The organism is Lactobacillus sp. N54.MGS-719, assembly GCF_000980505.1.
GTDB lineage: Bacteria > Bacillota > Bacilli > Lactobacillales > Lactobacillaceae > Lactobacillus > Lactobacillus amylovorus.
Map to the genome: position 1 here is coordinate 1 of NZ_LARO01000010.1, position 44,177 is coordinate 44,177.

The window sequence follows — 44,177 nt, forward strand, 5'->3', positions numbered from 1 at the left end:
GTTTAATGATTTTCTTTTGCTTAGAACTAGGATAAAAGCGAAGCTTAACGCCAAAATGATAGGCTAAACTGCTCATTCTTTTCATGTATTTCACCTCCTTGTATTATTGTAATTTGATTATAGCCTATGTATATCTTATAATCAACAGTAAATAGATACATAGTAGACGAAAGGATATTAGACTATGAATAATAAGAGAGACAAAATAAAAGACGCAGGCTATGAAAAACACTACGTCTATAATGCACACTATCATCTAATTTGGTGTACTAAATACCGCAATCAAATCTTTACTAACCAAGACCTGGCTCAAGAAATGCGAGACCTGCTCAAGCAAATAGCTGAAGATAATCAAATCAAAATTGAAAAAATGGAGGTAATGCCTGAACATATTCATTTGCTTATCAGCTTTAGACCATCAAAATCAGGTTCAAGCGTAGTCAAAGCACTCAAAGGAAGAAGTGCTTTTTTATTCTTCAAGAATCATCCCGAAATTAAGCAAAACAAGATGTGGGGCGGACATTTATGGTCACCCAGCTATTACTTTGGCACGGTAGGGAATATGTCTAAAGAAGTAGTAGAAAAGTACATTAATGACCAGATCTACAATGCCGTTAGAGACGATCCATCCCCGCATTAAAATACGGGGATTTCTGGGCGTTTTTCATTAAAACGATATGCTTAATAATTTCTTCTAATTTATCAAAACCAATATTACGAATATTCTTACCTACATACTTACTATACTTTTTCGGATAAAATTCTGGTTCTAAATATACTTCTGCATAATTATATTCCATCATTGCAAAAGTTATCCTAGTAACACTCTCGGCAAAAGCAGGTAAATAAGACTTGTCACACCAATCTTGATAGCCATCATAGTAAGAATCCTCACGACCAATAGTTTTCGGTACAGTATCTAAATAATAATAAACTGTATTATCAGTCAGAAATTCAATAATGAGGTTCATTTCTTCAATTTCTTTTATTACTTGTTTGCGTTTCTTTTTCTTGCTTTTGCTCATAACTTTTCCTTTTCAATAATTTTTGAAAATTATAGCAAAAGATTATTTGAAGCACAAAAAAGACAGCTACCGGAGAGTAGCTGTCTTTGGTGGTCAAACATGCGTGACCACGGTGCGTAGAACATTGTTTTTAGTTGGATTTACTTCTTAAGATTTTCGTTAACGAAGGCTTCGATCTTATCGTCTGAGTCTTTCAAAAATGGAAGCATATCTTCTTCCGTCTTCATGGTATCTCTACCATTCTTTTCCATAAAGTAGTCCCAAAGGGCATCTCTAACTGGCATATTTGAATCACTCCAGTCAAATACTTCCTTCATGTGACGGTCTAACAATGCAGTCTTAATAATTTCGTCTGCCATCTTAAATTACCTCCTAAAATATTCTACGTTTATTATTATACCGCACTTTCTTTTTATAGCATACTAAAAAAGCGCTTTGCGCATTTTTTGTAGAGCCCTTGATCTTGCTCTAATCAGTTGAATTGCCTCAATTTTTAAATGATCAATCACGTATTCCGCACTCATTTCACCAATAATCGTCATTAATGCGATTAATTCCAAACGCGATAAACTTTTGACGAATTCATTGTAGGTATCGTTGATTGGAATCGCTAATTCGCTCCGCCTTGGCTCCTGAATTCCCTGAATTTTGACACTTTCCCAGGAAATAGATTGATCATAAACCTGTCTTTTAAAAGCATTATTGTACCTAATCAAAGTTCGCGCATGATTCGACAATTTTGTTTTATACAAACTACCAAAATTACCTTTTTCACTGGAATAAACTAAGGCAGCTTCATAACAAATAATCATGGCCTCCTGTTCCCAATCATTGCGATCATAATGACCCAGGTAATACTTTTTTACAACTGAATTCACTAACGGTTTATATAATACAAATAATTTTTCTAAAGCCTCATCATCCCCGGCTTTAACTTTTTTAATTAACTTTCTCTCTTTTACTCTCATCTCTGTATCCTCTTTCAAAGTTCATTTTGAGGATACAGGTTGAGCTCTGAGCATGATAAGAGAACAAAAGTTTATACCGACAGATTGGTCATTTTGTACAAAAAAAGCCGACAAAATTCAACTTTTGTCGGTTTTTTCTTATTTTAATGGATGTCTACTGTTAAATGCTTGATAGAGCAAAACACCTGTTGCCACACTTGCATTCAATGACTGAACGTGACCAATCATTGGCAAAGTAATGGTTTGATCCATTTGTTTCTTAAGTAATGGAGCGATTCCTTTACCTTCGTTACCAATAACCAAAACTGTTTTACCATTGGCATTCCATTCACGATAATCAACACCAGCCATGTCTGTACCAAAGATCCAGTAGCCGCGCTTCTTCAATTCCTTAGTTGTCTGGACCAAATTGTTTACACGAGCAACAGGAACATAATCGATCGCACCGGTTGAAGTCTTAGCTACAACCGAGGTCAAACCAGTGGCATGACGCTTAGGAATAATAATTCCGTCTACGCCTGTCGCATCTGCAGAACGTAAAATGGAACCTAGATTATGCGGATCTTCAATTGAATCAAGCATCAATAAAAATGGTTCTTTTCCTTCTTGGTCAAATTGATCAAGCAGTTGATCCAAATTGGCATACTCAAAACTAGAGATTGCCAAAACAAGCCCTTGGTGGTTGCCACCTTCAACTAAACGATCCAACTTATTCTTAGGAACGGTCTGAACCACCAATCTCTTTTTCTTAGTAATCGCATATACTTGATTAGCAAAGTCTTCTTGCACGCCATGTTGCAAAAACACCTTATTGATTTGATCAGAGTTATGCGTCTTCAAATAATCCAGTCCGGCATGGCGACCAAAAACAAAATCTTTATTCGAAGTCATAATCTTTTAGTCCGTCCTTTTCTACTGTATCAATGCACCATTTACTTAATTCTTGCACACGATCATCTTGATTTAACAAATTCAAGTAACCGATCATCGCCTCAAAACCAGTTGACAATTGATAAGTCTTAAGGCTAGTATGCTTAGCTTTAGTATGACTCTTGGCATTGCGACCGCGGCGAAATGCAGTTAATTCATCGTCTGTGAGCATTTCTTCATCCTGCATTTTAGTTACTAGTGCAGCTTGTGCTTTAGCAGAAACATAATGCGTTGCTTCACGTTGCAAAACTTGTGGTTTTACTATTCCGCCGCAAACTAAGTGGCGACGAATGATCACTTCATAGACCGCATCCCCCAAATAAGCCAAAGTTTGACCATTCAAAGTATCCGGATTTATATCTTCTTCAGTTAATTTTTTTATTTTAGTCACGAGTCCACCTTGTCCCTTGTGGGGTATCTTGAATTGTAATGCCCATTTCCTTTAATTGATCGCGCAATTTATCACTAGTTGCCCAATCCTTGTTAGCACGAGCTTCATCACGCTTTTTCACCAATTCTTCAATCTCATCATCATTTGAACCGGCATTTTGAGCACACAACTTTTCTGTATCAACGCCGAAGACTAACAACCAAGCTGCTAATTTCTTTTCAAAAAGTGTCAAAGTCTCTTTATCAGCCTTTTCACTGTTGGCATTGGCATTTACTGCTGGAAGCAAATCATAAATAGCAGTTAAGGCATTTTGCACATTAAAGTCATCGTCCATTGCAGTAACGAACTTTTGCTCAGTTTCTTCAATTGCCTTAGCCAAATCTGGTACTGCTTCACTAGCAGTATCATCTTCAAGACGGTAATTGATATTGGTTAAAGTATTCTTGAATCTATCTAAAATAGTAGCAGCTTGCTTTAAATTTTCTTCGGAGTAGTTAATTTGACGACGGTATTGCACGCTAGCCATGAAGAAACGCAATACTTGTGGATCAACTTCCTTTAAAATGTCATGCACAGTGACAAAGTTATGTAGTGACTTAGACATCTTTTCTTGATCCTTGCCCACGGTAACAAAACCGTTGTGAAGCCAGTAATTAACAAACTTCTTGCCAGTCTTTGCTTCACTTTGAGCAATTTCATTTTCATGGTGTGGAAATTCAAGGTCTTGACCACCACCGTGAATATCAATTGTGTCGCCCAAATATTTGGTACTCATCACTGAACATTCAATGTGCCAGCCTGGACGGCCCTTGCCCCAAGGTGAATCCCAAGCAATTTCATCAGGCTCTTTTTGAGCTTTCCAAAGAGCAAAATCAATTGGATCTTCCTTACGATTTTGTTCTTCATCGTTGATATGCTCTGAAGCACCTTCTTCAAGTTGTTCGATATTTTGATCACTAAGTTCGCCGTAGTGCTTAAACTTGCGTGCACGGTAGTAAACATCGCCATCTACTTCATAAGCATAGCCTTTATCAATTAAAGTTTTAACGAAATTGATAATATCTTTAATTTCATGAGTTGCACGAGGATGCAGTGTAGCAGGTTCAATATTTAAGGCAGTTGTGTCTTCCAAAAAAGCATTGATAAACTTTTCTGCAAGTTTAGGCACAGTCGTCCCTTCAGCGCGAGCTTCATTGATCATCTTGTCATCAACATCAGTAAAATTAGAAACGTATTTTACCTTATAGCCTTTATATTCAAAATATCGTCTGATCGTATCAAAAGCGATTGAACTACGAGCATTGCCGATATGAATATAGTTATACACGGTTGGTCCACAGACATACATGCTAATTTGTCCTGAAACCAGTGGTTTAAATTCTTCTTTTTTGCGCGTCAGTGTATTGTAGACTTTCAAAGCTAACACTCATCCCTTCTGTGAAAATAGCTAATTTTTATTTTAGCAGAAACAAAAAGAAGTTGCAGTCTTCTGCAGCTTCTTCTTTGCTTTATTCTCTTTTAATTAAAGATTGTTAGCACTCATTTGCTTCAAGGTTAAGTCAATGTGTTCTACAACACGTTCCTTACCCAAAAGTTCCATGGCTTCACCGATACCAGGGCCAACCATTGAACGAGTAGTAGCAATTCTGATTGGCATAAAGAGCTTTCTACCCTTAACGCCAGTTGCCTTACGAGTAGCTTGGATAGCATTCATGATTTGAACTGAAGTAAATCTTGGAATGAGGTCTAATTGCTTCTTGAATTCTTCAATTACGCCGCGACCATCATCGTTCTTAATTTCTTCAATTTCTTCGTCTGAAAGATCCTTAGCATCTTTAAAGAAGATCTTAGCCATGTCAACGATTTGCTTAGTGTATGACATTTGTACTGAGTAAATGTTAACCAATTGACGTACCCATTCCATCTTTTCTGGGGTTGGGTGTTCATCAATTAAGCCTGCTTCTTGCAAGTTGTTCAAAGCAAGGTCAAGCAAGGTATCACGGTCAGCCTTCTTGATGTATTGGTTGTTAATCCATTCAAGCTTCTTTTGGTCAAAGGCAGCAGGTGATTTAGACAAACGAGCTGGATCAAATTGCTTGATGAATTCACGCTTAGTGAAAATTTCGTTTTCACCCTTTGGTGACCAACCAAGAAGTGTAATGAAGTTGAACATAGCTTCTGGTAAATAACCAAGGTCACGATATTGTTCAATAAATTGAAGAACTGATTCGTCACGTTTAGAAAGCTTCTTACCAGTTTCTGAGTTAATGATCAAAGTCATGTGACCAAACTTAGGTGGCTTCCAGCCAAGTGCTTCATAAACTACTAATTGCTTAGGAGTGTTTGAAACGTGGTCATCACCACGAAGTACGTGGGTAATCTTCATCAAGTGGTCGTCAATTACAACGGCAAAGTTGTAAGTTGGCATACCGTCACGCTTTTGAATAACGAAGTCACCACCGATAGTGTCTGATTCGAATTCAAGGTGACCCTTAACGATATCATCCCATGAGTAGGTTTCCATTTCTGGAATGTGAATACGTACAACTGGCTTAAGACCCTTTTCCTTAGCTTCGTCTTGAGCTTGCTTAATTTCGTCAGCAGTCATACCTTCGTATTCGTAAGTGTAGTGAGGAGCAACACCCATAGCACGTTGTTCTTCACGTTGAGCTTCAAGTTCTTCCTCAGTCTTGTATGAGTAGTATGCCTTGCCTTCGTCGATCAATTGATCAATATACTTTTGGTAAATTTCTTTTCTTTCTGATTGACGGTATGGACCGTAGTCTCCACCCTTGTCAGGACCTTCATCCCAGTCAATGCCTAGCCAGTGAAGGTTTTCCATTTGAGACTTAGAACCGCCCTTAACGTTACGTTTTTGGTCGGTATCTTCAATTCTCAATACCATAGTACCCTTGTTGTGACGGGCGAATAAATAGTTAAAAAGTGCAGTACGTGCGTTACCAATGTGCAAGTGACCAGTTGGACTTGGTGCATATCTTACACGGATTTTTTCTTTAGCCAAAATTCATGCCTCTTTCAAAAATAGTAGATTCAAACAATCTTAGTTTACTCGTTATATAGGAAGAATTCAATTAGTGCTAATCAAAAACTAATTTTAATGCTTGTGGAATACTGGAAACTGGAATTACTTCGATGCCATAATCCTGAAGACCAGCATACATGTTGTGCCGCGGTACAAAGATTCGTTTAAAGCCAACTTTAGCGGCTTCTTTTACCCTAGCATCGATCTTGTCTACGCGGCGAACTTCACCGGTTAAACCAACTTCACCTACAAAGCAGTCCGTTGGTGAAATTTCTTTATCTGTGTAACTAGATGACACAGCCATAACAATAGCTAAATCAATTGCCGGTTCATTCAGTTTAATCCCGCCAGTTGCAGTTAAATAAACATCTTGATTTTGCAACATTAAATTGCCACGCTTTTCAAGAACGGCAAGTAAAAGAGCTGCTCGATTGTAATCAAGGCCTGAAGTTGTTCGCTTCGCATAGCCAAATGCCGTTGGGGTTACCAAAGCTTGGATTTCAGCTAAAAGTGGACGGGTTCCTTCAAGCGAAACAACGACAGCTGAACCAGTCGAGTTAGGCAATCTTTGATCAAGAAAAATAGATGATGGATTAGTAACTTCTTTTAGCCCTTCATTGACCATCTCAAACATGCCAATTTCGTTAGCAGCACCAAAACGGTTTTTAACAGAGTGCAGAATACGGTAAGAGTGGTGTTCATCCCCCTCAAAATAAAGTACCGTATCCACCATGTGTTCCATAATCTTAGGACCAGCAATGGCCCCTTCTTTAGTCACGTGACCGATAACAAAAATCGTGATCGCATTCATTTTAGCGATCTTCATGAGCTCACTGGTTACTTCCCTAACCTGTGAAGCTGAACCGGTCATCGAGTCCAAACTAGGTTCATTCATCGTTTGAATGGAATCGATCACCACAAAGTCAGGTTTAACATCATTAATCTGTTCACGAATATCATGCATGTCAGTTTCGGGATATAACAGCATGTTGCTTTGCCCTACGCCAAGTCGATCGGCTCTTAACTTGATCTGATTAGCTGATTCTTCCCCTGAAACATATAGTACTTTATATTTTTCAGATAAATCGCTCATGATCTGCAGCATCAATGTAGATTTACCAATTCCGGGATCCCCGCCAATTAAGACAAGCGATCCTGGCACGATACCGCCACCTAAAACACGATTTAATTCTTCAGATTTGGTAGGAATTCTTTCTTCTTTTTCTGCCTTAATTTTGTCTAACTTAACCGGTTCATTGACACCGGTCTTTTGAATTAAACGACTAGCTGTAGCCTTAGTAGAACGCTTTTGTACTTCTTCAGTCTCTTTTTCAAACTGATTCCAAGCACCACAATTAGGGCATCTACCCAAGTAACTCGCAGAAATATAGCCACAGGAGCGACATTTATATTGTGTTTTTACTCTTGCCATTAATCATCCTTCTTTTCATTAGTAGAACCAAAACCACTAATTCTTTGTCTACTGATTGGATCATCGTCGTCAGTTTTAAGATATTTGATAAAAATTCCTTGTGCAATGCGGTCACCCTTGTGAATATGTAAAGGACGCACGCCATAATTAAGCATTTGCACAAAAATCTCGCCTTCATTATTAGGATTATTGTAATAATCCGCGTCGATTACGCCTACGCCATTAGGCAATGAAAGATTACGCTTAAAAGTATTGGATGAGCGGTTGGCCAAAATCAGTACTTCATCTTCAGGCATATAAGCTTTAAGGCCTGTAGGAACCAAAATTGGCTTTAATAATTGTTCTGCCATTTCATAATCACGTTCATAAAGTTGGTGACCATTTCTAATCAATCTAAAAATTCTGACAAAGTTAAGACGCCAGATGCTAGGAATAGTGATGTCTTCAGCCGCTTCAAGATCGTAGCCGGCACTAGCCAAGGTTTGTCTTCTAGGCAAATTAATTCCTTTATCTTGATACTTTTTTACTACTTCAAATCCACGTGTCTTCATTGTTAACTCCATTTACTACTTTTATTTTGACAGTTATCTATTTTACAATGTTTTGAGTAAACAAAAAATAATTAACTCTCTATTATTTATTACGCAAAAAAGAACGATTTTTTCTTAGAAAAGGTAAAAAATGTCTGAAAATACTGAAACTAAAAAATATTTTACGCTCTCTAACAGTAATGATGGGCAAATAACATCAAGAACTGACTTAGATTTAATTAAGCGTAAGGATGCTACTGTTTGGGTGATGAATCACATTTTTCTTAATCCTGATGAACATGATCCACACGAAATAAGTTTGTTGATGAAGCAAGTGCTTGCATATGTGCAAGAATCAGGCAAAAAAGTTTGGCCACTCGATCCAATTGCCATTAAATACTTTGAAAAGCATCCCGAATTAAATGATATTTGGTATCACCGTCCATTTACAAAATAGACGCCTTTCTTTTTATAGGCTAAAATATAATTAGATTTCCATAAAAAGGGAGGAAAAATTAATGGCAAAAGAAATTTCTAATGATACAATCGAAAAATTTAAGAACGATTTAACCAATCATCCTGCATACAAAGTAGCTAGCCGTGCAGCTCAAGAAAACGGCATTTTTAAGGCAAGTCAAGACTTACAAACTAAAATCGACCTTGACCCAACCTTCTCAATTGAAATCGACACTGGTAAGCCAGCTGACCAAAAGCAATCAGGTCGTTGCTGGATGTTCTCAGCTTTGAACACCATGCGTCACCCACTTCAAAAGAAGTTTAAGTTAAAGGACTTCGAATTATCTCAAAACTACACTAACTTCTGGGACAAATTTGAAAAGTCAAACTGGTTCTTTGAAAATGTAATTGCAACTGCAGACAAGCCACTTGGCGATCGTAAAGTTTCATTCTTGTTTGCTACTCCACAACAAGATGGTGGTCAGTGGGACATGCTTTGCGGTATCATCGAAAAATACGGTATCGTACCAAAGAGCGTTTACCCAGAAACTGCTAACTCAAACAACTCTAGCGCATTAAACGATACTTTGAACACCTTGCTTCGTAAAGATGGTCTTGAATTGCGCAAGTTAGTTAACGATGGCAAGTCAGAAGATGAAGTTCAAGCTCGCAAGGAAGAAATGTTAAACGATGTCTTCCGCGTACTTTCAATCTCACTTGGTGTTCCACCTACAAAGTTCAACTTTGAATACAGAGATGACGACAAGAATTACCGCATTGACAAGGATATTACTCCAAAGGAATTCTTCGACAAGTACGTTGGCATGGACCTTGAAAACCACATTTCAACTATTAACGCTCCAACTAGCGATAAGCCTTTCCACAAGGTATTCTCAGTTGAATACTTAGGTAACGTTGAAGGCGGCCGTCAAGTTCGTCACTTGAACCTTAAAGTTGATGAAATGAAGGACTTAATCATCGAGCAATTAAAGAGCGGTGAAGTTGTTTGGTTCGGTTCAAACGTTGTTAAGGATTCAGAAAGAAGAGCAGGTCTTCTTGACACTGATCTTTACCGTCGTGACGAATTATTCGACACTGACTTCTCAATGTCTAAGGCTGAAAAGCTTGATTCTGGTGAAAGCATGATGGATCACGCCATGGTTATTACTGGTGTTGACATTGTTGATGGCAAGCCAACTAAGTGGAAGATCGAAAACTCATGGGGTGAAAAGCCAGGCTTTAAGGGTTACTTCGTCATGAGCGACAAGTGGTTCGATTCATTCGTTTACCAAGCCGTTATCAACAAGAAGTTCTTGCCAGATGACCTCAAGAAAGCCTACGATGAAGGCAAGAAGAACCCTATTCAATTGTTGCCATGGGACCCAATGGGGGCTTTAGCATTTAAATATTAATTCAATAATTTTATATAAAGAAAAGAGCTACGTTTTTAAAGCGTAACTCTTTTTTTCGTGTTCTTTTACCAAATATGAAGCAAACGAGTTGCATCAAGTTTGCTTAAATTGAATTGATGCACATGTTGCTTAGGATTTTCTGGAAATTCCTTAATAAAATCAGCAACATTATACAATCCAGTTGAATATGTCCATACACCCTTCACTTTTCTAATTGGGTCAAGCATTTCATTTCTAATTGGATATGCCGAGATCAAGAAATGCTTGTGGTGAAACTTAAAGACAAAATATGGCAACTTAAATTGCTTTACCGCTTCATCCTCAGTCTTAGCAATTGAAACCACATTGCGGTAAGTTCCATACTTCTCAGTAAACTTTTCATTAAATGAGAAGTAGAAGTTCGAGATATGCACATGTGGAAAATCTTCTTCACTTACCTTATCTGGAACGGCAATTACGTGTGAATAACGATCAAGATTGCTTTCCTTTTGTGATAGTGCATGATCCATTTGTGTTGGGATAATCTTATGTGCCCAACTTGGAACTTCTGGATGTGCTTCATATGAACGATACATTTGCTTAACAACTTCTGGCTTTACCCAATCGTAATGCATTCTGGTTTGATTACGCTTAAGTAAGTTTTCCAACGTGTTGTGCTGCATTAAATCAACTACGAAACATTCATAGTGATACTTGTCTACCCATGGCTTGAAATGCTCAATTGCGCTAGGAACAATATGCGTTCCATCAACAATTACAGTTTCCCCATGTTCCATCTTGTGTTCTACAAGGTGATCCACCATTTGCTCAGTACGCACGGTTACGTGCCGCGGAATCACTTGGTGTAATACATCCGCATCCTCTTGATAATAAACTGTTAAATCCGCCAATAATAACCGAATTTGATCACGACTGATCGCATAAGGCGTTAAGTGATGACGGGCAATAAAAGAAGACTTACCGGAGCCAGGTGCACCTCGCAATAAAAATAATTTACGCATGCAAAATACTCCAAACTAATATACTAGAAATCATATTAAATTCTACCATAATTGTAGGTAAATCCCTCTTTAGAGCATTAAAAAAATGCAGGTTCTCTGCATTTTTAACGTAAAATCTTTTTATCAACAATATTTAACTGATCATCCATCGTATAAACAATTGGTTCTGCATTAGGTACTTCAAGGTTAACAATGTCATGATCATTAATGTTTTCAAGCTTTTTGATCAAAGCACGAAGACTTGAACCATGAGCTACGATTAATTGGTCTTCACCATTTAACAATCTCGAAGCAATATGATCATAGTAATATGGCATCAAACGTTTTTGGGTTTGATGTAAACTTTCTGCTCGTGGCATCAAATGTTGATCGCATAATTTATAGCGACGATCAATCATTGGCGAACCTTGAGCAGGTGGAACGGAATCAAAACCTCTACGCCAGAGTAAAACTTGTTCTACACCGAATACTTTACGCGAGATATCCTTGTTAAGGCCACGTAGAGCCCCATAGTGACGTTCATTTAGTCGCCACGTCTTAGTGATCGGGAGCCATAACAAATTACATGTATCGGCGACAATATTGGCTGTCGTAATAGCACGCGACAAGACTGAAGTATGGATATGCGTTGGAGCAAAGTCTGAGATAGTATTAATTAATTCGCCTGCCTGCTTAGCCTGCTCCTCACCCTTGTGAGTCAATGGAACATCGTTCCATCCAGTATAAACATTTGCGGCATTGGCAACACTTTCGCCATGTCGAACTAATACTAATTTAGCCATTCTATTATCCTTTATTAATCAAACATCTAATAATCATTACGATTCCACCGATGGTGAAAATCACGCCCAAAATCATAAAAGCCCTAATGCCGCCTTTATTATTAGGCTGCTTGCGTCGATTAAAGGCATATGACATATCGTATATGCCCATAACTAAAACGATTATCGCTGTAAAAATATTAACTGAAAACATTTATCCACCTAATTTTCGTTATTACCGCGGCCTGAAACGATCATCTTATCATTACGGCCACGTTCACATTCTGCTTGTAAAGTAATGTGATTGATGCACAATTCTTCTTTTAGCTTTTTACCAATCTTTTGATAAAGCTGTTCCAGTTCGCCAGCTTGCAGATTACGATCGACGTTAATGTGAGCGTCCATCATAATAAAATTATCACTATAGCGCCAAACATGGACATGGTGAACATTCTTTACTTCAGGGAATGACAACATAATCTCGTTAACTTTAGTCAAATCGATATTAGGATTTGATTCCATTAACACATTGGCTGCCTTCATTGTGATTTCATATGCTTCATGCAAAACAAAGAGTGAAACCAAAATAGTCAAAACTGGGTCAAGCCAAGTCACATTCCAGAAGTAAATAAAAATCGCACCAATTACGACCGCTACACTTGATAATGCATCGCTAAGCATATGAATAAAGGTTGAGCGCACATTCAAATTACCCTTAGAATCTCTGTGCATAGCAAACATTGAGATCAAGTTAGTCACAAGACCAATGATTGAGACAACCAGCATAATTCCGCCATGAATATGTTCTGGCTCCCAGAAGCGTTGAATTGCTTCTACGAATAAAACTACACTGATTACGATCAGAATAACGCCATTCGTAAAGGCGGCTAACGTCTCCGCCCGCTCATAACCGAAAGTCTTGTGTTGATTACGACTACGTCTACTAATCAGGTGAGCAACAAAAGATAAAATAATCGCACCTACATCACTTAAATTGTGGACAGCATCTGAAAGCAAAGCTAGCGATCCTGAAAAAATACCACCTAAGAATTCGGCAATAGTAATAACAACATTTAACAGCGTAACAAATACATAGCGCTTAGTTGTATGATCTTTATTCATTTAAATTTTCCTCTCGCTATCAGTGTACCAAAAAAGGCCCTACTTATGCAGTAGGACTTTCTTATAATTTTTCTGCATCAACATTGTAGTCAACAATTTCAAATTGACCATCGTCATGCAAAATTCCTCTAGTAACGCTGCCGTTATTTGGAAAAATGATGTCATGCTTACCATCACTTCTATTCCAATACTTAATCGACAAGGTCTTAATAAAATCGCCGTGTGTAACTAGCAGAACTCTCTTTTCATTTTTGGTAAGATCACCTAATACTTGGATCCCACGGACCATTCTCTTATCGAGCTCTTCCGTATTCTCTGCTAAGTGACGTGGATCGGCCTTCTTAATAGCCTCACGGAAATCATGCAGGCCCACTTGATTGATAATCTTAGTGACATCGTCTTCATGACCGATTCCGGCTGCCATCGCCACTTGATCCCAGGTTTGGTTAATATCATCACCTTCGAAAGTTCCAAAGAAAACTTCACGAAATTCCGGCAACTTTTTAATTTTACCAATATCCGAGACCAAATTAGCGTCTTTCATTAAGTGAACGGTGTCAATTGCTCTTTTCAAATCTGATGAGTACATGTTGTCAAAGTGAACTTGGCTTAATGCATCTGCAGTTCTCTTTAAATCGTTAATTCCCTTCACAGTTAGTGGAGAATCACACCAGCCTTGAACTTTGTTCAGCTGGTTAAACATAGTCTCACCGTGGCGAACTAAATAAACTTCTGTTGCCATCTATTAACCCCTCCCTTTGTATTAATAAATATTGTATCAAACTTAGCGTAGATATGCTGTATAAAAGAAGTAGGCTGATTGAACGAATGCCAAAGTTGCAATAAAAATTCTAACCAGCTTTTCAGGAACACGTCTTAAAATAGCTGGCCCAATATAACCACCAATGAACATTCCGATTGCTAGCGGAATTGCTTGAAGCCAATAAATGTGAGAAGTAAACATAAAGATTATTAAAGCAACTAAGTTAGCAAAGCCACTAATCACATTTTTAATTGCATTAATTACGATAAACTTCTCATTGGTAATGTAGGTTAAAATTACCAATACGATAACACCACCGGCGGCACCGAAATAACCAGTGTAAGCACCCATGATTAAAAGCGTGCCTAAGTAAACAATTCTTAACCAAGTAGGCTGCTTTTCCGTATTTAATGTATTATGCTTTCCCGAAACAAGAATCATAATTCCAGAAAATGCGATGAAGAACGGTAAAAATCGTGAAAAACCATGTTTCCTTCCAATGTCCCTTTAATTCCTTGGTTGAAGAAATGGTTGAGCCAATAATAAGAAAATAGCTGTCCAGATTGTCATTCTTAAATCCTTTCTAAAAATTATCGAGTTCATTATAATTCTTATAGAGATTAACGCAAAAAGAAGGTACTATATGTCAACATTTGAAACATTAATTTTCATCCCTGAGGGTAGTCTTTTAAATCAAAAACTAGCCGAAAAGACTGCTTTGCGCCAAGCCTTAAAGCATTTTGGCCTCGATTGGGGACCAGCCGAACGCTTAAGGTACACTAGTCTGCAAAAACAATTTAAAACTTTATCTGATGACGAGCAAATCGATTTATCTTTAACCACTTTTTTGGATAAGGATATTAAGGAAACACGCCCTGTTTTTGATAGCTTGATGAAAGAACAAACTAGATTAGTTAAAGGGACGCCCGATTTTCTAGATCAACTTAGTTCTTTTCGCTTAATTTTACTTGCTAAAGAAACTAAAGCAGAAATTGAACCGCGCCTGGCACCATCCGAATTACTCAGTTCGTTTGATTATACTTATTTTGCAGACGATTTTGACGAAAAATTACCTAGCAAAAATATTTTCTTCAAAATTCTCAAAGATCATCCCGAAATTGATCCCGACACAGTTTTAGTAATTGGCACCAATATAGATGAAGAAATTCAGGGTGCAGAAAATGCCAATTTGAAGTCATTGTGGCTTGCACCAAAGAAGGACAAAATTCCTATTTCACCACACCCTACTTTGCATTTAAGTAAATTAAGAGACCTCTCATTTTATTTAGACATTAATTAACTAGTATAATTAATGTAATGAAGAAAGGAAGGTTATATAATGACAAAAGTTGCTGTAATCTTTGCAGATGGCTGTGAAGAAGTCGAAGGTTTAAGCGTAGTTGATGTACTTCGTCGTTTGAACGTGCAATGTGACATGGTTGGTTTAACTAGCAAAAAAGTTGATGGCGACCACCACATTGAAATTACTTGTGACAAAGTTGTTGACGATAGTTTACTTGATTACGATTTAGTCGCATTCCCAGGTGGAATGACTGGTTCCGCAAACTTACGTGATAATGAGACGTTGCGTGATTTAATGGTTAAGCGTCACGAAGAAGGCAAATGGGATGCCGCAATGTGTGCTGCTCCTCGTGCCCTCGCACGTTATGGCGTGTTAGATGACGTTGACTTTACCTGCTACCCAGGTATTGAACAAGAATGCTTGAAAGATCAACCAAATGCTCATTTTTCAGAAAAAATCACTGTTACTGACGATAAACACAAGATCGTAACTAGCCGTGGTCCTGCTACTGCTTGGTCATTCGCTTACGCAATCGCTGAAGCTCTTGGCGTTGATACCAAGGACTTGAAGAAAGGCATGCTTTACGACTACTTAGCTGATAATATTCAAGACAGTTTATAATTCTAATCAAAAAGACCAAGTTCACATGAATTTGGTCTTTTTTTATTTCTCAAGCAATTGCATCCGAGCATTGAAGTAGTTTCTATAAGCTAAATAACCGGCAATCACTGCTCCAAGTCCCGTAGCGGATAGCAACATGAACGTAACCATAATCTGATATTTGATCGCATACACAGGATCGACTCCGGCAAAAATCAATCCTGACATCATTCCTGGTAAGTTAACCAAACCAACGGTTTTAGCTGAATCAATTGTTGGCTGCATCGCAGTCTTGATGCTTCTGCGTAAAATTGGCATGCTGGAATCCTTAATGTCGGCCCCTAAAGCCAATTTCTCTAAAACTTGTTGTCGTTGATCATGGAAGCTTTCATTCAAAGTCTTATAGCACAATCCAATCGCGACCATTTCATTTCCGGCAATCATCCCCGTAATTGGAATAATTTGCATTGGCACTAATTTGATCGTCTTCGAAAGCATTAAGACGCCTAGTGTAATATAAGTTCCAACCAACAATGCCACAAACGATTGCCATAACTTTCTATCTGGATTAGGATCTCGTTTATTGGCATTCCATGAAGCATTAAAAATTATCAACAGGGTAATCACAATCGTGAGCCAAGTATTGTTAATCTTAAAGATATATTTCAGGATATATCCCACGATTGTTAATTGAATAATCGCACGAGCAACACTATAAAAGACATCTTTGGTTAAGCCCAGATGCTCTTTCATAGAAATTCCCACAGAGACCATAACTAACGCAAACGACAGAAACAACGATAAATTGCTAACAGCTAAATCTTTCATTTTACTAATTTCCCTTCTGCCACTCTAATGATTTGACCGGCCTGATGAATTTCATCGTTATCGTGGGTAACTTGAATAATCGTCGTATTATCCTGATGTACATTTTGGATTAAATGATGCACGATTTCTTTGCTATTATTGTCCAAACCAGTGGTAATTTCATCTAATAAAAGCACTTCCGGCTTAAATAATAGATTACGAATTAAGGCTACTCTTTGCTTCTCACCACCTGATAATTCAGTAATATTTTTATTCAAAAAATCTGGTTTTAAATCAACAGACTTTAATGCTTGTTCCATTTTATCTTGGTCAGGTTGCTGTTTTCTGATTTTAAATGGAAACTCTAAATTTTCTTTAACAGTTTCTCCAAAGAGACTTGGCTGTTGAAAACAATATGATACCTGACGCCGATAAATTGTTGGTGAATACGTATTAATATTTTCATCTTTAAAATCAATTTCTCCAGAAGTTGGCGAAATCAAATTAGCTAAAAGTTTTAATAAAGTACTTTTTCCTCCACCGGAAGGACCAATAATCGTTAAAAATGTCCCTTTATCAATATCTAGTGAAAAATCCGAGATAATATTCTTATCTTTTACGCGGTAACTAACTTTTTTTAGTGACAGAATCATTTTGCACCTACTTTGAATAATCAGAACTGTTAGTTTAATTTTACATCTTTCTAACTTGGTGATTTTTCTCTTTAATAAAACTTAGAAATAATTTTGGGCACAAAAAAAGCATTCCAATAAGGGATGCTTTTTTGATATATAAACGTAAAATCCACAGATTAACGCTTTGAGAATTGAGAAGCTTTACGGGCTTTCTTCAAACCTGGCTTCTTTCTTTCCTTCATTCTTGGGTCACGGGTTAAGAAACCTGCCTTCTTAAGTGGACCACGGAAGTCTGGGTCAACTTCAAGAAGAGCACGTGCAACACCGAGACGGATAGCTCCAGCTTGGCCTGAGAAACCACCACCGTTAACATTAACGTGGACGTCGTATTGACCGTCAGTTTCAGTTAATGTTAAAGGTTGCTTCAAATCTTTAACCAAGTTAGGAAATGGAATGTATTGATCAACATCTTTACCGTTAACAGTGATCTTACCGTTACCTGGTACTAAACGAACACGCGCAACTGAATCCTTGCGGCGACCAGTACCTATGTATGCAGCTTGTTGTGCCATTATTTAACCTCCTAGATTAACTTGTTAATATCTAACTTTTCAGGCTTTTGTGCTTCATGCTTGTGATCTTCACCAGCATAAACGTGCATCTTCATGAATTCTTGGTGACCAAGAGTATTCTTTGGAAGCATGCCCTTAACTGAGATTTCAACCATCTTTACTGGGTTATTAGCAAGCAACTCGCCGTATGAAGTAGCTTTTAAGCCACCGCGCCATTCTGAGTGGTGGTAGTAAATCTTGTCAGAAGCCTTTTTACCAGTCAACTTAATCTTTGATGCGTTGATAATAATAACATTATCACCGGTATCAACATTAGGTGTGTATTGAGGCTTGTTCTTACCTCTCAAAATAGTGGCTACAGCTGCAGAAAGACGACCAAGAGATACGTCAGTTGCATCAATAATGTACCACTTACGTTCGATTTCACTAGATTTTGCTAATGGTGTAGTACGCAATTTAAATTCCTCCGTTTATTTGCAGTTTGAAAACAATAAGTTTCCGGGGCCTATCGTGGACAAACATACTATATTAGAGTACGTCCTTTTTTGAAAAAAGTCAATTATAAATGCCAGTCTTAAAGAATTTATTCTTGCATTTTTAGAGAAATAAAAAATCATATTTCAGTAAAAATACCAAAATATGATAATTCTTTATTTTGCCAGTCTAGCAAGCTTTTTCGTCTTATATGCATAAGCAGCAGTATAAGGACCAGCGCCAGTAGCAATACGTAATGCTTTTACCTTCTTGCCCTTAACTTTACGCGTAACAGGAATATAGTAGACTCCGTCTCCTGCTAAACTAACCCAATTATTGACATTGAAGCCTTTTTTATAATTGTAGCCAGCATAAATATTCTTAGTTTTCTCAATAAATTGATTACGTTTCTTCTCAGAAGCATTATAGACATGTTTCTCAAAATACTTTTGTGAAGGAACATATAGTTTATCTTTATCAACAGCATGGGCCGTAATTTTAACAGTATAAATCTTTTGGGTTCCCTTGCTATCACGATCAAGATAATACCAATTACCGCGCGTTGCTACAGGCGTGCTATAGGGATGCAAAATTCCGTAGGCAGCTTCTACCTTTTGTGGTTTTAAACCTAATTGAAGAAGTCCTAAGAACACAAAGAATACAACCGAAAATAAGTAAACAAGTCTCTTTTTCATTTTACTTACCTCCTGAAAAAGCACTTACATTTATTCTAATCATATCATTAATCCTTGGTCTTGACGATATTTTTGTGGAATTTCGTCATAAAATACATGATACAAATATAAGCCGCTTGCTTGTGCCGTCTGACGAACTTCTTGTCTATCTTTGGCTAAAATCACTCGTTTTAAATCATGAACTGGTCGACGATCATTGCCTATCTCTAGCAATGCAGCAACCATAATTCGGACCATATTATACAGAAAGCCTGAGCCAATGAAATCGAATATTATTTCATTTTCTTCTTCGTTTTTCCTGATATTGACATAATAAATAGTTCGAACCTTATCTTCTATTTGACCACCACTGGCTGCAAAACTAGTAAAGTCATGTGTCCCAAGTAAATCTTTAGCTGCCTCTTGCATCTTTTTAATATCAAGGTGGTATTGAAAATGACCTGTATAAAATCGTTTAAATGGGTTCACAAAGTGGTCTAAACTAACGCGATATCGATACCATTTTCCCTTAATTGAATATCTGGCGTGGAAATTTTCGTCCACTATTTGACAATCTGTAAAAACAATATCAGTTGGCATCATTGAATTTAAAGCTAAAATCATTCTGTTGGCTGGAATCGTCTTTCCAGGATAGTCGAAGTGAATCACTTGCCCCACAGCATGTACTCCAGCATCTGTTCTACCAGATCCTTGAACAATAACTCGCTTACCCTTAGTCATCTTCTTAAGAGCATCTTCGATTGTTCCTTGGACCGTTCGCTGATCTGGCTGAAGTTGAAAGCCATGAAACAAATGACCATCATACGACATTGTCATTTTATATCTAGTTAACATAATTAGTGATTCCTAAAAATTAATAGTAACAATACTAATGCGATGAAATAGAATAATGAAATCAAATCATATTTTGACCAATTCAAAACTCTATATTTGGTTCGACCACTACTGCCACGATAGCCACGTGATTCCATAGCAGTCGATAAATCAATTGCGGTTTCTAGAGAGTGAATAAACAATGGCACCAATATTGGCGTAATTGCTTTTGCTCTTTTTACTAGACCACCATCATTGAAATCAGCCCCACGTGATCTTTGAGCATTCATTATCTTCAAAGTTTCATCAAACAATGTTGGGACAAAACGAAGAGCAATTGAAATTACTAGCGCAATTTTATCCACTGGCACTTTAAATATTTTTAATGGTTTTAGTAACCACTCCATCGCATCGGCGATTTCAAGTGGCATCGTAGTAACCGTCATGACCGTTGAGATCAAAATGATCAAAGTGAATCTAATAAAAATATAGGCCGCATTAACTAACCCGTAACTAGAGATAGTAAAAATCCACCATTGCCAGTATGTTTTCCCACCGGTCATAAAGAATAATTGCAATAAAGACGTGAAAAAGATTAACCCAATTAACGGTTTAACCCCATCCCAGAACACTCTTACTTTTAACCTTGTTGCGAAAATCGCTGCTAAACAAAATACTGTGATAATAGCGTAAGTTATGGGATTATTTGCCAAAAAAATCACGAAAATAAATAGTATTGTAATCAATAATTTACCACGTGGATCCATTTTATAGACAAGAGAATTTCCCGGGATATATCGCCCAACAATTATTTTACTCATCAAACTCTCCCTTCAAATTCTCCTTGATTCCATCTACAAGTTGATCAAGCGTTAACGGATTCTGTGCAAAATTATAATTTGCTAATTCTGAAGCAAAACGACTAGGGGTTGGTTCCATTAGATAATGCTTTTCCAGCCAATTTTTATCTTTGAAAATATTCTCCGGTTTATCGTGTTTAATTAGCTGTCCATGTTCCATCACTAATACATCATCTGCAAATTCAGCAACATCATCCATATTATGCGTAACTAAAATTACAGTATGGCCAGCCTTTTGATAGTTCAAAAACAACTTCATCATTTCTTTACGAGACCGTGGATCAAGACCGGCAGCAGGCTCATCCAAGCACAGTACTTGAGGTTCATTTACCATTACCCCAGCAATAGCTACTCGTCTCATTTGCCCGCCTGAAAGCTCAAACGGAGATTTAGTTGCTATCTCTTCAGGCAGTCCTACTTTGCTCAGCCATTCAAAGGCTTTGGTTTTTGCTTCTTTTTCTGTCGCACCAAAATTCTTAGGTCCAAATTCAATATCTTCTAACACAGTATTCTCAAATAATTGTGCTTCAGGAAATTGAAAAACTAGACTAACTCGTTTACGCAATTCTTTTAAATTTTTATTACTTGTTTGAGGAGTGATATGATATCCGGCAATATCTATTGAACCTTTGCTTGGCTTCAGCAACGCATTAAAATGCTGCATAAGCGTAGATTTACCACTACCAGTATGTCCAATCAAAGCAATAAATTTATTGTCAGCTAATTCGAAAGAAACGTTATCTAGCCCCCTTTTTTCCATTGTTGTTCCTGGAGAATAAATATAATCTACTTTTTCGAATTTAATTGACATAAGTACTGTTTCAACTCATCTTTCGTTTGTACATCTTTTGGTATTGTAATGCCTAATTGATTTAATTTATATATCAATTTATCTACAAAAGGAATATCTAATCCTATTTGCCGCGGCATCTCTGTTTGACTGAAAATTTCTGTTGGCGATGCTTGTGCCAATATTTTTCCGTCATTTAGCACAATGACATTATCTGCCATATCAGCTTCATCGATATCATGCGTAATAGAGAGAATGGTTAAATTTTTTTCTGACATTAAGCGTTTAATTATCTTTAATATTTGATCTCTACCGCTTGGGTCTAGCATTGACGTCGATTCATCCAAGATAATAATCTCTGGTTCAACAGCAAGAATACCTGCAATAGCTACTCTTTGCTTTTGACCACCAGATAAATTGGCAGGTTCAGCATCAATATAATCCAGCATTCCCACATCAGATAATACCTTTTTAACGGTCTGTACCATCTGGTCCCTAGGAACACCACGATTTTCTAATCCAAATGCTACATCGTCACCAACTGTAGCTCCAACAAATTGATTATCTGGATTTTGAAAAACTATACCAACTTTTTCTCTAATATCCCAAACATTTTCTGAATTTAGATTCATTCCGGAAACAGTAATTACACTGCCAGAATCCTTATCAGGTAAAAGTAAACCATTAATCAACTTGGAAATTGTGGATTTACCACTCCCATTATGGCCTATTAAAGCTGTCCATGAACCTTTTTTTACTTTAAAATTAATTTTCTTAAGGACAGGTGCTTTAGATTCTGGATATGTAAATGTCACATCTTTAAAATCAATAGCATTGCTAATTGTCATATTTCACTCTCCCTTCCAACTCACTTAATAGTAATTGTAACAGAAAAAAGGGTAAAAAAAATCACCCATGAAGAGGGATGATTTTCATCATCTAAGCTAGACTAAGCTTGCGCCATCATCTTTACGCTTATTCTCGCTTTCATGGATAATTCTTAATACGTATTAAGTTTTTGACTATTCTAGACTAATTCAAGAATAACCATTGGAGCAGCGTCACCTTTACGAGGAACTGCTAACTTCAAAATTCTAGTGTAACCACCATTACGGTCTTTGTAACGAGGTGCTACATCGCTGAAAAGCTTTTGCAATGCTGACTTAACAACTACAGTATCCTTTTCTTCGTGGATATCTGCAACTTCGTCACGTACAAATGCTGCAGCCTTTCTTCTTGAAGCTAAATCGCCGCGCTTACCTAAAGTGATCATCTTTTCGGCAGTCTTGCGAACTTCTTTAGCACGAGTTTCAGTAGTAACAATGCGTTCGTTCATGATTAATTGAGTAGTCATTTCTCTTAGCATTGCTTTTCTGTGAGCACTATCGCGACCTAATTTACGGTATGCCATGGGTTTGCCTCCTTTATTGCCTACTTTTAGTCTTCTTGACGAAGTGAAAGACCTAAGTCGGCTAATTTATTCTTAACTTCTTCCAATGATTTACGTCCTAAGTTACGTACACGCATCATATCTGATTCTGTCTTATCAGTTAACTCTTGAAGAGTGTTAATGCCGGCACGTTTCAGGCAGTTGTATGAACGAACAGAAAGGTCAAGCTCTTCAATTGTCATTTCAAGCTTCTTTTCCTTCTTATCGTCTTCCTTTTCCACCATTACTTCGCTGAATTGAGTATTTGCATCAGCTGATTCAAATACCTTGAAGTGTTCAACTAAGATCTTAGCAGCAAAACTAAGGGCGTCATTAGGCTTGATTGAACCGTCAGTCCAAATCTCAAAAGTGAGCTTGTCGAAATCGTCTCTCTTACCAACACGAGTTGATTCAACTTGGTAGTTAACCTTTTTAATTGGTGAGAATAATGAATCAACAGGAATTACTCCGATTGGCATGTCATCACTCTTATTGTCACTTGCAGTTACATATCCTCTACCATTCTTTACGGCGAGTTCCATATGTAAATGCCCACCTTCAGCAATGGTACAAATATATTGATCTGGATTCAAGACTTGAACGTCTGCATCAACTTTAAGATCATCAGCAGTTACTGTGGCAGGACCTTCAACGTCTAATTCAATAACCTTTTGTTCATCTGAAAGAGACTTTAATTCAAGTTTCTTCAAGTTCAGAATAATTTTGGTTACATCTTCTCTGACGCCAGGAACTGTTGAGAACTCGTGTAAAACGCCATCAATTTGCACATAAACAAGTCCAGTACCCGGAATAGAAGTAAGTAAAACTCTTCTTAAAGAATTACCTAAAGTAGTACCAAAGCCTCGCTCAAGTGGTTCAACAACAAACTTACCGTAAGAATCTTCTTGTTCAACAACGGTAATATTTGGTTTTTCAAATTCAATCATTACTGGGCCCCTTTCAAAACGTAACGTCCTATATCATCAAGGACAAAATTAAACACGACGACGTTTTGGTGGTCTGGAACCATTGTGGGGAACTGGCGTAACGTCACGAATTGCAGTAATTTCAAGACCAGTTGCTTGAAGTGATCTAATAGCAGATTCACGACCAGCACCAGGACCTTTAACTGAAACTTCTACATGTTTCATACCTTGGTCCATTGCACTCTTAGCTGCTGCTTCAGCTGCCATTTGAGCTGCAAATGGAGTAGACTTACGACTACCCTTAAAGCCCAATGCACCAGCTGAAGACCAAGCAACTGCATTACCTTGAACGTCAGTAATCATGACTAAAGTATTATTAAACGTTGAGTGAATGTGTGCAACACCGCTTTCAACATGCTTCTTCACACGACGCTTACGTGCTGTTTTCTTTGCAGGCATCAATAAACCTCCTTATAAATAAAATTAACGGTTTCTCTTAGTACCCTTACGAGTACGAGCATTGTTCTTGGTATTTTGGCCACGAACTGGAAGTCCACGGCGGTGACGAATACCACGATAAGAACCAATATCAACTAAGCGCTTAATGTTCATGCTTACTTCACGACGCAAGTCACCTTCAACACGGTACTTGTCAACTTCAGCACGAAGCTTTTCTTGATCTTCTGGAGTTAAATCCTTTGAACGAACGTCTTCAGATACACCAGCATCAGCACAAATCTTCTTAGCAGTTGTGTCACCAATACCGTAAATGTAAGTTAAGGCAACAACAATTCGCTTATCTCTTGGTAAGTCAACACCAGCAATACGAGCCATAAACTACACCTCCTCTTTTTTCTATTAACCTTGACGTTGCTTGTGCTTTGGATTTGCTGGGCAAATTACCATAACACGGCCATGTCTTTTAATAACTTTACAATGTTCACACATTGGTTTAACAGATGGTCTAACCTTCATGTTTCCCTCCGTTATATTATTTTATAAATCGATACGTAATTCTACCTTTAGTTAAATCATATGGAGACAATTCAACAGTCACACGGTCTCCTGGCAAAATACGAATGTAGTGCATTCTAATTTTACCGGAAACGTGTGCTAAAATAGTAGCTCCATTTTCCAATTCAACTTTAAACATAGCATTAGGTAAGGTATCAACTACCTTACCTTCTACTTCAATGACATCATCTTTTGCCAAAGTTGTTCCTCCGCAATTAATACAGTCATACTTTGAAATTATAACACGGATAAAAAATTATACAAATTTTTCTTTTATTGATTATTACTCAATACCGCATCAATGTCTTCAAAGACTTTTTCTGGAGTTTGTTCACCATTAATTACAGTAAGCAAACCTTTCTTTTGATAAAAGTCTTTCAAAGGAGCATTCATCTTTTCGTTAACTTCAAGACGATTCTTAACTACTTCTGGCTTATCGTCTTCACGTTGGTAGAATTCGTGTCCACCACAACGATCACAAGTACCTTCAACTTTAGGTTGCTTAGAAATCTTGTTGTAAGTAGCGCCACAATTCTTACACATGTATCTTGCTGATAAACGCTTGATCAAAGTATCTTCGTCAACTTCAAGCGCGATGACATTTGTTAAAGGCTTGTTCAAACGTTTAGTAATGCCTTCAAGAAGTTCTGCTTGTACAGTAGTTCTTGGAAAACCGTCTAAGATGAAACCTTCTTTAATATCAGGTTGACCTAAACGTTCTTCAACTAATCTAGCAGTAACTTCATCTGGTACCAAATTACCTTTGTCGATGTAGCTTTTAGCTTCAAGACCAACCTTGGTCTTGTTAGCCATTGCTTCCCTAAACATATCTCCAGTTGAGATATGAGTTAAGTGATATTTGTCAACGATTCTCTCTGATGCTGTACCCTTACCAGCACCTGGTAAGCCTAAAAGAATTAAGTTAATCATTTTTTCCGTTCCTATCTGATGAATCCAACATATTCTCTCTTCATTAACAAACCGTTAATTTGACGAGATAACTCAAGAACAACCCCAATTACAATTAAAAGACTTGTTCCTCCTAAACCAATGGAACTTGGGAGATTCCAGAAGTTTGTGGCCAATTGAGGCAATAGAGCAACTAAACCTAAAAATACTGAACCTACAGTTGATAATTTAATCAACATCTTTGAAATATAATTCTGGGTATCTTTTCCTGGCCAAACACTAGGAATGTAAGCACCTTGCTTTTGTAAGTTTTCTGCCAGCTTCTCAGGGTTAACCTGTACGAAAGCGTAGAAGAATGTAAATAAGATAATCAATAAGGTGTAGATGATAACCCCAGGAGTAGTTTGTAAACTAAAGATCTGGTTCATTACTTTAAACCATTGTTGATCGCCTTGGGTTCTTTGAAAGGCCATTAAAATTGTTGCCGGTGTAATGATAAATGAACTGGCGAAAATAACTGGAATAACTCCAGATACATTAACTTTTAATGGTAGAAAACTTTCAGAACCACTAATCGTCGCTCTTCTTGTGTATTGAATAGGAATGCGACGATCAGCTTGTTCAACCCATGTAACTAATTGAGTAACTACAAGGATTGCAACTATAACCGCGATGAAGAACAAAATGCCTTTCCAACGATCACTGGAACTATTGTTAATAATTGATTCTTTGTAGATTTGCCATAAACCACTTGGTAATCTTGCAATGATACCAGCAAAAATAATTACTGATACACCATTACCAAGACCTTTATCGGTGATTTCATCACCCAACCATGTCAATAACATGGTACCAGCGGTCATGATAATAGCAATTTCTACATAAGTTTGAGGGGTTTGGTTTTTAACCAATCCCATTTGAGTCAAGGCATTGAAACCTAACGTAATACCAATACTTTGAACAAAAGCAACAACTAATGCTAAATATCTTGTTACTTGATTAGTTTTACGACGACCTACTTCACCTTGTTTTCCCCATTCTACCAATGTCGGTACAATATCCATCTGTAACAGCTGGATTACAATTTGTGCCGTGATGTACGGGGAAACACCCAAAGAAAATATTGAATAGTTATCTAGCCCACCACCAGATACAGTATCTAGCATTGGAACTAATCCAGTTTGAGCAACCTGTGTGATCGCCTTTGCATTAACACCTGGAACAGTGATATTAGCACCGATCCGGTAGATTAATAGAATAAAGAGAGTGAAATAAATTTTATTTCTAATTTCTTTATCCTTAAAGGCGTTCTTCAAGGTCGAAAACATTAGATCACCTCAACAGTTCCGCCAGCGGCTTCAACTGCTTTCTTAGCAGCTGCGGAAACTTTATTAACCTTTACAGTTAACTTAACTTTTAATTCTCCGTTACCAAGTAACTTAACGCCTGATAATTCTTTCTTTACCAAGCCGTTTTCCTTAAGAGTTTCAACAGTTACTTCACTGCCATCTTTGAACTTATTTAAGTCATCTAAATTTACGATTGCGTATTCTTTACGGTTGATGTTCTTAAAACCACGCTTTGGCATAGTTCTGAACAATGGCATTTGACCACCTTCAAAACCTAAACGTGTGTGACCGCCTTGACGAGCCAATTGACCCTTTTGACCACGGCCAGAAGTCTTACCGTAACCACTTGAAGTACCACGACCGACACGTTTTCTATCACGACGTGAGCCTTCAGCAGAATGTAATTCATGAAGCTTCATTAAATTGGGCACCTCCTTGATATCCTATTTATTAATCTCTTCAACAGAGATTAAGTGAGCAATTTTCAATAATGCACCACGAGTAGCAGCGTTGTCTGGAAGAACAACAGTACTATCTACTCTACCCAAGCCAAGAGCTTTAACAATCTTTCTTTGTTCAGGTAGACGGTGAGCAGCACTTCTAATTAAAGTAATCTTTAAATCAGTCATCTATGATCTCCCTAATCTAAGCTCTTTCAGGTTGACGAAGTTTTTCTACTTCTTCACTAGTTCTAAGCTTCTTCAAACCATCGATAGTTGCACGAACAACGTTGATTGGAGTATTAGAACCAAGTGATTTTGAAGTTACGTCTGAGATACCAGCCATATCCATAACGATACGTACAGCACCACCAGCAGCAACACCAGAACCAGCTTCGGCAGGCTTCAATAAAATGTTACCTGAACCGTAGTGACCAATAACTTCATGAGGAATAGTAGTACCAACTTTAGGTACATTGATCATTTTCTTCTTACCGTCTTCTACAGCCTTACGGATTGCTTCTGGGACTTCTTGAGCTTTACCAGTACCAAAACCTACACGGCCTTTCTTGTCGCCAACAACAACAAGAGCAGCAAATCTCATGCGACGGCCACCTTTAACAACCTTAGTAATACGGTTGACAGCGACTAATTGATCTTCGATATCGTCTTTGTTTCTACGATTGTTACGAGAATCATTGCGGTTTGCCATGTGTTAATCTCCTTTCCTAGAATTCTAATCCGTTTTCACGAGCAGCATCAGCTAATGCTTGAACACGGCCGTGGTATAAGTAACCACTTCTATCAAATACAACGGCAGAAATGTTCTTTGCCTTAGCAGCTTCAGCAATTGCCTTACCTACAGCAGCAGCTTGTTCTACCTTAGTTGCATCTTCTGATACGTTTTCATCCAAAGTTGAGGCGCTTGCAAGCGTAACACCCGCTACGTCATCAATTAATTGAGCGTAGATGTTTTTATTTGAACGAAAAATGCTTAAGCGTGGGCGCTCAGCAGTACCAGAAATCTTACTACGAATACGTTTACGACGCTTTAAGCGTAACTTGTTTTTATCTGGTTTAGAAATCACAATTTCACCTCAAAATAAACTACTTATTACTTACCTGTCTTACCTTCCTTACGACGTACGTATTCGTCAACGTAACGAATACCTTTACCCTTGTAAGGTTCTGGTGGACGTACGGCGCGGATTTCAGCTGCAAATTGACCAACATCTTGCTTTGATACACCTTCAACTTCTACATCAGTTGCTGAAGTTGCCTTTACAGATACACCTTCTGGTGCAGTCAATACAACTGGGTGTGAGTAACCAACATTCAAAGTAATCTTGTTGCCTTGTGCTTGTGCACGGTAACCAACACCGATTAACTTCAAAGTCTTCTTGTAACCATCAACTACACCTTCGATCATTGAAGCTAAGTTAGCTCTTTCAGTACCGTGAAGTGCTTTATCGCTTTCACTTGAACGTGAGAAGTTGATCTTACCATCTTTTTGTTCAAAAGTGATCTTTGGATCGAAGTATCTAGTTAATTCACCTTTAGGACCCTTAACAGTAATGTTGTCGCCTTCTTTGGTAACAGTAACACTGTCAGGGACTTCAATAGTCTTTAAACCGATTCGGCTCATTGATTGTTCTCCTTTCTGTCAGTATTACCAAATGTAGGCAATTACTTCGCCGCCAACGTTCTTTTGTCTTGCTTCCTTGTCGGTAATAACACCAGCAGAAGTAGAAACGATGGCAATGCCCAAACCATTAAGAACTTTAGGTAAGTCTTCAGCGCTTACGTAGTTTCTAAGACCTGGCTTAGAAATACGCTTCAAACCTGAAATGACACGTTCTCCATTTGGACCGTATTTCAAGAATACCTTGATAACGCCTTGCTTGTTGTCATCTGCAACTTCGTAATCACGGATGAAACCTTCGCGCTTCAAAATTTCTGAAATAGACTTTTTAATGTTTGATGCAGGAATTTCAACTGAATCGTGCTTTGCCATGTTGGCATTTCTGATTCTAGTCAAGTAATCTGCGATTGGATCTGTCATGACCATTTAAGCTATCCTCCTAACCGTATCCTACCAACTAGCCTTTTTAAGACCAGGGATTTGACCCTTGTGTGCTAATTCCTTTAAGCAAATACGGCATAAACCGAATTTACGGTATACGGAGTGTGGACGACCACATCTCTCGCAACGTGTATATTCACGTGAAGAGAACTTAGCAGGACGACGATTTCTGATTTTTTGTGATGTTTTAGCCATTAATGTCCTCCACTATCTTGCAAACGGCATACCAAATTGAGTCAAAAGTTCACGAGCTTCTTCGTCAGTGTTGGCAGTAGTTACGATAACAATGTCTAAACCTCTAGTGCGGTTAACTTTATCAAAATCGATTTCTGGGAAAATCAATTGTTCCTTGATACCCAAAGTGTAGTTACCACGACCATCAAATGAACGAGTTGATACACCACGGAAGTCACGAACACGTGGAAGAGAAACATTGATCAACTTGTATAAGAAGTCGTACATTCTATCGCCTCTAAGAGTAGCCTTAGCACCGATAGACATACCTTCACGTAAACGGAAGTTAGCGATTGACTTCTTAGCCTTAGTGATTAATGGCTTTTGGCCTGAAATCAAAGTTAATTCTTCAACTGCTTCGTCCAAGTTCTTGGCGTTTGAAACAGCGTCACCAACACCCATGTTTAAAACGATCTTGTCAATCTTAGGAATTTGCATTGATGAAGTGTAGTTGAACTTTTCTTCCAATGCAGGAGCTACTTTTTCTTTGTATTCTTCAGCTAAATAACTTGCCATTTGTGTCCTCCCTTCTACTTATCTTCTTTTTTACTAATTACTTTAACGTTTGATGCGTGAATTGAACCTTCTGATTCAACTACACCACCATTAGCGTTAACTTGTGAAGGCTTTTGGTGCTTCTTAATCTTGTTAACGCCCTTAACAACTACGCGGTTCTTCTTAACGTTAACAGAAAGAACAGTACCTTCTTTACCTTTATCTTTTCCGGCAATAACTTTTACCTTGTCACCAGTTTTAACGAACATCAGTGCACCTCACTATCAATTATAAGACTTCAGGAGCAAGAGAGACGATCTTCATAAAGTCGTGCTCACGTAACTCACGTGCAACTGGCCCAAAGATACGAGTACCACGTGGGCTCTTATCTGCGTTAATAATTACGCCAGCATTTTCGTCGAATTTGATGTATGAACCATCTTCACGACGTGCACCTGATTTGGTTCTAACAATAACTGCTTTTACAACGTCGCCTTTTTTGACAACGCCACCTGGTGTTGCTTGCTTAACAGTACATACTACGATGTCACCGATGTTACCAGTCTTACGCTTTGAACCACCTAAGACTCTAATAACTAAAAGTTCTCTGGCACCAGAGTTATCAGCAACCTTTAAACGGGATTCGTTTTGAATCACTGTGTAATCCTCCCCTCACTAAATCCGCAAATTAAACAGATTTCTTAACAATCTTTACTAAACGGAAGCGCTTCTTACGAGATAATGGACGGGTTTCCATGATACGTACAGTATCGCCAACTTTAGCTTCGTTATTTTCGTCTTGTGCGTAGTACTTCTTTGAATATTTGATACGCTTGTTGTAAACAGGGTGGTTCTTGTAAGTGTCAACAACGACTACGATAGTCTTGTCCATCTTATCAGAAACTACACGACCTTGGTATACGTGACGATAATTTCTTTCGTTTGTTTCGCTCAAGTTAATAGCTCCCTTCCATTAATTGTTTTCTAACGCTTTTTCGCTCAGAATAGTCTTAATTCTGGCGATATTCTTGCGGACTTTGCTCAAGCGAGCGGTATTTTCTAATTGACCCGTTGCTTGTTGGAAACGCAAATTAAAGAGCTCTTCTTTATATTGCTTTTCTTTTTCTAACATTTCATCAGTGGTTAATGCTCTGATATCTTTAGCCTTCATTAGATTCGCCACCTACTTCCGAACTTCTAGTTACAAACTTAGTCTTAATTGGTAACTTAGTTGAAGCAAGACGTAAAGCTTCACGAGCAGTTGCTTCATCAACACCACCAATTTCAAACATAATCTTTTCTCTCTTAACTACAGCTACCCAACCTGCTGGTGCACCTTTACCAGAACCCATACGTACACCAACACCTTTAGCAGTGTATGACTTTTGAGGGAAAATTCTAATCCAAACTTTACCGCCACGCTTCATGTAACGTGTCATAGCAACACGGGCAGCTTCGATTTGACGGTTAGTAATCCAATGTGATTCGAGGGCTTCAAGACCATATTCACCAAAGGCAATATACTTACCACCTTTAGCAGCACCACGCATCTTACCACGGAATTCACGACGGTGTTTTACTCGTTTTGGTACTAAAGGCATTATCTATTTCCTCCCTTCGCTGGCTTTGAAGCTGGCTTATTCTTACGAGTTGGTAAGACTTCACCACGGTTGATCCAAACTTGGACACCAATTTCACCGTAAGTAGTGAATGCATTTACCCAAGCGTAATCAATATCAGCTCTCAAAGTTTGTAATGGAACACGACCTTCTGTGTGCCATTCTCTTCTTGCCATGTCGGCACCGTTCAAACGACCTGAAGTTTGAACCTTAATACCCTTGGCACCAGCACGCATAGCTCTTTGAGTAGCTTGACGCATAGCACGTCTGAAAGCAATACGAGCTTCAAGTTGACGAGCGATACCATCAGCTACTAATTCAGCATCAAGATCTGGTTTCTTAATTTCAACAATATTAATGTGAACTTGCTTACCAGTTAAAGCATTTAATTGTTTTCTTAAAGCTTCAACTTCAGAACCACCTTTACCAATTACCATACCTGGCTTAGCAGTATGAATTGAGATGTTGATTCTGTTAGCTGCACGTTCAATTTCAACAGTAGATACTGAAGCATCCTTCAATTTTTCTGAGATAAATTTTCTGATTCGAAGGTCTTCGTTTAAAGTTTCTTTGTATCCCTTGTCAGCATACCATTTTGATTCCCAATCGCGGATAACACCGAGACGAAAACCGTTTGGGTTAATCTTTTGACCCATTAATATACCTCCCTTAATCGTTCTTTTCTGAAACTACTACAACTACGTGACTGGTTCTCTTGTTAATTGGAGAAGCCATACCCTTAGCACGTGGACGGAATCTCTTCAAGGTTGCACCTTCGTTTACGTAAGCTTCTGATACGTAAAGGTTAGCACTTTCAAGATCGTAGTTGTGTTCTGCGTTAGCAATAGCTGAACGTAAAACTTTTTCAACGATTGGGGAAGCAGCTCTAGGCGTAAATTCTAAGATTGCTAATGCTTCAGCAACGCTCTTGCCACGAATTAAGTCAACGACTAAACGAGCTTTTCTTGGAGCGATGCGAACAGTTCTTGCTTCAGCCTTAGCTGAACTAATTTGTTCTGCCATTTAGATGTTTCTCCTTCCTCTAAGCTTGTGTTGTGGCTTTATCATCAGTGGATCTGTGTCCGTGGAAAGTTCTTGTTGGAACAAATTCACCTAACTTATGACCAACCATGTCTTCAGTAACATATACTGGAACATGTTTTCTACCATCGTAAACAGCTATAGTCAAACCTACAAAGGAAGGGAAAATAGTTGAACGACGTGACCAAGTCTTAATAACTTGTTTCTTATCTGCATCTGCTTGTGCATCAACCTTCTTTAATAAAGATGCATCAGCAAAAGGACCTTTTTTAATACTACGGCTCATTAATTAACCCTCCTTCTATTATTTGCTACCCTTACGGTGACGAATGATTAACTTCTCGCTAGCCTTCTTGATATCTCTAGTCTTGATACCACGAGCCTTCTTACCCCATGGAGTCATAGGTTGTGGACGACCAACAGGAGCCTTACCTTCACCACCACCATGTGGGTGATCGTTAGGGTTCATTACAGAACCACGTGATTGAGGACGCTTGCCTAACCAACGCTTACGACCAGCTTTACCTAATTGGATTAGGAAGTGTTGTTCGTTACCAACCACACCGATAGTAGCACGGCATGATGATAAAATCTTACGAACTTCGCCACTTTGTAATCTAATCAAAGTGTAGTCTCCATCAACACCTAAAACTTGAGCTGAAGCACCAGCACTTCTTACAAGTTGACCACCCTTGCCTGGCTTCAATTCAATGTTGTGAATTGCAGTACCAGTAGGAATGTTCTTCAATGCTAATGCGTTACCTGGCTTAATATCAACTTCGTCGCCTGATTCAACGATGTCGCCAACCTTTAAGCCCTTAGGTGCCAAAATGTAAGCCTTGATACCATCAGTGTAGTGAAGCAAAGCGATGTTAGCAGTTCTGTTTGGATCGTATTCGATTGCCTTTACAACTGCCTTTGCATTGTCTTTGTTACGCTTAAAGTCGATGATACGGTATTTTTGTTTGTGACCACCACCACGGTGTCTTACAGTGATATGACCATATGAGTTACGACCTGCAGTGTGTGATTGTGATTCAAGTAAAGTCTTTTCAGGCTTTGTCTTGGTAATCTCAGCAAAGTCGGAAGAAGTCATATGACGACGACCATTCGTGGTTGGCTTGTAAATCTTAATAGCCAATTGACTGACCTCCTATTACTTGTTGTCTTCTTTATCTTCGTCTTGGAAAATCTTAATGCTGTTTGAATCGTCAGTTAAAGCAACAATAGCCTTTCTACGACGAGCAGTCTTACCAGTGTAACGACCTACTCGCTTGTCCTTGCCGCGAACGTTCATAATGTTAACGCTCTTTACTTTAACATCGAAGATTTCTTCAACAGCACTGCGAACTTGTGTCTTGGTTGCAGTTAAAAGCACGTCGAAAGTGTACTTCTTATCATCCATTAAGTTCGTGGACTTTTCAGTAATGACAGGTCTTAAAATGATATCGCGTGCATCCATTAAGCCAAAACCTCCTCGATCTTCTTAACAGCATCTTGAGACAAGATTAACTTGCCGTAGTTAACAGCATCTTCAACATTCAAACCGTTAACTGGAACAGCCTTAACCTTAGCCAAGTTTCTTGCGGAAAGTTGTACATTGTTATCATCAGTAACAATTAAAACCTTACCGTCAGCGTTTAAGCTGTTTAACATTGATACTAATTCCTTAGTCTTAGGAGCTGACATAGTCAACTTGTCTAAAACGATTAAATCATTGTCAATCAACTTTTGGGAAAGAACTGACTTAATAGCCAAACGACGTTGCTTTCTTGGCATAGTGTATGCGTATGAACGTGGAGTTGGGCCAAATACTGTACCACCGCCACGCCATTGTGGAGCTCTGATAGAACCTTGACGAGCACGACCAGTACCCTTTTGTCTCCAAGGCTTCTTACCACCGCCGCGAACAGCAGATCTATTCTTAACCTTTGAGGTACCTTGACGCTTGCCGGCTCTTTGTCTAATAATTGCTTCAAAAACGACGTTATCGTTAGGTTCAATACCAAAAACTTTATCGTTCAAAGTAACTTCACCAGAGTCTTTACCGTTTTGATCCATAACTTTTAAATTAGCCATTCTAGTCCTCCTTCCTATTTATCAGCCTTAACAGCTTTAGAAGCAGTCTTAACAACGATTAATGAGTTCTTAGCACCAGGAACATTACCCTTAATCATTAATACGTTCTTATCTGCAACAACTTTTTCAATTACTAAGTTTTCAATGGTAACTTTCTTTACACCCATGTGACCTGGCAAACGCTTGCCCTTTGGTACACGGTTAATGATGGAACCCATTGAACCAGGAATTCTGTGGTATCTTGAACCGTGGGTTTCTGGTCCTTTTGATTGGCCCCAACGCTTAATGTTACCTTGGTATCCATGACCTCTTGAAGTACCAGTAACGTTTACAACGTCACCTTCCTTGAATGTATCCACAGTAACTTCTGAGCCGACTTCATAGTCCTTAAGCTCAACACCGCGGATTTCCCGAATGAAGCGCTTAGGCGAAGTCTTTGCTTTATCAGCATGACCTTTTTCTGGTTTGTTGCTCAAAACTTCACGCTTGTCTTGGTAACCTAATTGAACTGCTTCGTAACCGTCTGATTCAACAGTCTTAACTTGCATAACAACGTTAGGAGTTGCTTCTACAACAGTTACAGGAACAAGAACACCATCTTTAGTAAAGATTTGAGTCATACCAACTTTTCTTCCTAAGATTCCTTTGGTCATGTTTACACCTCTTTCTATTATTTTAATTACAGTTTAATTTCGATGTCTACGCCGCTTGGAAGATCAAGCTTCATTAATGAATCAACAGTCTTAGGTGTTGGATTCAAAATGTCGATCAAACGCTTGTGAGTGCGCATTTCAAATTGTTCACGTGAGTCCTTGTTCATGTGTGGTGAACGAAGAACAGTGAATAAAGTTCTTTCTGTTGGAAGAGGAACTGGACCTGAAATTTCAGCACCAGTTCTCTTTGCAGTAGCTACGATCTTAGCAGCTGATTCATCGAGAATACCATGTTCGTAAGACTTAAGTCTAATACGAATTGTTTGACTTGCCATTAAATTACCTCCTTAACGTCTTCTTTAAAAGATGACTAGCTCGGCAAAAATTCCCCGCACGCCACTGTGGCAATGCAGCCTGGTGTGCCGCAACCTTTTGCGTCAAAGCTTTACAACAATATTCTAGCTTTAGAGCACAATTGCCCCTCAAGCACAAAGACTATTGTACTTTGTCTCCCCTTAAATATCAAGGGTTAAGGGCATTTTTCTAAAAATTTTTTTCAAAAAAAGAGCTATTGAAAAATCTTCAATAACTCTTTTTTGTATGTAATTGTTTTCAATTAAGCTAAAAGCATTTCGGCTTTTTTAACTGAAATTATTCAGCTTCGCCGCCACGCTTCTTGATGATTTCAGCTTGAATTGACTTAGGAGTTGGTGAGTAGTGATCAAATACCATAGTAAATGTACCACGACCTTGAGTTGATGAACGCAAAGTAGTTGCGTAACCAAACATTTCTGAAAGTGGAACAAATGAGTTAATGATCTTAGCACCGGCTCTGTCTTCCATACCTTCCATGGTACCACGACGAGCAGTGATTGAACCCATAACGTCACCTAAGTATTCTTCTGGAGTAGTTACTTGAACCTTCATAATTGGTTCCAAGATAACCGCGCCGGCCTTTGAAGCAGCGTTCTTCAAAGCAAGTGAAGCAGCAACCTTGAAGGCAGCTTCTGATGAGTCGACTTCGTGGTAACTACCATCGTAAAGCTTAGCCTTAACGTCGATCAATGGGTAACCTGCAAGAACACCATTCTTCATAGCTTCTTGTAAGCCTTGGTCAACTGAAGGAATGAATTCACGAGGAACAACACCACCAACGATGGCATCTTCGAATTCGTAACCCTTACCTTCTTCGTTAGGAGTAAAGTCAATCCAAACGTCACCGTATTGACCTTTACCACCTGATTGACGAACAAACTTACCTTGTGCCTTAGCTTCCTTAGTGAAGGTTTCACGGTAAGCAACTTGTGGTTCACCGATTTTAGCATCAACGTTAAATTCACGTCTCATACGTTCAACCATGATGTCAAGGTGAAGTTCACCCATACCTGAAATCAAAGTTTGACCAGTTTCTGGGTTAGTTTCAGCACGGAAAGTTGGGTCTTCTTCAGTAAGCTTTTGCAAAGCAACGTCCATCTTATCACGGTCAGCCTTTGACTTAGGTTCAACTGATACTTGGATAACTGGATCTGGAACTTTCAAGCTTTCCAAAATAAGTGGGTGATCTGGGTCAGTTAATGAGTCACCAGTAGTGGTGTTCTTCAAACCGATGGCACCAGCGATATCACCTGAGAATACTTCTGGAATTTCAGTTCTTGAGTTGGCGTGCATTTGAAGCAAACGACCTACACGTTCACGACTGTTCTTTGAAGCGTTCAATACGTATGAACCTGATTCAAGAGAACCGGTGTAAACACGGATGAAAGTCAAACGACCTACGAATGGGTCAGTAGCGATCTTGAATGCAAGAGCTGCAAATGGCTTCTTATCGTCAGCCATAAGTTCAACTTCATCACCAGTCTTAGGATCGTGAGCAACGTAAGGCTTAACGTCAAGTGGTGATGGCAAGTAGTCAATAACACCGTCAAGCATCATTTGAACACCCTTGTTCTTGAATGCTGAACCAGCGTAAACTGGGAAGAACTTCAAGTCCAAAGTAGCTTTACGGATAGCTGCCTTTAATTCATCGTTAGAAATTTCTTCACCGCCAAGGAATTTTTCCATGATGCCGTCATCAACATCGGCTACGGCTTCAATTAAGTCGTTACGACGTGCTTCAGCTTCTTCCTTGTATTCGTCAGGAACTGGAACAGTATCCCACTTAGAACCAAGCTTGTCTTCGTCGTAGATGTCGGCAACCATGTTGATTAAGTCGATAACACCTTCAAAAGTGTCAGCTGAACCAATTGGCATTTGAACAGCATGTGCATTAGCGTTTAAACGTTCGTGCAATGACTTAACTGACTTATCGAAGTCAGCACCGATCTTATCCATCTTGTTAACGAAAACAATACGAGGAACACCGTAAGTTTCAGCTTGACGCCATACGTTTTCAGTTTGTGGTTCAACACCAGCTTGGGCATCAAGAACAGTTACGGCACCATCAAGAACACGAAGTGAACGTTCTACTTCGATAGTGAAGTCAACGTGTCCTGGGGTGTCGATGATGTTAATTCTGTGGTCTTTCCATTGTGCAGTAGTAGCTGCAGAAGTAATGGTGATACCACGTTCTTTTTCTTCATCCATCCAGTCCATTTGTGAATCACCTTCGTGAGTTTCACCAATTTTGTGGATCTTACCAGTGTAGTAAAGGATACGTTCAGTAGTAGTAGTCTTACCCGCATCGATGTGGGCCATAATACCAATGTTACGTGTCTTTGCTAATGGAAATTCACGCTTGTTAGCCATAAATTATTCTCTCCTTAAATTAAAACGAACAAATTAGAAGCGGTAATGTGCAAATGCACGGTTAGCTTCAGCCATACGGTGAACATCTTCACGCTTCTTAACTGCTGAGCCAGTGTTGTTTGAAGCATCGATAATTTCGTTAGCTAAACGTTCATCCATAGTGTGTTCGTTACGTAAACGAGCGTATGAAACAAGCCATCTTAAACCTAAAGTAGTTCTTCTTTCAGGACGTACTTCAACTGGGATTTGGTAGTTTGAACCACCGATACGGCGAGCTCTAACTTCCAAAACTGGCATAACGTTGTTCATAGCTTCTTCAAATACATCAAGTGGTTCCTTACCAGTCTTGTCTTGAACAATGTTGAAAGCATCGTAAAGGATTGAAGATGCCTTAGCTCTCTTACCATCAATCATTAAGTGGTTGATTAACTTGGTAACAAGCTTTGAGTTGTAAACTGGATCTGCTAAAACGTCTCTCTTAGTTACGTGACCTTTTCTAGGCATTATTTAACTCCTCCTTTAATCTTTCTTAGCACCGTACTTAGAACGGCTTTGCTTTCTGCCATCAACACCAGCAGTATCGAGGGCACCACGAACGATGTGGTAACGTACACCAGGAAGGTCCTTTACACGACCACCACGGATTAATACAACTGAGTGTTCTTGCAAGTTGTGGCCTTCACCTGGGATGTAGGCAGTAACTTCGATCAAGTTTGAAAGACGAACACGAGCGTACTTACGCAAAGCTGAGTTAGGCTTCTTTGGAGTCATAGTACCAACACGAGTTGCAACACCACGCATTTGTGGAGCTGGGTTGAATACTGATTCCTTCTTCATACTGTTGTAGCTGTAATTCAAAGCAGGTGACTTTGATTTAGTAACCTTTGAATGACGGCCTTTTCTTACCAATTGGTTAATGGTTGGCATTAATTTTTCCTCCTAAAAATTACTATTTTGTTCACACATCCGGGAGTTTCTTTTTTTGACTCACGAATAGACTGTTCAAAACATACAAAGACTATTGTACTCGGTTTTAAACAGAAATCAAACTTTTTCAAAATAAAAAAAGAAAAATCACCTTTTTTGCGTAATAAATAATGAGGTGATTTTTTTGAATTCAATATATTATTTTTTCAATTTTATGATTGGTAGTTGCTTGGCATCCCATGCCCTAGTTATTTATGAGCGCTGGCCCGAGCAAAACACTATCTTTTCTCGTTCTCATTGCAGCAATTGCAAATTTGAGCTTTTGCTTTTAGATGAAATACCAATTTTTTCTTTTTTATTCTTAAAAGGTCGTTGTCGATATTGCCAATCCCCTATTCCTGCAGAATTATTTTTATTTGAAATAATTGGCGGCATTGCTTTCACTACAATTGATTTTAGTAATAAAAATTGCATTTTAACATCAATCTTACTTTTTTCATTACTATTAACTACAATCGCAGATTATAACCAACAAAGTTTTGATTTGCTTTTTCTTGTTCCCGCTGCTGTAATTACTCTCCTATATAATCAATTCGCTAACTACAAGCTAATAGATTGGATTTCTTTTGGCTGCATCACATTTGTTTTAAGTTGGAATATTTTTAAGCAAAAAATGGGATCTGGCGATCTACTCATTTATTTAATAATTGCAAGCTACTTTTCTGTAACTGCAGCTAGCCTTGCTTTACTTGTGGCTTCTTTTCTAGCAATTACCGTTTTTATAATTGAGCAAAACAATAAAAAGCAGAGTTTTCCTTTTTTACCCTATATCTTTATTGGCTTAATCTTCACTCAATTTTTAATATAAAAAAAGCGTTTCTACCAATAAGATAGAAACACTTTTTGTTAGATAAAGCTATTTTTACTTAGCCTTGTCCTTTTCTTTCATTTGTTTTTCGATATCAGCAATTGAGTAAACTGAATCTGGCTTCTTTACATCAGCTTCAGGTTCCATGCTGCGGTATACAGGCATACCAGTACCAGCTGGAATAATCTTACCGATAATAACGTTTTCCTTAAGTCCAAGAAGTGGGTCGTTCTTGCCTCTGATTGAAGCATCAGTAAGCACACGAGTAGTTTCCTGGAACGAAGCAGCTGACAAGAAACTGTTAGTTTCCAAAGCGGCCTTAGTAATACCTAAGATTACGCTTTGTGCAGTTGCTGGAATACCACCAGAAATGATTACTTCCTTGTTGCGGTCTCTAAATTGACCGATATCCATTACTTCACCTGGTAAGATGTCAGTTTCACCTGGGTCAAGTACACGTACCTTTTGAAGCATTTGACGAGTCAATACTTCGACGTGCTTATCAGAAATATCTACACCCTGCATTCTGTAGGCCTTTTGAACTTCAGCTAAGATGTACTTTTCAGTAGTCAAAGTATCAGTTACTTGGATCAATTCCTTAGGGTCAACAGAACCAAGAGTCAACTTATCACCACGGTGAACAGTATCGCCTTCAGCTACGGCAACAGAGGCAGTGTAAGGAACACTGTAACTTCTAGTATCAATCTTGCCCTTAACTGTGATTTCACGAGTATGTTCTGCTGGGTTTTCTTGAATTGAATCAACTACACCATCTACTTCAGAAACGGTTGCACGACCCTTAGGGTTACGTGCTTCGAACAATTCTTGAACACGAGGCAAACCTTGAGTAATATCTTCAGCACCGGCAACACCACCGTTGTGGAAAGTTCTCAAAGTAAGCTGAGTACCTGGTTCACCAATTGATTGTGCGGCAACAGTACCAACTGCTTCACCGACCTCAACTTCTTCACCAGTAGCAAGGTTCATACCGTAACACTTGCGACATACACCGTGAGGAGTATCACAGGTAAGAATTGAACGAATCTTAACGTGAGTTACACCAGCATCACAAATCTTGTGAGCCATAGCTTCGTCCATCATGACATCTTTACCAACGATAGCTTCACCGGTCTTTGGATCCTTAACAGTTTCAGCAGTAAAACGACCAAGTAAACGGTCAAATAATGGTTCGATTAATTCGTCACCTTCCATGATGGCGCTAACTGTAATACCACGATCAGTACCACAATCGTCTTCACGGATAATAACATCCTGAGCAACATCAACCAAACGACGAGTCAAGTAACCTGACTGAGCAGTCTTCAAAGCAGTATCAGTCATACCTTTACGAGCACCGTGAGTGGACATGAACAATTCAAGCACAGACAAACCTTCCTTGAAGTTTGAGGTAACTGGAATTTCGAACAAACCACCGTTTGGAGTAGCCATCAAACCACGCATACCGGCTAACTGAGTAAAGTTAGAAATGTTACCACGGGCACCTGAGTCGGCCATGATTGAAATTGGGTTGCGAGGTGAGTGAATTTGAGCAATTTCGTTTTGGATTTCATCCTTACATGCATTCCAAATACTAATTACTCGATCGTGACGTTCTTGTTCAGTAATTAAACCACGTCTGAATTGCTTAGAAACAATATCAACTTGCTTACGTGCCTTAGCTACCTTTTCATCCTTATCGTGGATTTCAGGAACGTCGTTCATACCAATAGTAATACCTGAAGTAGTTGAACTAGTATAACCTAACTTCTTCAAGTCATCCAAGTATTCTGAAGTTCTTTGAACCTTGTAGTACTTGTAGATAGTAGCAATAGAATCTGATAAGAAGCTACTCTTGAATGGACTAGCAATCAAATAATCGGCAACTTTATCGATTCTGTCCTTAATGTCTTCACCTTCGTCTAAGAAGTACTTAGCATCCAATGGATTGTTCAAATTCTTCTCAGTTGGTTCATTGATGTAGAAGTAGTCATCTGGGAACAATTGGTTGAAGACGATCTTACCATAAGTGGTAATGAAGATACCGTGTTCATGTCCCTTAGGCCATGGCTTCTTAGGCATAGAATCTGCTGACATACCAATAATAGTATGGTAGTGAATGTCACCATTTTCGTAAGCTACAGTTGCTTCTGCTGGTGAACTGAAGATCATGCCTTCACCTTCACGACCACGTTCAGCTTGAGTTAACCAGTAGTTACCCAAAACGATATCCTGTGATGGAGTAACGATTGGCTTACCATCCTTAGGAGCCAAGATGTGGTGAGCTGCAAGCATAAGCAAACGTGATTCAGCAACAGCTTCATCTGAAAGTGGAACGTGGATAGCCATCTGGTCACCATCGAAGTCGGCGTTGTAAGCTTCACAAGCTAATGGGTGAAGTCTGATTGACTTACCTGATACCAAAACTGGTTCAAAGGCTTGGATACTCAAACGGTGAAGAGTAGGGGCACGGTTCAAAAGAACTGGACGTTCCTTAATAACATCTTCAAGTACATCCCAGATATCGTCATCTTCACGATCGATCTTACGCTTAGCATTCTTAATGTTAGAAGCAATACCACGCTTAACCAATTCGTGCATTACAAATGGTTTGAACAATTCCAAAGCCATTGGACGAGGAACACCACATTGATAGAACTTCAATTTTGGTGAAACATCGATAACTGAACGACCTGAGTAGTCTACACGCTTACCAAGCAAGTTTTGACGGAAACGACCTTGCTTACCTTTAAGCATGTGTGAAAGTGACTTAAGTGGACGGTTACCTGGTCCTACAACTGGACGACCACGACGACCGTTGTCAATTAAAGCATCAACAGCTTCTTGAAGCATACGCTTTTCGTTTTGAACGATGATGTTTGGAGCGTTCAAATCAAGCAATCTCTTCAAACGGTTATTACGGTTAATAACACGTCTGTACAAATCGTTCAAATCTGAAGTTGCGAAACGTCCACCTTCAAGTTGAACCATTGGACGAAGATCTGGTGGGATAACTGGAACAGCATCCATAACCATCCATTCAGGCTTGTTGCCTGAGTTCTTGAATGCATCCAAAATATCCAAACGTCTGATTGCACGAGTACGCTTTTGACCAGTTGCAGTTTGAAGTTCTTTCTTCAAATCCTTAACTTCTTTGTCAAGGTCAACCTTCTTAAGCAAATCACGGATAGCTTCAGCACCCATTTTAGCTACAAAGCGATTACCGTATTTTGCCTTTTGTTCACGATATTCAGCTTCAGTTAATAATTGCTTAGGTTCAAGATCAGTATCACCTGGGTCAATTACGATGTATGCAGCAAAGTAAATTACTTCTTCAAGCAATCTTGGAGAAATATCCAATACCAAACCCATTCTTGATGGAATACCTTTGAAGTACCAAATATGAGTTACAGGAGCTGCTAATTCGATGTGACCCATACGTTCTCTTCTTACCTTTGAAGAAGTAACTTCAACGCCACAACGATCACAAACTATGCCGCGGTATCTAACACCCTTGTACTTACCACAAGCACATGACCAATCTTTTGTTGGTCCAAAAATTCTTTCATCAAACAAGCCATCTTTTTCAGGCTTTAAAGTACGGTAGTTGATGGTCTCTGGCTTCTTAACTTCACCATATGACCAGCTTCTGATCTTGTTAGGTGATGCAAGACCAATTTGCATACTTTCAAACTTATTTACGTCGATCAAAAGTTTAACCTCCTACTATTTAGAAACTTTACCGTCAGATTTGTCTGCAGGAGCTGCTGGCTTGTCTGCAGTCTTTTCGTCATCTTTTTTATCTTCTGATTTTTCAGTTTCTTCGGCTAACTTCTTCTTTTCTTGTTCTTCTGCCATGCGTGACAATGTATCGATATTCAAGTGTTCACTTGATTCTCCATCCATATCACGAAGTTCAATTTCCTTGTGGTTCATATCAAGAACACGAATGTCCAAACCTAATGATTGAACTTCCTTAACAAGAA

The 44,177-nt window shown here is 38.6% G+C and carries 63 protein-coding genes and 1 pseudogene; 6 read left to right on the top strand and 58 right to left on the bottom strand.

Translation table 11 applies throughout. From position 1 onward, the window contains the following. Nucleotides 1–184: 184 nt before the first annotated feature. Nucleotides 185–640 carry an IS200/IS605 family transposase gene (gene tnpA, locus WS44_RS03015; RefSeq protein ID WP_046433027.1) on the top strand — a complete coding sequence of 152 codons (456 nt, stop codon included), beginning with the start codon at nucleotides 185–187 and terminating at the stop codon, nucleotides 638–640. Here the strand turns inward: tnpA and WS44_RS03020 are convergent. The 9 genes from WS44_RS03020 to WS44_RS03060 form a co-directional block, all read right to left on the bottom strand. Beyond that, nucleotides 615–1,025: a hypothetical protein gene (locus WS44_RS03020; protein WP_249905801.1), complete on the bottom strand. Its 411-nt coding sequence runs from the start codon at nucleotides 1,023–1,025 to the stop codon at nucleotides 615–617. The genes tnpA and WS44_RS03020 overlap by 26 nt on opposite strands. A 140-nt stretch (nucleotides 1,026–1,165) precedes the next feature. Further along, the gene (locus WS44_RS03025) at nucleotides 1,166–1,384 is read right to left on the bottom strand and encodes a hypothetical protein (RefSeq protein ID WP_007126845.1); all 219 of its coding nucleotides are present in this window, start codon (nucleotides 1,382–1,384) and stop codon (nucleotides 1,166–1,168) included. A gap of 63 nt (nucleotides 1,385–1,447) precedes the next feature. Continuing rightward, nucleotides 1,448–1,993 carry a sigma-70 family RNA polymerase sigma factor gene (locus WS44_RS03030; protein WP_013641496.1) on the bottom strand — a complete coding sequence of 182 codons (546 nt, stop codon included), beginning with the start codon at nucleotides 1,991–1,993 and terminating at the stop codon, nucleotides 1,448–1,450. A gap of 138 nt (nucleotides 1,994–2,131) precedes the next feature. Next, on the bottom strand, nucleotides 2,132–2,884 hold the full coding sequence (rlmB, locus tag WS44_RS03035; protein ID WP_013437171.1) for a 23S rRNA (guanosine(2251)-2'-O)-methyltransferase RlmB: 753 nt from the start codon (nucleotides 2,882–2,884) through the stop codon (nucleotides 2,132–2,134). Next, on the bottom strand, nucleotides 2,871–3,314 hold the full coding sequence (locus WS44_RS03040; RefSeq protein WP_013641495.1) for a ribonuclease III domain-containing protein: 444 nt from the start codon (nucleotides 3,312–3,314) through the stop codon (nucleotides 2,871–2,873). The genes rlmB and WS44_RS03040 overlap by 14 nt, the downstream gene beginning before the upstream one ends. Further along, on the bottom strand, nucleotides 3,307–4,740 hold the full coding sequence (gene cysS, locus WS44_RS03045) for a cysteine--tRNA ligase (RefSeq protein WP_013437169.1): 1,434 nt from the start codon (nucleotides 4,738–4,740) through the stop codon (nucleotides 3,307–3,309). The genes WS44_RS03040 and cysS overlap by 8 nt, the downstream gene beginning before the upstream one ends. A 96-nt stretch (nucleotides 4,741–4,836) precedes the next feature. Further along, complete coding sequence (gene gltX, locus WS44_RS03050) at nucleotides 4,837–6,336, bottom strand: glutamate--tRNA ligase (protein WP_046433035.1); 1,500 nt, start codon at nucleotides 6,334–6,336, stop codon at nucleotides 4,837–4,839. A 76-nt stretch (nucleotides 6,337–6,412) separates the two neighbouring features. Continuing rightward, nucleotides 6,413–7,789 carry a DNA repair protein RadA gene (gene radA, locus WS44_RS03055; RefSeq protein ID WP_013437167.1) on the bottom strand — a complete coding sequence of 459 codons (1,377 nt, stop codon included), beginning with the start codon at nucleotides 7,787–7,789 and terminating at the stop codon, nucleotides 6,413–6,415. Beyond that, a complete protein-coding gene (locus WS44_RS03060) occupies nucleotides 7,789–8,340 on the bottom strand; it encodes a dUTP diphosphatase (RefSeq protein WP_046433038.1) in 552 nt (183 codons plus the stop codon). The genes radA and WS44_RS03060 overlap by 1 nt, the downstream gene beginning before the upstream one ends. Before the next feature lie 130 nt (nucleotides 8,341–8,470). Here WS44_RS03060 and WS44_RS03065 point away from each other — a divergent pair, with 130 nt between their 5' ends. Together WS44_RS03065 and pepC are read left to right on the top strand one after the other, a co-directional pair. Further along, nucleotides 8,471–8,776 (top strand): hypothetical protein, encoded by a 306-nt coding sequence (locus tag WS44_RS03065; protein WP_046433041.1) that lies wholly within the window; start codon nucleotides 8,471–8,473, stop codon nucleotides 8,774–8,776. A 61-nt stretch (nucleotides 8,777–8,837) separates the two neighbouring features. Then, nucleotides 8,838–10,187 (top strand): aminopeptidase C, encoded by a 1,350-nt coding sequence (gene pepC, locus WS44_RS03070; RefSeq protein WP_046433044.1) that lies wholly within the window; start codon nucleotides 8,838–8,840, stop codon nucleotides 10,185–10,187. Nucleotides 10,188–10,252: 65 nt separating this feature from the next. Here pepC and WS44_RS03075 read toward each other — a convergent pair whose 3' ends face one another. The 6 genes and pseudogenes from WS44_RS03075 to WS44_RS03100 all read right to left on the bottom strand — a co-directional run. Beyond that, a complete protein-coding gene (locus tag WS44_RS03075; protein ID WP_013437163.1) occupies nucleotides 10,253–11,188 on the bottom strand; it encodes an AAA family ATPase in 936 nt (311 codons plus the stop codon). Nucleotides 11,189–11,292: 104 nt separating this feature from the next. Then, a complete protein-coding gene (locus tag WS44_RS03080) occupies nucleotides 11,293–11,970 on the bottom strand; it encodes a 2,3-diphosphoglycerate-dependent phosphoglycerate mutase (RefSeq protein WP_022087068.1) in 678 nt (225 codons plus the stop codon). Between the two features lie 4 nt (nucleotides 11,971–11,974). Beyond that, nucleotides 11,975–12,163 carry a hypothetical protein gene (locus tag WS44_RS03085; RefSeq protein ID WP_013437161.1) on the bottom strand — a complete coding sequence of 63 codons (189 nt, stop codon included), beginning with the start codon at nucleotides 12,161–12,163 and terminating at the stop codon, nucleotides 11,975–11,977. Between the two features lie 8 nt (nucleotides 12,164–12,171). Next, a complete protein-coding gene (locus WS44_RS03090; RefSeq protein ID WP_046433049.1) occupies nucleotides 12,172–13,071 on the bottom strand; it encodes a cation diffusion facilitator family transporter in 900 nt (299 codons plus the stop codon). A 61-nt stretch (nucleotides 13,072–13,132) separates the two neighbouring features. After that, nucleotides 13,133–13,813 (bottom strand): histidine phosphatase family protein, encoded by a 681-nt coding sequence (locus tag WS44_RS03095; RefSeq protein ID WP_013437159.1) that lies wholly within the window; start codon nucleotides 13,811–13,813, stop codon nucleotides 13,133–13,135. A gap of 42 nt (nucleotides 13,814–13,855) precedes the next feature. Then, nucleotides 13,856–14,375: pseudogene (locus WS44_RS03100) on the bottom strand (sulfite exporter TauE/SafE family protein); the annotation flags it as partial. A 102-nt stretch (nucleotides 14,376–14,477) separates the two neighbouring features. Here WS44_RS03100 and WS44_RS03105 point away from each other — a divergent pair. Next, nucleotides 14,478–15,134 carry an HAD hydrolase-like protein gene (locus WS44_RS03105; protein WP_013641489.1) on the top strand — a complete coding sequence of 219 codons (657 nt, stop codon included), beginning with the start codon at nucleotides 14,478–14,480 and terminating at the stop codon, nucleotides 15,132–15,134. A gap of 39 nt (nucleotides 15,135–15,173) precedes the next feature. Beyond that, nucleotides 15,174–15,758, top strand: coding sequence for a DJ-1 family glyoxalase III (locus WS44_RS03110; RefSeq protein ID WP_013641488.1), 585 nt, complete (start codon nucleotides 15,174–15,176; stop codon nucleotides 15,756–15,758). A 42-nt stretch (nucleotides 15,759–15,800) separates the two neighbouring features. Here WS44_RS03110 and fetB read toward each other — a convergent pair whose 3' ends face one another. From fetB to rpsL, 41 genes are all read right to left on the bottom strand, one after another. Beyond that, nucleotides 15,801–16,565 (bottom strand): iron export ABC transporter permease subunit FetB, encoded by a 765-nt coding sequence (gene fetB, locus WS44_RS03115; protein ID WP_013437155.1) that lies wholly within the window; start codon nucleotides 16,563–16,565, stop codon nucleotides 15,801–15,803. Then, nucleotides 16,562–17,197, bottom strand: a complete 636-nt coding sequence (locus tag WS44_RS03120) for an ATP-binding cassette domain-containing protein (RefSeq protein WP_013437154.1) — start codon at nucleotides 17,195–17,197, stop codon at nucleotides 16,562–16,564. The genes fetB and WS44_RS03120 overlap by 4 nt, the downstream gene beginning before the upstream one ends. 158 nt (nucleotides 17,198–17,355) lie before the next feature. Beyond that, on the bottom strand, nucleotides 17,356–17,751 hold the full coding sequence (gene rpsI, locus WS44_RS03125) for a 30S ribosomal protein S9 (protein ID WP_013437153.1): 396 nt from the start codon (nucleotides 17,749–17,751) through the stop codon (nucleotides 17,356–17,358). A gap of 11 nt (nucleotides 17,752–17,762) precedes the next feature. Further along, a complete protein-coding gene (rplM, locus tag WS44_RS03130) occupies nucleotides 17,763–18,206 on the bottom strand; it encodes a 50S ribosomal protein L13 (protein ID WP_013437152.1) in 444 nt (147 codons plus the stop codon). Nucleotides 18,207–18,401: 195 nt separating this feature from the next. Beyond that, the gene (locus tag WS44_RS03135; RefSeq protein ID WP_013641478.1) at nucleotides 18,402–18,920 is read right to left on the bottom strand and encodes a hypothetical protein; all 519 of its coding nucleotides are present in this window, start codon (nucleotides 18,918–18,920) and stop codon (nucleotides 18,402–18,404) included. Nucleotides 18,921–18,959: 39 nt separating this feature from the next. Beyond that, nucleotides 18,960–19,754: a tRNA pseudouridine(38-40) synthase TruA gene (truA, locus tag WS44_RS03140; RefSeq protein ID WP_013437150.1), complete on the bottom strand. Its 795-nt coding sequence runs from the start codon at nucleotides 19,752–19,754 to the stop codon at nucleotides 18,960–18,962. Nucleotides 19,755–19,756: 2 nt separating this feature from the next. Further along, nucleotides 19,757–20,554, bottom strand: a complete 798-nt coding sequence (locus WS44_RS03145) for an energy-coupling factor transporter transmembrane component T (RefSeq protein ID WP_013437149.1) — start codon at nucleotides 20,552–20,554, stop codon at nucleotides 19,757–19,759. Next, the gene (locus WS44_RS03150) at nucleotides 20,547–21,404 is read right to left on the bottom strand and encodes an energy-coupling factor transporter ATPase (RefSeq protein WP_013437148.1); all 858 of its coding nucleotides are present in this window, start codon (nucleotides 21,402–21,404) and stop codon (nucleotides 20,547–20,549) included. The genes WS44_RS03145 and WS44_RS03150 overlap by 8 nt, the downstream gene beginning before the upstream one ends. Continuing rightward, nucleotides 21,380–22,231, bottom strand: coding sequence for an energy-coupling factor transporter ATPase (locus tag WS44_RS03155; RefSeq protein WP_013641477.1), 852 nt, complete (start codon nucleotides 22,229–22,231; stop codon nucleotides 21,380–21,382). The genes WS44_RS03150 and WS44_RS03155 overlap by 25 nt, the downstream gene beginning before the upstream one ends. A gap of 179 nt (nucleotides 22,232–22,410) precedes the next feature. After that, nucleotides 22,411–22,794 carry a 50S ribosomal protein L17 gene (rplQ, locus tag WS44_RS03160; RefSeq protein ID WP_013437146.1) on the bottom strand — a complete coding sequence of 128 codons (384 nt, stop codon included), beginning with the start codon at nucleotides 22,792–22,794 and terminating at the stop codon, nucleotides 22,411–22,413. Between the two features lie 26 nt (nucleotides 22,795–22,820). Next, on the bottom strand, nucleotides 22,821–23,759 hold the full coding sequence (locus WS44_RS03165) for a DNA-directed RNA polymerase subunit alpha (RefSeq protein ID WP_013437145.1): 939 nt from the start codon (nucleotides 23,757–23,759) through the stop codon (nucleotides 22,821–22,823). Between the two features lie 48 nt (nucleotides 23,760–23,807). Next, nucleotides 23,808–24,197 carry a 30S ribosomal protein S11 gene (gene rpsK / locus WS44_RS03170; RefSeq protein WP_003625817.1) on the bottom strand — a complete coding sequence of 130 codons (390 nt, stop codon included), beginning with the start codon at nucleotides 24,195–24,197 and terminating at the stop codon, nucleotides 23,808–23,810. 24 nt (nucleotides 24,198–24,221) lie between these two features. Then, on the bottom strand, nucleotides 24,222–24,572 hold the full coding sequence (rpsM, locus tag WS44_RS03175) for a 30S ribosomal protein S13 (RefSeq protein WP_013437144.1): 351 nt from the start codon (nucleotides 24,570–24,572) through the stop codon (nucleotides 24,222–24,224). Between the two features lie 24 nt (nucleotides 24,573–24,596). Then, nucleotides 24,597–24,713 (bottom strand): 50S ribosomal protein L36, encoded by a 117-nt coding sequence (gene rpmJ / locus WS44_RS03180; protein ID WP_002878160.1) that lies wholly within the window; start codon nucleotides 24,711–24,713, stop codon nucleotides 24,597–24,599. Between the two features lie 16 nt (nucleotides 24,714–24,729). Continuing rightward, nucleotides 24,730–24,951 carry a translation initiation factor IF-1 gene (infA, locus tag WS44_RS03185; protein ID WP_002878178.1) on the bottom strand — a complete coding sequence of 74 codons (222 nt, stop codon included), beginning with the start codon at nucleotides 24,949–24,951 and terminating at the stop codon, nucleotides 24,730–24,732. 74 nt (nucleotides 24,952–25,025) lie between these two features. After that, on the bottom strand, nucleotides 25,026–25,682 hold the full coding sequence (locus WS44_RS03190) for an adenylate kinase (RefSeq protein WP_013641476.1): 657 nt from the start codon (nucleotides 25,680–25,682) through the stop codon (nucleotides 25,026–25,028). Nucleotides 25,683–25,693: 11 nt separating this feature from the next. Then, entirely contained in the window at nucleotides 25,694–26,989 is a 1,296-nt protein-coding gene (secY, locus tag WS44_RS03195; protein WP_013437142.1) for a preprotein translocase subunit SecY, read from the bottom strand. Further along, nucleotides 26,989–27,429, bottom strand: coding sequence for a 50S ribosomal protein L15 (gene rplO / locus WS44_RS03200; RefSeq protein WP_013437141.1), 441 nt, complete (start codon nucleotides 27,427–27,429; stop codon nucleotides 26,989–26,991). The genes secY and rplO overlap by 1 nt, the downstream gene beginning before the upstream one ends. Before the next feature lie 24 nt (nucleotides 27,430–27,453). Further along, nucleotides 27,454–27,639, bottom strand: a complete 186-nt coding sequence (rpmD, locus tag WS44_RS03205; protein ID WP_003549042.1) for a 50S ribosomal protein L30 — start codon at nucleotides 27,637–27,639, stop codon at nucleotides 27,454–27,456. Nucleotides 27,640–27,655: 16 nt separating this feature from the next. Then, nucleotides 27,656–28,162 carry a 30S ribosomal protein S5 gene (gene rpsE / locus WS44_RS03210; protein WP_013437140.1) on the bottom strand — a complete coding sequence of 169 codons (507 nt, stop codon included), beginning with the start codon at nucleotides 28,160–28,162 and terminating at the stop codon, nucleotides 27,656–27,658. Nucleotides 28,163–28,178: 16 nt separating this feature from the next. Further along, nucleotides 28,179–28,538, bottom strand: coding sequence for a 50S ribosomal protein L18 (rplR, locus tag WS44_RS03215; protein ID WP_013437139.1), 360 nt, complete (start codon nucleotides 28,536–28,538; stop codon nucleotides 28,179–28,181). A 26-nt stretch (nucleotides 28,539–28,564) separates the two neighbouring features. Further along, entirely contained in the window at nucleotides 28,565–29,095 is a 531-nt protein-coding gene (gene rplF / locus WS44_RS03220) for a 50S ribosomal protein L6 (protein WP_013437138.1), read from the bottom strand. 24 nt (nucleotides 29,096–29,119) lie between these two features. After that, nucleotides 29,120–29,518, bottom strand: a complete 399-nt coding sequence (gene rpsH / locus WS44_RS03225; protein WP_013437137.1) for a 30S ribosomal protein S8 — start codon at nucleotides 29,516–29,518, stop codon at nucleotides 29,120–29,122. Between the two features lie 24 nt (nucleotides 29,519–29,542). Next, nucleotides 29,543–29,728, bottom strand: coding sequence for a type Z 30S ribosomal protein S14 (locus WS44_RS03230; protein WP_003549037.1), 186 nt, complete (start codon nucleotides 29,726–29,728; stop codon nucleotides 29,543–29,545). A 12-nt stretch (nucleotides 29,729–29,740) separates the two neighbouring features. Then, a complete protein-coding gene (rplE, locus tag WS44_RS03235; RefSeq protein WP_013437136.1) occupies nucleotides 29,741–30,283 on the bottom strand; it encodes a 50S ribosomal protein L5 in 543 nt (180 codons plus the stop codon). 14 nt (nucleotides 30,284–30,297) lie between these two features. Next, nucleotides 30,298–30,531 (bottom strand): 50S ribosomal protein L24, encoded by a 234-nt coding sequence (rplX, locus tag WS44_RS03240; RefSeq protein ID WP_013437135.1) that lies wholly within the window; start codon nucleotides 30,529–30,531, stop codon nucleotides 30,298–30,300. A 19-nt stretch (nucleotides 30,532–30,550) separates the two neighbouring features. Continuing rightward, nucleotides 30,551–30,919: a 50S ribosomal protein L14 gene (gene rplN, locus WS44_RS03245; protein ID WP_007126804.1), complete on the bottom strand. Its 369-nt coding sequence runs from the start codon at nucleotides 30,917–30,919 to the stop codon at nucleotides 30,551–30,553. 31 nt (nucleotides 30,920–30,950) lie between these two features. After that, the gene (gene rpsQ, locus WS44_RS03250; RefSeq protein WP_013437134.1) at nucleotides 30,951–31,217 is read right to left on the bottom strand and encodes a 30S ribosomal protein S17; all 267 of its coding nucleotides are present in this window, start codon (nucleotides 31,215–31,217) and stop codon (nucleotides 30,951–30,953) included. A gap of 18 nt (nucleotides 31,218–31,235) precedes the next feature. Next, entirely contained in the window at nucleotides 31,236–31,433 is a 198-nt protein-coding gene (gene rpmC / locus WS44_RS03255) for a 50S ribosomal protein L29 (RefSeq protein WP_003549032.1), read from the bottom strand. Continuing rightward, on the bottom strand, nucleotides 31,423–31,863 hold the full coding sequence (rplP, locus tag WS44_RS03260) for a 50S ribosomal protein L16 (RefSeq protein WP_003625792.1): 441 nt from the start codon (nucleotides 31,861–31,863) through the stop codon (nucleotides 31,423–31,425). The genes rpmC and rplP overlap by 11 nt, the downstream gene beginning before the upstream one ends. Beyond that, entirely contained in the window at nucleotides 31,863–32,537 is a 675-nt protein-coding gene (rpsC, locus tag WS44_RS03265) for a 30S ribosomal protein S3 (RefSeq protein WP_013437133.1), read from the bottom strand. The genes rplP and rpsC overlap by 1 nt, the downstream gene beginning before the upstream one ends. A gap of 13 nt (nucleotides 32,538–32,550) precedes the next feature. Next, a complete protein-coding gene (gene rplV / locus WS44_RS03270) occupies nucleotides 32,551–32,904 on the bottom strand; it encodes a 50S ribosomal protein L22 (protein ID WP_003625788.1) in 354 nt (117 codons plus the stop codon). Between the two features lie 19 nt (nucleotides 32,905–32,923). Continuing rightward, nucleotides 32,924–33,208 carry a 30S ribosomal protein S19 gene (gene rpsS, locus WS44_RS03275; protein WP_013437132.1) on the bottom strand — a complete coding sequence of 95 codons (285 nt, stop codon included), beginning with the start codon at nucleotides 33,206–33,208 and terminating at the stop codon, nucleotides 32,924–32,926. An 18-nt stretch (nucleotides 33,209–33,226) separates the two neighbouring features. Next, nucleotides 33,227–34,063, bottom strand: a complete 837-nt coding sequence (gene rplB, locus WS44_RS03280) for a 50S ribosomal protein L2 (RefSeq protein ID WP_046433067.1) — start codon at nucleotides 34,061–34,063, stop codon at nucleotides 33,227–33,229. Between the two features lie 15 nt (nucleotides 34,064–34,078). After that, complete coding sequence (rplW, locus tag WS44_RS03285; protein ID WP_013437130.1) at nucleotides 34,079–34,384, bottom strand: 50S ribosomal protein L23; 306 nt, start codon at nucleotides 34,382–34,384, stop codon at nucleotides 34,079–34,081. Continuing rightward, nucleotides 34,384–35,001 carry a 50S ribosomal protein L4 gene (gene rplD / locus WS44_RS03290; RefSeq protein ID WP_013437129.1) on the bottom strand — a complete coding sequence of 206 codons (618 nt, stop codon included), beginning with the start codon at nucleotides 34,999–35,001 and terminating at the stop codon, nucleotides 34,384–34,386. Before rplD ends, rplW begins: the two co-directional genes overlap by 1 nt. Before the next feature lie 14 nt (nucleotides 35,002–35,015). Beyond that, nucleotides 35,016–35,654: a 50S ribosomal protein L3 gene (gene rplC, locus WS44_RS03295; RefSeq protein ID WP_046433070.1), complete on the bottom strand. Its 639-nt coding sequence runs from the start codon at nucleotides 35,652–35,654 to the stop codon at nucleotides 35,016–35,018. Between the two features lie 26 nt (nucleotides 35,655–35,680). Then, nucleotides 35,681–35,989, bottom strand: a complete 309-nt coding sequence (gene rpsJ / locus WS44_RS03300; RefSeq protein WP_013641475.1) for a 30S ribosomal protein S10 — start codon at nucleotides 35,987–35,989, stop codon at nucleotides 35,681–35,683. A 316-nt stretch (nucleotides 35,990–36,305) separates the two neighbouring features. Beyond that, nucleotides 36,306–38,399, bottom strand: a complete 2,094-nt coding sequence (gene fusA / locus WS44_RS03305) for an elongation factor G (protein WP_013437128.1) — start codon at nucleotides 38,397–38,399, stop codon at nucleotides 36,306–36,308. A 33-nt stretch (nucleotides 38,400–38,432) separates the two neighbouring features. After that, the gene (gene rpsG / locus WS44_RS03310) at nucleotides 38,433–38,903 is read right to left on the bottom strand and encodes a 30S ribosomal protein S7 (protein WP_003549021.1); all 471 of its coding nucleotides are present in this window, start codon (nucleotides 38,901–38,903) and stop codon (nucleotides 38,433–38,435) included. Between the two features lie 15 nt (nucleotides 38,904–38,918). Further along, nucleotides 38,919–39,326 carry a 30S ribosomal protein S12 gene (gene rpsL / locus WS44_RS03315; protein WP_013437127.1) on the bottom strand — a complete coding sequence of 136 codons (408 nt, stop codon included), beginning with the start codon at nucleotides 39,324–39,326 and terminating at the stop codon, nucleotides 38,919–38,921. 184 nt (nucleotides 39,327–39,510) lie between these two features. On the opposite strand from rpsL, the gene WS44_RS03320 reads away from it, so the two are divergent. Continuing rightward, nucleotides 39,511–40,194 (top strand): A24 family peptidase, encoded by a 684-nt coding sequence (locus WS44_RS03320; RefSeq protein ID WP_013437126.1) that lies wholly within the window; start codon nucleotides 39,511–39,513, stop codon nucleotides 40,192–40,194. Between the two features lie 54 nt (nucleotides 40,195–40,248). Here WS44_RS03320 and rpoC read toward each other — a convergent pair whose 3' ends face one another. Both rpoC and WS44_RS03330 read right to left on the bottom strand, forming a co-directional pair. Further along, nucleotides 40,249–43,902: a DNA-directed RNA polymerase subunit beta' gene (gene rpoC, locus WS44_RS03325; protein WP_013437125.1), complete on the bottom strand. Its 3,654-nt coding sequence runs from the start codon at nucleotides 43,900–43,902 to the stop codon at nucleotides 40,249–40,251. Nucleotides 43,903–43,917: 15 nt separating this feature from the next. Then, nucleotides 43,918–44,177 (bottom strand): hypothetical protein (locus WS44_RS03330; RefSeq protein WP_046433074.1); only part of this gene is annotated, 260 nt, incomplete at its 5' end.

Excerpts from the sequence above, each read along its gene's own strand:
- tnpA (WP_046433027.1), top strand. The coding sequence starts at position 185 with ATGAATAATAAGAGAGACAAAATAAAAGACGCAGGCTATGAAAAACAC.
- WS44_RS03020 (WP_249905801.1), bottom strand. The coding sequence starts at position 1,025 with ATGAGCAAAAGCAAGAAAAAGAAACGCAAACAAGTAATAAAAGAAATT.
- WS44_RS03025 (WP_007126845.1), bottom strand. The coding sequence starts at position 1,384 with ATGGCAGACGAAATTATTAAGACTGCATTGTTAGACCGTCACATGAAG.
- WS44_RS03030 (WP_013641496.1), bottom strand. The coding sequence starts at position 1,993 with ATGAGAGTAAAAGAGAGAAAGTTAATTAAAAAAGTTAAAGCCGGGGAT.
- rlmB (WP_013437171.1), bottom strand. The coding sequence starts at position 2,884 with ATGACTTCGAATAAAGATTTTGTTTTTGGTCGCCATGCCGGACTGGAT.
- radA (WP_013437167.1), bottom strand. The coding sequence starts at position 7,789 with ATGGCAAGAGTAAAAACACAATATAAATGTCGCTCCTGTGGCTATATT.
- WS44_RS03060 (WP_046433038.1), bottom strand. The coding sequence starts at position 8,340 with ATGAAGACACGTGGATTTGAAGTAGTAAAAAAGTATCAAGATAAAGGA.
- WS44_RS03065 (WP_046433041.1), top strand. The coding sequence starts at position 8,471 with ATGTCTGAAAATACTGAAACTAAAAAATATTTTACGCTCTCTAACAGT.
- pepC (WP_046433044.1), top strand. The coding sequence starts at position 8,838 with ATGGCAAAAGAAATTTCTAATGATACAATCGAAAAATTTAAGAACGAT.
- WS44_RS03075 (WP_013437163.1), bottom strand. The coding sequence starts at position 11,188 with ATGCGTAAATTATTTTTATTGCGAGGTGCACCTGGCTCCGGTAAGTCT.
- WS44_RS03080 (WP_022087068.1), bottom strand. The coding sequence starts at position 11,970 with ATGGCTAAATTAGTATTAGTTCGACATGGCGAAAGTGTTGCCAATGCC.
- WS44_RS03085 (WP_013437161.1), bottom strand. The coding sequence starts at position 12,163 with ATGTTTTCAGTTAATATTTTTACAGCGATAATCGTTTTAGTTATGGGC.
- WS44_RS03090 (WP_046433049.1), bottom strand. The coding sequence starts at position 13,071 with ATGAATAAAGATCATACAACTAAGCGCTATGTATTTGTTACGCTGTTA.
- WS44_RS03095 (WP_013437159.1), bottom strand. The coding sequence starts at position 13,813 with ATGGCAACAGAAGTTTATTTAGTTCGCCACGGTGAGACTATGTTTAAC.
- WS44_RS03105 (WP_013641489.1), top strand. The coding sequence starts at position 14,478 with ATGTCAACATTTGAAACATTAATTTTCATCCCTGAGGGTAGTCTTTTA.
- WS44_RS03110 (WP_013641488.1), top strand. The coding sequence starts at position 15,174 with ATGACAAAAGTTGCTGTAATCTTTGCAGATGGCTGTGAAGAAGTCGAA.
- fetB (WP_013437155.1), bottom strand. The coding sequence starts at position 16,565 with ATGAAAGATTTAGCTGTTAGCAATTTATCGTTGTTTCTGTCGTTTGCG.
- WS44_RS03120 (WP_013437154.1), bottom strand. The coding sequence starts at position 17,197 with ATGATTCTGTCACTAAAAAAAGTTAGTTACCGCGTAAAAGATAAGAAT.
- rpsI (WP_013437153.1), bottom strand. The coding sequence starts at position 17,751 with ATGGCACAACAAGCTGCATACATAGGTACTGGTCGCCGCAAGGATTCA.
- WS44_RS03135 (WP_013641478.1), bottom strand. The coding sequence starts at position 18,920 with ATGAAAAAGAGACTTGTTTACTTATTTTCGGTTGTATTCTTTGTGTTC.
- truA (WP_013437150.1), bottom strand. The coding sequence starts at position 19,754 with ATGTTAACTAGATATAAAATGACAATGTCGTATGATGGTCATTTGTTT.
- WS44_RS03145 (WP_013437149.1), bottom strand. The coding sequence starts at position 20,554 with ATGAGTAAAATAATTGTTGGGCGATATATCCCGGGAAATTCTCTTGTC.
- WS44_RS03150 (WP_013437148.1), bottom strand. The coding sequence starts at position 21,404 with ATGTCAATTAAATTCGAAAAAGTAGATTATATTTATTCTCCAGGAACA.
- WS44_RS03155 (WP_013641477.1), bottom strand. The coding sequence starts at position 22,231 with ATGACAATTAGCAATGCTATTGATTTTAAAGATGTGACATTTACATAT.
- rplQ (WP_013437146.1), bottom strand. The coding sequence starts at position 22,794 with ATGGCATACCGTAAATTAGGTCGCGATAGTGCTCACAGAAAAGCAATG.
- WS44_RS03165 (WP_013437145.1), bottom strand. The coding sequence starts at position 23,759 with ATGATTGAATTTGAAAAACCAAATATTACCGTTGTTGAACAAGAAGAT.
- rpsK (WP_003625817.1), bottom strand. The coding sequence starts at position 24,197 with ATGCCTGCAAAGAAAACAGCACGTAAGCGTCGTGTGAAGAAGCATGTT.
- rpsM (WP_013437144.1), bottom strand. The coding sequence starts at position 24,572 with ATGGCTCGTATTGCTGGTGTTGACTTACCAAGAGATAAGCGAATTGTT.
- rpmJ (WP_002878160.1), bottom strand. The coding sequence starts at position 24,713 with ATGAAGGTTAGACCATCTGTTAAACCAATGTGTGAACATTGTAAAGTT.
- WS44_RS03190 (WP_013641476.1), bottom strand. The coding sequence starts at position 25,682 with ATGATTAACTTAATTCTTTTAGGCTTACCAGGTGCTGGTAAGGGTACA.
- secY (WP_013437142.1), bottom strand. The coding sequence starts at position 26,989 with ATGTTTTCGACCTTGAAGAACGCCTTTAAGGATAAAGAAATTAGAAAT.
- rplO (WP_013437141.1), bottom strand. The coding sequence starts at position 27,429 with ATGAAGCTTCATGAATTACATTCTGCTGAAGGCTCACGTCGTGATAGA.
- rpmD (WP_003549042.1), bottom strand. The coding sequence starts at position 27,639 with ATGACTGATTTAAAGATTACTTTAATTAGAAGTGCTGCTCACCGTCTA.
- rpsE (WP_013437140.1), bottom strand. The coding sequence starts at position 28,162 with ATGGCAAACCGCAATGATTCTCGTAACAATCGTAGAAACAAAGACGAT.
- rplF (WP_013437138.1), bottom strand. The coding sequence starts at position 29,095 with ATGAGCCGAATCGGTTTAAAGACTATTGAAGTCCCTGACAGTGTTACT.
- rpsH (WP_013437137.1), bottom strand. The coding sequence starts at position 29,518 with ATGGTCATGACAGATCCAATCGCAGATTACTTGACTAGAATCAGAAAT.
- WS44_RS03230 (WP_003549037.1), bottom strand. The coding sequence starts at position 29,728 with ATGGCTAAAACATCACAAAAAATCAGAAATCGTCGTCCTGCTAAGTTC.
- rplE (WP_013437136.1), bottom strand. The coding sequence starts at position 30,283 with ATGGCAAGTTATTTAGCTGAAGAATACAAAGAAAAAGTAGCTCCTGCA.
- rplX (WP_013437135.1), bottom strand. The coding sequence starts at position 30,531 with ATGTTCGTTAAAACTGGTGACAAGGTAAAAGTTATTGCCGGAAAAGAT.
- rpmC (WP_003549032.1), bottom strand. The coding sequence starts at position 31,433 with ATGAAGGCTAAAGATATCAGAGCATTAACCACTGATGAAATGTTAGAA.
- rplP (WP_003625792.1), bottom strand. The coding sequence starts at position 31,863 with ATGCCTTTAGTACCAAAACGAGTAAAACACCGTCGTGAATTCCGTGGT.
- rpsC (WP_013437133.1), bottom strand. The coding sequence starts at position 32,537 with ATGGGTCAAAAGATTAACCCAAACGGTTTTCGTCTCGGTGTTATCCGC.
- rplV (WP_003625788.1), bottom strand. The coding sequence starts at position 32,904 with ATGGCAGAACAAATTAGTTCAGCTAAGGCTGAAGCAAGAACTGTTCGC.
- rpsS (WP_013437132.1), bottom strand. The coding sequence starts at position 33,208 with ATGAGCCGTAGTATTAAAAAAGGTCCTTTTGCTGATGCATCTTTATTA.
- rplW (WP_013437130.1), bottom strand. The coding sequence starts at position 34,384 with ATGGATGCACGCGATATCATTTTAAGACCTGTCATTACTGAAAAGTCC.
- rplD (WP_013437129.1), bottom strand. The coding sequence starts at position 35,001 with ATGGCTAATTTAAAAGTTATGGATCAAAACGGTAAAGACTCTGGTGAA.
- rplC (WP_046433070.1), bottom strand. The coding sequence starts at position 35,654 with ATGACCAAAGGAATCTTAGGAAGAAAAGTTGGTATGACTCAAATCTTT.
- rpsJ (WP_013641475.1), bottom strand. The coding sequence starts at position 35,989 with ATGGCAAGTCAAACAATTCGTATTAGACTTAAGTCTTACGAACATGGT.
- fusA (WP_013437128.1), bottom strand. The coding sequence starts at position 38,399 with ATGGCTAACAAGCGTGAATTTCCATTAGCAAAGACACGTAACATTGGT.
- rpsG (WP_003549021.1), bottom strand. The coding sequence starts at position 38,903 with ATGCCTAGAAAAGGTCACGTAACTAAGAGAGACGTTTTAGCAGATCCA.
- rpsL (WP_013437127.1), bottom strand. The coding sequence starts at position 39,326 with ATGCCAACCATTAACCAATTGGTAAGAAAAGGCCGTCATTCAAAGGTT.